General features: G+C 71.1%; 53 protein-coding genes (2 of these 53 only partly in view). 35 read left to right on the top strand and 18 right to left on the bottom strand.

Translation table 11 applies throughout. From position 1 onward, the window contains the following. The 4 genes from pucL to ACH4FH_RS09620 form a co-directional block, all read left to right on the top strand. A protein-coding gene (gene pucL, locus ACH4FH_RS09635) for a factor-independent urate hydroxylase (protein WP_398555198.1) crosses the window boundary here: on the top strand, positions 1-737 show its 3' portion. 187 nt of this gene lie to the left of the window's left edge; the window shows 737 of its 924 coding nt (coding positions 188-924); its start codon lies beyond the left edge, outside the window; its stop codon occupies positions 735-737. 82 nt (positions 738-819) lie between these two features. Beyond that, positions 820-2,220 (top strand): nucleobase:cation symporter-2 family protein, encoded by a 1,401-nt coding sequence (locus tag ACH4FH_RS09630; protein WP_398555197.1) that lies wholly within the window; start codon positions 820-822, stop codon positions 2,218-2,220. Between the two features lie 78 nt (positions 2,221-2,298). Next, on the top strand, positions 2,299-3,699 hold the full coding sequence (locus tag ACH4FH_RS09625) for an 8-oxoguanine deaminase (protein ID WP_398555196.1): 1,401 nt from the start codon (positions 2,299-2,301) through the stop codon (positions 3,697-3,699). 286 nt (positions 3,700-3,985) lie between these two features. Continuing rightward, positions 3,986-5,446, top strand: coding sequence for a nucleobase:cation symporter-2 family protein (locus ACH4FH_RS09620; RefSeq protein ID WP_398555195.1), 1,461 nt, complete (start codon positions 3,986-3,988; stop codon positions 5,444-5,446). Positions 5,447-5,570: 124 nt separating this feature from the next. On the opposite strand, the gene ACH4FH_RS09615 is transcribed toward ACH4FH_RS09620, so the two are convergent. The 3 genes from ACH4FH_RS09615 to ACH4FH_RS09605 form a co-directional block, all read right to left on the bottom strand. Next, a complete protein-coding gene (locus ACH4FH_RS09615) occupies positions 5,571-6,443 on the bottom strand; it encodes a chitosanase (RefSeq protein WP_398555194.1) in 873 nt (290 codons plus the stop codon). Positions 6,444-6,591: 148 nt separating this feature from the next. Next, on the bottom strand, positions 6,592-7,407 hold the full coding sequence (locus tag ACH4FH_RS09610) for a GNAT family N-acetyltransferase (RefSeq protein WP_398555193.1): 816 nt from the start codon (positions 7,405-7,407) through the stop codon (positions 6,592-6,594). Positions 7,408-7,546: 139 nt separating this feature from the next. Then, positions 7,547-8,101 (bottom strand): TetR/AcrR family transcriptional regulator, encoded by a 555-nt coding sequence (locus tag ACH4FH_RS09605; protein ID WP_398555192.1) that lies wholly within the window; start codon positions 8,099-8,101, stop codon positions 7,547-7,549. 389 nt (positions 8,102-8,490) lie between these two features. Here ACH4FH_RS09605 and ACH4FH_RS09600 point away from each other — a divergent pair, with 389 nt between their 5' ends. Next, positions 8,491-9,891 (top strand): M20/M25/M40 family metallo-hydrolase, encoded by a 1,401-nt coding sequence (locus ACH4FH_RS09600; RefSeq protein WP_398555191.1) that lies wholly within the window; start codon positions 8,491-8,493, stop codon positions 9,889-9,891. Further along, positions 9,888-11,453 carry a YfcC family protein gene (locus ACH4FH_RS09595; RefSeq protein WP_398555190.1) on the top strand — a complete coding sequence of 522 codons (1,566 nt, stop codon included), beginning with the start codon at positions 9,888-9,890 and terminating at the stop codon, positions 11,451-11,453. The genes ACH4FH_RS09600 and ACH4FH_RS09595 overlap by 4 nt, the downstream gene beginning before the upstream one ends. A 94-nt stretch (positions 11,454-11,547) precedes the next feature. Here ACH4FH_RS09595 and ACH4FH_RS09590 read toward each other — a convergent pair whose 3' ends face one another. The 4 genes from ACH4FH_RS09590 to ACH4FH_RS09575 form a co-directional block, all read right to left on the bottom strand. Beyond that, on the bottom strand, positions 11,548-11,811 hold the full coding sequence (locus ACH4FH_RS09590) for an SCO5918 family protein (protein WP_398555189.1): 264 nt from the start codon (positions 11,809-11,811) through the stop codon (positions 11,548-11,550). 139 nt (positions 11,812-11,950) lie between these two features. After that, entirely contained in the window at positions 11,951-13,579 is a 1,629-nt protein-coding gene (gene aceB / locus ACH4FH_RS09585) for a malate synthase A (RefSeq protein ID WP_398555188.1), read from the bottom strand. A 224-nt stretch (positions 13,580-13,803) separates the two neighbouring features. Beyond that, positions 13,804-14,418, bottom strand: a complete 615-nt coding sequence (locus ACH4FH_RS09580) for an NTP transferase domain-containing protein (RefSeq protein WP_398555229.1) — start codon at positions 14,416-14,418, stop codon at positions 13,804-13,806. A gap of 137 nt (positions 14,419-14,555) precedes the next feature. After that, complete coding sequence (locus tag ACH4FH_RS09575; protein WP_398555187.1) at positions 14,556-14,783, bottom strand: hypothetical protein; 228 nt, start codon at positions 14,781-14,783, stop codon at positions 14,556-14,558. A gap of 322 nt (positions 14,784-15,105) precedes the next feature. On the opposite strand from ACH4FH_RS09575, the gene ACH4FH_RS09570 reads away from it, so the two are divergent. Together ACH4FH_RS09570 and ACH4FH_RS09565 are read left to right on the top strand one after the other, a co-directional pair. Further along, positions 15,106-16,926 carry a serine/threonine protein kinase gene (locus tag ACH4FH_RS09570; RefSeq protein WP_398555186.1) on the top strand — a complete coding sequence of 607 codons (1,821 nt, stop codon included), beginning with the start codon at positions 15,106-15,108 and terminating at the stop codon, positions 16,924-16,926. Between the two features lie 274 nt (positions 16,927-17,200). Beyond that, a complete protein-coding gene (locus tag ACH4FH_RS09565; protein ID WP_398555185.1) occupies positions 17,201-17,491 on the top strand; it encodes a DUF5955 family protein in 291 nt (96 codons plus the stop codon). Between the two features lie 79 nt (positions 17,492-17,570). Here ACH4FH_RS09565 and ACH4FH_RS09560 read toward each other — a convergent pair whose 3' ends face one another. Next, positions 17,571-18,374: an IclR family transcriptional regulator gene (locus ACH4FH_RS09560; protein WP_398555184.1), complete on the bottom strand. Its 804-nt coding sequence runs from the start codon at positions 18,372-18,374 to the stop codon at positions 17,571-17,573. 269 nt (positions 18,375-18,643) lie between these two features. Here ACH4FH_RS09560 and ACH4FH_RS09555 point away from each other — a divergent pair, with 269 nt between their 5' ends. From ACH4FH_RS09555 to alc, 4 genes are all read left to right on the top strand, one after another. Next, positions 18,644-19,417: an aspartate/glutamate racemase family protein gene (locus ACH4FH_RS09555; RefSeq protein ID WP_398555183.1), complete on the top strand. Its 774-nt coding sequence runs from the start codon at positions 18,644-18,646 to the stop codon at positions 19,415-19,417. A gap of 65 nt (positions 19,418-19,482) precedes the next feature. Then, entirely contained in the window at positions 19,483-21,021 is a 1,539-nt protein-coding gene (locus tag ACH4FH_RS09550; RefSeq protein ID WP_398555182.1) for an NCS1 family nucleobase:cation symporter-1, read from the top strand. Positions 21,022-21,162: 141 nt separating this feature from the next. Further along, the gene (gene allB, locus ACH4FH_RS09545) at positions 21,163-22,506 is read left to right on the top strand and encodes an allantoinase AllB (protein WP_398555181.1); all 1,344 of its coding nucleotides are present in this window, start codon (positions 21,163-21,165) and stop codon (positions 22,504-22,506) included. Next, the gene (gene alc / locus ACH4FH_RS09540; RefSeq protein WP_398555180.1) at positions 22,503-23,630 is read left to right on the top strand and encodes an allantoicase; all 1,128 of its coding nucleotides are present in this window, start codon (positions 22,503-22,505) and stop codon (positions 23,628-23,630) included. The genes allB and alc overlap by 4 nt, the downstream gene beginning before the upstream one ends. 151 nt (positions 23,631-23,781) lie before the next feature. Here alc and ACH4FH_RS09535 read toward each other — a convergent pair whose 3' ends face one another. The 4 genes from ACH4FH_RS09535 to ACH4FH_RS09520 all read right to left on the bottom strand — a co-directional run bounded on the left by ACH4FH_RS09535 (position 23,782) and on the right by ACH4FH_RS09520 (position 28,470). Then, entirely contained in the window at positions 23,782-24,477 is a 696-nt protein-coding gene (locus tag ACH4FH_RS09535; protein ID WP_398555179.1) for a transcriptional regulator, read from the bottom strand. A gap of 213 nt (positions 24,478-24,690) precedes the next feature. Beyond that, positions 24,691-27,369: a beta-N-acetylglucosaminidase domain-containing protein gene (locus ACH4FH_RS09530; protein WP_398555178.1), complete on the bottom strand. Its 2,679-nt coding sequence runs from the start codon at positions 27,367-27,369 to the stop codon at positions 24,691-24,693. 229 nt (positions 27,370-27,598) lie between these two features. Further along, a complete protein-coding gene (locus tag ACH4FH_RS09525; RefSeq protein WP_398555177.1) occupies positions 27,599-27,778 on the bottom strand; it encodes a DUF6126 family protein in 180 nt (59 codons plus the stop codon). A 65-nt stretch (positions 27,779-27,843) separates the two neighbouring features. Further along, positions 27,844-28,470, bottom strand: a complete 627-nt coding sequence (locus ACH4FH_RS09520) for a helix-turn-helix domain-containing protein (RefSeq protein ID WP_398555176.1) — start codon at positions 28,468-28,470, stop codon at positions 27,844-27,846. A 227-nt stretch (positions 28,471-28,697) separates the two neighbouring features. Here ACH4FH_RS09520 and ACH4FH_RS09515 point away from each other — a divergent pair, with 227 nt between their 5' ends. The 11 genes from ACH4FH_RS09515 to pcaC all read left to right on the top strand — a co-directional run bounded on the left by ACH4FH_RS09515 (position 28,698) and on the right by pcaC (position 40,514). Beyond that, entirely contained in the window at positions 28,698-29,165 is a 468-nt protein-coding gene (locus ACH4FH_RS09515) for a ribonuclease (RefSeq protein ID WP_398555175.1), read from the top strand. Between the two features lie 586 nt (positions 29,166-29,751). Beyond that, the gene (locus ACH4FH_RS09510; RefSeq protein ID WP_398555174.1) at positions 29,752-30,420 is read left to right on the top strand and encodes a bifunctional 4-hydroxy-2-oxoglutarate aldolase/2-dehydro-3-deoxy-phosphogluconate aldolase; all 669 of its coding nucleotides are present in this window, start codon (positions 29,752-29,754) and stop codon (positions 30,418-30,420) included. 308 nt (positions 30,421-30,728) lie between these two features. Then, positions 30,729-31,595, top strand: a complete 867-nt coding sequence (locus ACH4FH_RS09505) for a transporter substrate-binding domain-containing protein (RefSeq protein ID WP_398555173.1) — start codon at positions 30,729-30,731, stop codon at positions 31,593-31,595. A 118-nt stretch (positions 31,596-31,713) separates the two neighbouring features. Then, positions 31,714-32,169, top strand: a complete 456-nt coding sequence (locus tag ACH4FH_RS09500) for a PaaI family thioesterase (RefSeq protein ID WP_398555172.1) — start codon at positions 31,714-31,716, stop codon at positions 32,167-32,169. 595 nt (positions 32,170-32,764) lie between these two features. Further along, positions 32,765-33,484 (top strand): GntR family transcriptional regulator, encoded by a 720-nt coding sequence (locus tag ACH4FH_RS09495; protein WP_398555228.1) that lies wholly within the window; start codon positions 32,765-32,767, stop codon positions 33,482-33,484. Between the two features lie 900 nt (positions 33,485-34,384). Then, positions 34,385-35,359 carry a sugar ABC transporter substrate-binding protein gene (locus tag ACH4FH_RS09490; protein ID WP_398555227.1) on the top strand — a complete coding sequence of 325 codons (975 nt, stop codon included), beginning with the start codon at positions 34,385-34,387 and terminating at the stop codon, positions 35,357-35,359. After that, positions 35,356-36,429 carry an ABC transporter permease gene (locus tag ACH4FH_RS09485; protein ID WP_398555171.1) on the top strand — a complete coding sequence of 358 codons (1,074 nt, stop codon included), beginning with the start codon at positions 35,356-35,358 and terminating at the stop codon, positions 36,427-36,429. Before ACH4FH_RS09490 ends, ACH4FH_RS09485 begins: the two co-directional genes overlap by 4 nt. Next, the gene (locus tag ACH4FH_RS09480) at positions 36,426-37,268 is read left to right on the top strand and encodes an ATP-binding cassette domain-containing protein (RefSeq protein ID WP_398555170.1); all 843 of its coding nucleotides are present in this window, start codon (positions 36,426-36,428) and stop codon (positions 37,266-37,268) included. Before ACH4FH_RS09485 ends, ACH4FH_RS09480 begins: the two co-directional genes overlap by 4 nt. A 207-nt stretch (positions 37,269-37,475) precedes the next feature. Beyond that, on the top strand, positions 37,476-38,597 hold the full coding sequence (locus ACH4FH_RS09475) for an ROK family glucokinase (RefSeq protein WP_398555169.1): 1,122 nt from the start codon (positions 37,476-37,478) through the stop codon (positions 38,595-38,597). Then, complete coding sequence (locus ACH4FH_RS09470; RefSeq protein ID WP_398555168.1) at positions 38,594-39,166, top strand: hypothetical protein; 573 nt, start codon at positions 38,594-38,596, stop codon at positions 39,164-39,166. Before ACH4FH_RS09475 ends, ACH4FH_RS09470 begins: the two co-directional genes overlap by 4 nt. A 64-nt stretch (positions 39,167-39,230) precedes the next feature. Further along, on the top strand, positions 39,231-40,514 hold the full coding sequence (gene pcaC, locus ACH4FH_RS09465; RefSeq protein ID WP_398555167.1) for a 4-carboxymuconolactone decarboxylase: 1,284 nt from the start codon (positions 39,231-39,233) through the stop codon (positions 40,512-40,514). A 73-nt stretch (positions 40,515-40,587) separates the two neighbouring features. Here the strand turns inward: pcaC and ACH4FH_RS09460 are convergent, their stop codons facing one another. Further along, the gene (locus ACH4FH_RS09460) at positions 40,588-40,956 is read right to left on the bottom strand and encodes an antibiotic biosynthesis monooxygenase family protein (RefSeq protein ID WP_398555166.1); all 369 of its coding nucleotides are present in this window, start codon (positions 40,954-40,956) and stop codon (positions 40,588-40,590) included. Between the two features lie 178 nt (positions 40,957-41,134). Between ACH4FH_RS09460 and ACH4FH_RS09455 the strand changes: the two genes are divergently transcribed. The 3 genes from ACH4FH_RS09455 to ACH4FH_RS09445 all read left to right on the top strand — a co-directional run bounded on the left by ACH4FH_RS09455 (position 41,135) and on the right by ACH4FH_RS09445 (position 43,350). After that, positions 41,135-41,773, top strand: coding sequence for an MBL fold metallo-hydrolase (locus ACH4FH_RS09455; RefSeq protein WP_398555165.1), 639 nt, complete (start codon positions 41,135-41,137; stop codon positions 41,771-41,773). A 29-nt stretch (positions 41,774-41,802) separates the two neighbouring features. After that, a complete protein-coding gene (locus tag ACH4FH_RS09450) occupies positions 41,803-42,582 on the top strand; it encodes an exodeoxyribonuclease III (RefSeq protein ID WP_398555164.1) in 780 nt (259 codons plus the stop codon). A gap of 351 nt (positions 42,583-42,933) precedes the next feature. Beyond that, positions 42,934-43,350, top strand: coding sequence for a VOC family protein (locus ACH4FH_RS09445; protein WP_398555163.1), 417 nt, complete (start codon positions 42,934-42,936; stop codon positions 43,348-43,350). A gap of 86 nt (positions 43,351-43,436) precedes the next feature. Here ACH4FH_RS09445 and ACH4FH_RS09440 read toward each other — a convergent pair whose 3' ends face one another. Continuing rightward, the gene (locus tag ACH4FH_RS09440) at positions 43,437-45,254 is read right to left on the bottom strand and encodes an SGNH/GDSL hydrolase family protein (protein WP_398555162.1); all 1,818 of its coding nucleotides are present in this window, start codon (positions 45,252-45,254) and stop codon (positions 43,437-43,439) included. A gap of 214 nt (positions 45,255-45,468) precedes the next feature. On the opposite strand from ACH4FH_RS09440, the gene ACH4FH_RS09435 reads away from it, so the two are divergent. From ACH4FH_RS09435 to ACH4FH_RS09415, 5 genes are all read left to right on the top strand, one after another. Next, complete coding sequence (locus tag ACH4FH_RS09435) at positions 45,469-45,909, top strand: DUF6278 family protein (protein ID WP_398555161.1); 441 nt, start codon at positions 45,469-45,471, stop codon at positions 45,907-45,909. 209 nt (positions 45,910-46,118) lie between these two features. Next, positions 46,119-46,862 carry an amino acid ABC transporter ATP-binding protein gene (locus ACH4FH_RS09430; RefSeq protein ID WP_398555160.1) on the top strand — a complete coding sequence of 248 codons (744 nt, stop codon included), beginning with the start codon at positions 46,119-46,121 and terminating at the stop codon, positions 46,860-46,862. A 14-nt stretch (positions 46,863-46,876) separates the two neighbouring features. Further along, entirely contained in the window at positions 46,877-47,803 is a 927-nt protein-coding gene (locus ACH4FH_RS09425) for a glutamate ABC transporter substrate-binding protein (protein ID WP_398555159.1), read from the top strand. 18 nt (positions 47,804-47,821) lie between these two features. After that, positions 47,822-48,466 carry an amino acid ABC transporter permease gene (locus ACH4FH_RS09420; RefSeq protein ID WP_398555158.1) on the top strand — a complete coding sequence of 215 codons (645 nt, stop codon included), beginning with the start codon at positions 47,822-47,824 and terminating at the stop codon, positions 48,464-48,466. Next, a complete protein-coding gene (locus tag ACH4FH_RS09415) occupies positions 48,463-49,329 on the top strand; it encodes an amino acid ABC transporter permease (protein ID WP_398555157.1) in 867 nt (288 codons plus the stop codon). Before ACH4FH_RS09420 ends, ACH4FH_RS09415 begins: the two co-directional genes overlap by 4 nt. 131 nt (positions 49,330-49,460) lie before the next feature. Here ACH4FH_RS09415 and ACH4FH_RS09410 read toward each other — a convergent pair whose 3' ends face one another. Then, the gene (locus ACH4FH_RS09410) at positions 49,461-51,065 is read right to left on the bottom strand and encodes an alpha/beta fold hydrolase (protein WP_398555156.1); all 1,605 of its coding nucleotides are present in this window, start codon (positions 51,063-51,065) and stop codon (positions 49,461-49,463) included. Between the two features lie 302 nt (positions 51,066-51,367). Here ACH4FH_RS09410 and ACH4FH_RS09405 point away from each other — a divergent pair, with 302 nt between their 5' ends. Continuing rightward, a complete protein-coding gene (locus ACH4FH_RS09405) occupies positions 51,368-52,183 on the top strand; it encodes a class I SAM-dependent methyltransferase (protein ID WP_398555155.1) in 816 nt (271 codons plus the stop codon). A 94-nt stretch (positions 52,184-52,277) separates the two neighbouring features. On the opposite strand, the gene ACH4FH_RS09400 is transcribed toward ACH4FH_RS09405, so the two are convergent. Then, entirely contained in the window at positions 52,278-52,673 is a 396-nt protein-coding gene (locus ACH4FH_RS09400) for a DUF2267 domain-containing protein (RefSeq protein ID WP_398555226.1), read from the bottom strand. A 385-nt stretch (positions 52,674-53,058) separates the two neighbouring features. Between ACH4FH_RS09400 and ACH4FH_RS09395 the strand changes: the two genes are divergently transcribed. From ACH4FH_RS09395 to ACH4FH_RS09385, 3 genes are read left to right on the top strand one after another with little or no spacing between them, the layout of a single operon-like run. Next, positions 53,059-53,478, top strand: a complete 420-nt coding sequence (locus ACH4FH_RS09395) for a phage holin family protein (protein WP_398555154.1) — start codon at positions 53,059-53,061, stop codon at positions 53,476-53,478. Further along, entirely contained in the window at positions 53,475-53,852 is a 378-nt protein-coding gene (locus ACH4FH_RS09390; RefSeq protein ID WP_398555153.1) for a DUF3618 domain-containing protein, read from the top strand. Before ACH4FH_RS09395 ends, ACH4FH_RS09390 begins: the two co-directional genes overlap by 4 nt. 3 nt (positions 53,853-53,855) lie before the next feature. After that, positions 53,856-54,116 carry a DUF4235 domain-containing protein gene (locus ACH4FH_RS09385; protein WP_398555152.1) on the top strand — a complete coding sequence of 87 codons (261 nt, stop codon included), beginning with the start codon at positions 53,856-53,858 and terminating at the stop codon, positions 54,114-54,116. Positions 54,117-54,338: 222 nt separating this feature from the next. On the opposite strand, the gene ACH4FH_RS09380 is transcribed toward ACH4FH_RS09385, so the two are convergent. Together ACH4FH_RS09380 and ACH4FH_RS09375 are read right to left on the bottom strand one after the other, a co-directional pair. After that, positions 54,339-54,638: a hypothetical protein gene (locus ACH4FH_RS09380; RefSeq protein ID WP_398555151.1), complete on the bottom strand. Its 300-nt coding sequence runs from the start codon at positions 54,636-54,638 to the stop codon at positions 54,339-54,341. A gap of 181 nt (positions 54,639-54,819) precedes the next feature. Next, positions 54,820-55,745, bottom strand: the 3' portion of a protein-coding gene (locus ACH4FH_RS09375; RefSeq protein ID WP_398555150.1) for a glutathione S-transferase family protein. 112 nt of this gene lie beyond the right edge of the window; only the last 926 of its 1,038 coding nucleotides appear in the window; its start codon lies off the right edge, out of view; its stop codon occupies positions 54,820-54,822.

Below are 55,745 nucleotides of genomic sequence, written 5' to 3'. Positions count from 1 at the left end.
CCGTGTACGCCTTCGCCAAGGAGTACGGGATCGAGTCGGCCGAGCAGTTCGGCATCCACCTGGCCCGGCACTTCGTGACCAGCCAGGAGCCGATCAAGAAGGCGCGCATCCGCATCGAGGAGTACGCCTGGGAGCGGATAGCCACCGCAGACAGCAACTCCCGCTTCATCGGCTCCGACGAGGTCAAGCACTCCTTCGCCCGCAAGGGCCAGGAGACCCGCCTGACCGAGATCACCTACGACGGTGAGAGCTGGCAGGTCATCTCCGGCCTGAAGGACCTCGTCGTGATGAACTCCACCAACTCGGAGTTCTGGGGCTACATCAAGGACAAGTACACGACCCTCAAGGAGGCGTACGACCGCATCCTCGCCACCGAGGTATCCAGCCGCTGGCGGTTCAACTGGACCGACGACGAGCAGCGGATGCCCAACTGGGAGCGTTCGTACGAGCAGGTCAAGAAGCACATGCTGCAGGCCTTCGCGGAGACCTACAGCCTCTCCCTCCAGCAGACCCTGTACCAAATGGGTTCGCGCATCATCAACAACAGGTCCGAGGTCGACGAGATCCGCTTCTCGCTGCCGAACAAGCACCACTTCCTGGTGGACCTGGAGCCGTTCGGGCTCAAGAACGACAACGAGGTCTACTACGCGGCGGACCGCCCGTACGGCCTGATCGAAGCCACTGTTCTGCGCGACGGTGTCGAAGCCCGGATCCCGATGGATCTGACGAACCTCTAAACGGCTCCGACGCAGCGCCGTGCCTCGCGCCCCCTCCCCACCCCGCAGCGGGGAGGGGCGCGAATCCTGAGGGGAACGACCCATGGCACAGCATCCGCACGTTGAGCAACACCCCCCGCCGGTCCATCCGGTGGACGAAAAGCCGGCCGCCAAGCGGCTGATCCCCGCCGCCCTCCAGCACATCGCTGCGATGTACGCCGGCGTCGTCACCCCTCCGCTCATCATCGGCCAGGCCGTCGGCCTGGACGCCGCGGGCAGCACCCGGCTGATCGCCGCGAGCCTGCTCATCGCCGGCCTCGCGACGCTCCTGCAGACGCTCGGTGTCCGCGGGTTCGTCGGCAACCGGCTGCCGTTCGTCAACGCGGCGAGTTCCGCCGGCATCACCCCGATGCTCGCCATCGCCGAGACCACCGCCAAGGGTCACCAACTCCCCGCGATCTACGGTGCGGTGATGGTCGCCGGTGTGTTCTGCCTCGCGATCGGCCCGTTCTTCGGAAAGCTGCTCCGCTTCTTCCCGCCGCTGGTCACCGGCGTCGTGATCACCCTCATCGGGGTGACCTTGATGCCCGTCCCGGTGGGCTGGGCGCAGGGCGGCGACGCCGAGGCCGCCGACTTCGGCGACATGAAGTACCTCGCGCTGGCCGCCTTCACCCTCGTGGTGATCCTGCTCATCCAGCGCTTCACCCGGGGCTTCGTCAAGCAGATCGCGCTGTTGCTCGGCCTGGTCATCGGCACCCTCGCCGCGCTGCCCTTCGGCATGGCGAGCTTCGACGGGCTGCGCTCGGCGCCGATCGCCGCGCTGCCCACCCCGTTCTCCTTCGGTGCCCCCGAGTTCCAGCCCGCCGCGATCCTGTCGCTGTGCATCGTGATGCTCGTCCTGATGACCGAGTCGTCGGCCGGCATGCTGGCCCTCGGCGAGATCTGCGACCGCCGCACCACCGGCGCGACGATCACCCGCGGACTGCGTACCGACGGCCTGGCCACCCTCCTCGGACCGGTCTTCGGCGGCTTCCCGACCAGCGCCTTCGCGCAGAACGTCGGCGTCGTCTCGCTGACCCGGGTACGCAGCCGGTACGTCGTCGCGGTGGCCGGTGGCGCGCTGATCGTCCTCGGTGCCTTCCCGGTGCTCGGCGCGGTGGTTTCGCTCGTGCCGATGCCGGTACTGGGCGGCGCCGGTATCGTCCTGTTCGGGTCGATCGCGGTCAGCGGCATCCGTACGCTCGCCGAGGCCGGCCTCGACGACAGCTCCAACATCATCCTGGTGGCCGTGTCGCTCGGCGCCGGCATCATCCCGCTCGCCGCACCGACGTTCTACGCCGACTTCCCCGCGTGGGCGCAGACCGTCCTCGGCTCCGGGATCAGCGCGGGCGCGCTGGTCGCGGTCCTGCTCAACCTGTTCTTTCACCATCTCGGCACCCGGAGCACGCCACGGGCAGCGGTACTGTCAGCCGCCTCGCCCGGCTCCGGCACTCAAATCCCGTAGGGCCATGCCGTGCCCTCCCCAAAGGCTCCGACAGGCCCCAGGGGAATCTCCATGCCAGTACCGAAAGTAGGAAGCATCATGGCTGCATCGGCATCCCCTGACAGCGCGGTCGAGCGCATCGTCATCGACAATTGCGCCATCGCGACCGTCGACGCCCACGACACGGAGTACGCCACCGGTCACGTCGTCGTCGCCGGGAACGTCATCGAGTCGGTAGGCGCCGGCAAGGCCCCCGAGGGCCTGGCGAACGTCGTCCGCCGCATCGACGGCACGGGACACCTGGTCACCCCGGGCCTGATCAACACCCATCACCACTTCTACCAGTGGATCACCCGGGGCCTGGCCACCGACCACAACCTGTTCAACTGGCTGGTCGCCCTCTACCCGACCTGGGCGCGCATCGACGCCCCGATGCTCGCCGCGGCCACCCAGGGCTCGCTCGGCATGATGGTCAAGGGTGGCGTCACCACCGCCTCCGACCACCACTACGTCTTCCCGCAGGGCTCCGGCGACCTGGTGAGCGCCGAGCTCGCGGCCGTGGCCGAGATCGGCGCCCGCATCACCCTCGCCCGCGGCTCCATGGACCGCAGCGAGAAGGACGGCGGGCTGCCCCCGGACTTCGCCGTCGAGACCACCGAGGGCGCCCTCCTGGGCACCGAAGAGGCCATCGACAAGCACCACGACTCCTCCTTCGGCTCGATGGTGCACATCGCCGCCGCCCCCTGCTCGCCGTTCTCCATCTCCACCGAACTCCTGCGGGAGGGCGCGAAGCTCGCCCGCCGCAAGGGCGTGCGGATGCACACCCACGGCTCGGAGACGGTGGAGGAGGAGAAGTTCTGCCACGAGCTCTTCGGCATGGGCCCCACCGACTACTTCGAGTCGACCGGCTGGCTCGGTGACGACGTGTGGATGGCGCACTGCGTCCACATGAACGACTCCGACATCGCCGCCTTCGCCCGCACCGGCACCGGCGTCGCGCACTGCCCGTCCTCCAACGCCCGCCTGGCGGCCGGCATCGCCCGCGTCCCGGACATGCTCGCCGCCGGCGTCCCGGTCGGCCTCGGCGTGGACGGCACCGCCTCCAACGAGTCCGGCGAGCTGCACACCGAACTGCGCAACGCGCTGCTCATCAACCGCCTCGGCGCGCACAAGGAGGCCGCCCTCAACGCCCGCAAGGCGCTGCGGCTGGGCACCTACGGCGGCGCCCAGGTCCTCGGCCGGACGGCGGAGATCGGCTCCCTGGAGGCCGGCAAGCTCGCCGACCTGGTGCTGTGGAAGCTGGACGGCCTCGGCCACTCCTCCATCGCCGACCCGGTCACCGCGCTGGTCTTCGGCGCGGCCGCCCCGGTCACGCTGTCCCTGGTGAACGGCAAGCCGGTCGTCGAGGACAACCACCTGACCAACGTCGACGAGGACGCCATCGCCCGCACCGCGCGGGCCGAGGCGCAGCGTCTGGCCCGTATCGCCGCAGAGGGCTGATCCTTCCGTGGCCTTACCTCACAGACTCGGCCGGGAGGGACGGCTCCCGGCCGAGCTTGTGGATCCGAGCGGGATCCACAAGCGCCGGACCCCGGAGGTGCGGGGCTTCCCCTTGCACCTCCGGGCCGGTACCCCGCCCCACCGCCGGACCCGCGCCACAAGCGCAGCCGCACCGCAGTACCGCCCACGAGCGCGGCTTCTCGCACCACCGCACCACATCGCACGCCCTCCGTGAAAGCCTCGCGTCGCCGGTCTCGACGACGCAGAAATCGACAGGAGGCCCGCAGTGGCCGCAAACCTCGGGCAGAAGCCGGAGGGTGACCGGAAGCACCCGGTCGACGAGACCCTCCCGCCCTTCAAGATGTTCACCAGCGGCCTCCAGCATGTGGCCGCGATGTACGCGGGTGTGGTGGCCCCGCCGATGATCGTGGGACCGGCCTGCGGCCTGAGTCCCACCGAGACCGCGTTCCTGATGGGCGCCAGCCTCTTCACGGCGGGCATCGCCACGCTGCTGCAGACGCTGGGCTTTTGGAAGGTCGGCGCGAAGCTGCCGTTCGTCAACGGCGTCTCGTTCGCCGGTGTCACGCCGATGGTCGCCATCGGCAAGGCGGAGAGTCCCGAGAACGCGCTGCCGATCATCTTCGGCGCGGTGATCGTCGCCGGTGTGCTGGGCTTCGTGCTCGCCCCCTACTTCTCCAAGCTCGTACGGTTCTTCCCGCCGGTGGTCACCGGCACCGTCATCACCCTGATAGGCGTCTCGCTGCTGCCGGTGGCCTTCAACTGGTCCCAGGGCGGCAACGCGACCGCACCGGACTACGGTTCGCTGACGAATATCGGGATGGCGGCGCTGACCTTCCTGATCGTGCTGGTGCTGCGGCGGGTGTTGCGCGGCTTCCTCCAGCAGATCTCCATTCTGCTCGGACTGATAGCCGGCACCTTGATCGCGATACCCGTCGGCATCACCAACTTCTCCGCCATCACCGATGCCGACATCGTCGGCTTCCCGACGCCCTTCCACTTCGGTGCCCCGCAGTTCGAGATCGCCGCCATCGTCTCGATGTGCATCGTGATGCTGGTCTGTATGACCGAATCGACGGCGGACATGCTCGCCCTTGGCAAGATCGTCGACCGTCCGGCGGACGAGCGGACCATCGAGGGCGGACTGCGCGCCGACACCCTCGGCACCGCGATCAGCCCGCTCTTCAACGGCTTCGCCAACAGCGCCTTCGCCCAGAACATCGGCCTGGTCGCGATGACCAAGGTGCGCAGCCGCTTCGTCGTGGCGACCAGCGGCCTGATCCTGATCGTGCTGGGCCTGTGCCCGGTGGCCGCGTCGGTCATCTCGCTGGTCCCGCTGCCGGTCCTGGGCGGCGCCGGCATCGTGCTCTTCGGCTCGGTCGCGGCGAGCGGCATCCAGACGCTGGCGTCCGCGGCGATGGAGAAGGGCGAGAACGCGCTGATCGTCGCGGCGGCCGTCGGTATCGGCCTGATCCCCATCGCGGCGCCGGAGTTCTACCACGCCTTCCCCAAGGACATGCTGGTCGTCCTCGACTCCGGCATCAGCACCGGCTGCATCGTCGCCATCGTCCTGAACCTCGCCTTCAACCACTTCGGCGGCCGGGCGGACGCGGAGCCGGATCCGCTCGACGCGGAGGCCGGCGGTGGCCACGGCGAGGTGGAGATCCCGCCGCAGCCCCGCCGCGGTGACCAGGACTCGACCGAACCGGCGAGTGCCCCGGCGCACTGACGCGACGCGGCCAACGGCCCGTAAGGGAACGGCAACCACCGTTCCGTTACGGGCCGTTGGCCGTTGGCCTTTGGCCTTTGGGCACAGCGGGCACAGCGGGCGCGGTGCGGTCCCGCGGGCGGCGTCAGCCGATGTGGTAGCTGTCGCCGTAGACCTTCCAGTCGAGCGGCGTGTCCAGCGCGAGGTTGCCCTTGTCGAGGAACACCCGCTGCGCGGTGTCGACGCGGCTGGTGTCGCTGTGCGCCTCCTCCTGCTTCATCGCCCAGACCCGGGCGTCGAGGAAGGCGTTCAGGTAGGTCTTCTCGTCGCCGCCCTGGGCAGGCGGCTTCGCCTCGGCCAGGGCGCGCTCGCGGATGCTGGAGAAGCTGGTGCTGTCGTCGCCGTCCCCGTGCATCACGATCGCGTCGTAGTAGGCGAACTGGCCGAGCACCCCTACCCCGTCGGCCTTGCCCTGTTTGACCGCGGGGTTGAAGTAGACCCGGTCGCGCTCGTCGTTCTGCGCCTTTTGGAACTCGGGGTCGGCGGCGGCCTTCTTCCAGTCCGCGGTGTAGCCGGGGTCCAGGCCCTCGTGCGAGTCGCTGCCGTCGACCTCGCGCAGTGCGGGGAGATACTTGGCCAGGACGTTGCCCGGCTTGCGCTGGGTGTAGAGCTCGACGAGTTCCAGCATGTCGTGGGTGCCGGAGCAGAAGCCGATGATGCCGCCGGTGTAGCCGCGGCCGTCGCCGATGTCCTCGATGTACTTGTACTGCGCCTTCCAGTCCAGCGAGGAGTTCTCGGCGCTGGAGACCAGCTGCATGGCGATCTCCTTCTTCGCCGGGTCGTCGAGGCCGGCCGCGGCCCGTGCGTGGCGCGGCGCGGAGTGCGCCCCGGCAGGTGCCTCCTCGCCCGGGATCGTCGAGGCGGCGAAGGCCGTTGCCGGTACCGCGAGCAGGGCGATGCCGAGGGTGACGCGGACGGCAGTCCTGGGCATGGCTCTGGCTATCGATCGGATGCGCATGGAGTCCTCCGGTTCGGAGTGAGGCGTGGGGGGTCCACCAATCGTTAGGAAGCTTTCCTACCAGACTTGGTGAGGGACGTATACCCGTCAGGTGTTGCCAACTCGGCCCGCTTCAGGAGTCATTGGGAGCGTGCCGCGGGCGCGAAGGTCAGTTCCCGCCGCCGGGCCGCCAGACGTACGGCGTGGTCGTGGCGGCCGCGACCAGGCCGAGCCGGACGAGGATCGGGCGGCTGGTCTCCAGCGCGTCGACCTGGACGTAGCGAAAGCCCCGCCGCGCGGCGAGCGCGCCCCGCGCCCCGACCAGGGCCCGGTAGACGCCGTGGCCACGCCAGTTGGGCAGCGTGGAGCCGCCGCACAGTGAGGCGAAGTCGGTGCCGGTGTGGAAGCGGATCCAGGCGGCGCTCACCACCTCGCCGGCCAACGACTCGGCGACCAGGACGGTGCAGGGGTCGCCGGTGCCCGACACCCACTCCTGAAGTGCCGGCGGAAGCCAGCTCCAGTCGTCGCCCCAGACCTCTTCCGTGAGCACCCGGATGCGGTCGAAGTCGGCGGCAGTGGTCACCTCGCGCAGCCGTACCCCCTCCGGGAGCCGGGGCTCGGCCGCGACCTGCGCCGCCTCGCCGATGAGCACCGTCTCCGGCTCACCGGGGATGAAGCCGGCGGCCACCAGCCGCTCGGGGAGGTCGGTGGGCAGGTCATGGCCGTGGTACTTCCACTCGACCGGCTGCCCGAGCGCCGCGAAGTGATCGCGCTGGGCCGCGATGAAGGCGTCCAGTTCGCTGCCGTCCAGGCCGCCCAGGTCGCGGTAGAGGATCAGGCCGCCCTGCCCCGGATGGGCCTTGCGCAGGACCGGCCCGACGCGTGTGGCTCCCTGCCGCCCCGGCGCGAAACCGCGGGCGCGCAGCTGCTCGTCGTACGCGGCACGGTAGGCGGCCGCCCGTCTGTCGCTGGCATTGGTCGTCATCCGCGCCACTTCACCACACCGGGTGCGGTGCGGCGAGCGGATCGCCGGGTGCGTCGCAGGTGGGGGCGGGTGCCGCCGGGGCGGCCTGGCGCGCAACGGGCTGAACGGGGGGCCGGCACGGGCGCAACATCGCGGCGACTCAGCCCAGCAGCCCGGCGAGCAGCTGCCGGATGTCCGGGGCCGGGTCGAAATCCTCGTCCGGGAAAGCCAGTTGGTGCAGGACGACACCGTCGAGGTGGTCCAGCAGGATCCGGCCGTGCCGCTCCGGGTCGGACGAGCCGAACCGGCGTACCCACGCGGCACTCCAGGCCAGCACCGTCTCCCGCCCGCGGGAGAGGGGCGCTCGCAGTTCGGGACGGGCCGACGACTCCAGGAAGAGGGCGAAGCGCGCGGCGGTGCGGGCACGTCCAGGGCCGGTGATGTGCCGCGCGAACGCGGCCATCGCCTCGGCCAGCTCACCGAGGTCGGCCGGGGTGGCGCCCGCCGCGAAGGACTCCCACTCGCGCCGCTCCAGGGCCTGGAGGTGGTCGACGATGCCGTCGATCAGAGCGGTGCGGTTGCGGAAGTAGTTGGACGTGGTGCCGGTGGGGACGCGCGCGGCGCTGTCCACGGCCTGGTACGTCAGCCGCCGGGAGCCCTCGGCCCCCAGCACGTCAACGGCCGCGTCCAGCACCTGCTCCCGCCGTCGTGCCACGCCATCCGCCCTTCGCCGCGCTCGATCAACCCTGCTACTACAAACATAGTAGCGGGGGTGCGGGCGACCGCTGTGTGCATCCGAGGCGAAGGGCCGCCCGGATCGTGATGCGGTCACCGCGCCGTGGGTGGTGCCAACCCGCAAAGTCCCGGCAGACGTAGGGGGTTGGCGATCCGATGCCTGCTGTTTCCTGCCACCCCGTAGGTGGTTGCCGCGTCTCTGTGCCGGAATCGGTGCCCAGGCCGCCCGAGAAGTGAACCCGGTGGCGCGCTCCGGTCGCGGCGGCCGGTCCAGCGGCGTGGTTTACGGCGCTATGGCCGTTATACTGCATTGGCCCTGAAAGAGTGTCAATGTGCGCGCACCGACGGCGTCACGGAGAGGGGTCCGCGGTGAACCAGGAAGCCCATGGCCGCGGCGGTCGCGCCCGGAAGGGCGCCGCCGGACTGGAGACCACCGTCGACGCGCTGATGGACGGCGTGTGCGCCGACCTCAAGCGGCTCGCGGCCATCCCCTCGATCGCCTTCCCCGGCTTCTCGCCCGAGCCCGTCCTCCAGGCGCGCGACCTGCTCGTCGCCCTGCTGCGGGACGCGGGCGTGGCGGACATCGGCGAGCTGAACCTGCCCGGCACCGCGCCGGTCATCACCGCCACCATCCCGCCGCCGACCCCGGACGCCCCGACCGTTCTGCTCTACGGGCACTACGACGTGCAGCCGCCCGGCGACGAGCGGCACTGGACCTCGCCGCCCTTCGAGCCCACCGACATCGAGGGCGGCATCCGCGCCCGCGGCATCGCGGACGACAAGGCCAACCTCATGGTCCACATCGGCACCCTGCGCGCGTACGGGGGACGGCCCCCGGTCGGTATCAACATCATCTTCGAGGGCCAGGAGGAGTACGGCAGCGCCTTCGACCACTACCCGCCCACCGACCCCGGCCTGTTCGCCTGCGATGCGATGGTCATTGCCGACACGGGCAACATCCGCCCCGGCACCCCCACCCTCACCACCGCGCTGCGCGGCGCCGCCGAACTGCTCGTCGAGGCCCGCACCCTGCCCGCCGCCGTGCACAGCGGCCAGTACGGCGGCCCCGCCCCCGACGCGCTGCTCGTCCTCCTCAAGGCCCTCGGGACCCTCCACGACGTCCATGGCGATGTGGCCGTCGAGGGCCTGCGCCGCGAGCCGTGGACCGGCGCCACCCTGACCGACGACGAGTTCCGCGAGCTGGCCGGTGTCCCGCACGGAACACCGCTGATCGGCACCGGCAGCCTCGGCGAACGCCTGTGGTCCGGGCCGGCCATCACGGTCATCGGCCTGGACGCGCCGCCCGTCGCGGACGCCGCCTCCGCCGTCGTCCCCTACGCCCGCGCCAAGCTCAACCTGCGCGTCCACCCCCGGCAGGACCCCAAGGAAGCGCTCGCCGCGCTCGCCGGCCACCTGCGACGGCTGCGGCCCTTCGGCATCCCGCTCACCGTGACACCGGGCGAGGCGGGTCCCGGCTACGAGGCGGCCACCACCGGCCCCGCCTACCGTGCCGCCCGCACCGCGCTGCGCCGCGCCTGGGGCGCCGACCCCGTGCACTCCGCGAGCGGGGGCTCCATCCCGCTGGTCAACGGCCTGGCCGCGGCGGTGCCCGACGCCGAGATCCTGCTCTTCGGCGCCGAGGACAACCGGTGCAACCTGCACGGCCCCGACGAGCGCGTGCTGCTGTCCGAACTGCGCGGCGCGCTGCTCGCCGAGGCGGCCTTCCTCGCCGAGTACGCCGCGGCGTACCGTCCCGGAGGAGCCGTATGACGGAGCCGCGGACGCACGGCCCCGTGCCGCCCGCCGACGGACCCACCGCACCTCCCGCCCAAGAGCCGTCCGGCAAGCGGCGGTTCACCTTCCCCAGCGCGCTCACCGTGCTGGTCGCCGTCACCCTCGCCGTCTGGATCCTGGCGTTCGTCATCCCCACGGGCACCTACGAACGCGACGGCGACGGCAGCCCCGTCCAGGGCACCTACCACCGCGAGCGGTCCACCCAGAGCTTCCTCGACCGGCTCGACGACCTCTTCCTCGCCCCGGTCAACGGCCTGTACGGCGTCCAGGACGCCCGCACCGGGCAGGTCGGTCCCGATCTGAGCGGCGAACTGTACGGCAGCGCCGGAGTGTTCCTCTTCGTCCTGGCCATCGGCGCCTTCATCACCGTGGTGTTCGCCACCGGCGCCCTCGACCGCGGGATCGGCCGCCTCGCCCACCGCCTGCGCGACCGCGGTTCGCTGCTGATCATCGGCGTGATGGCGCTCTTCTCGCTGCTGGGCACCGTCGAGGGCTTCGCCGAGGAGACGCTGGGCTTCTACGGACTGATCGTGCCGTTGATGCTCGCGCTCGGCTTCGACCGGCTGGTGGCCACCGGCACGATCATTCTCGGCGCCGGCGTCGGGGTGCTGTGCTCCACCGTCAACCCGTTCGCCACCGGCGTCGCCTCCTCCGCCGCGGAGATCTCCCTGGGCGACGGCATCGCGCTGCGCTCCGCGATGTGGGTCGTGCTGACCGCGGTCACCATCGCGTACGTGGTCCGCTATGCGCGCCGGGTGCGTGCGGACCCCGGCCGCTCCCTGTGCGGCTTCCTGCCCGGGGACCGCGAGCAGGCGCAGACGACGGCGGGCGCGAAGGAGCCGCCCGCGCTGACCGGGCTGCACCTCACGGTCCTGGTGACGGTGGCCCTGGTCTTCGCCTTCATGATCTTCTCGGTGATCCCGTGGGCGGGCGCGCTCTCCGGGGACGCCGACGCCGAGCCGTACGGCTTCGAACTCGGCTGGTCCTTCCCGCAGTTGGCGGCCCTGTTCGTGGTGGCCGCGGTGCTGGTCGGGTTGCTCGCGCGGATGGGCGAGCAGAAGCTCAGCGCCACCTTCGTCCAGGGCGCGGCGGACTTCATCGCGCCCGCGCTGGTGATCGTGCTGGCCCGCGGGGTCACCGTCATCATGAACAACTCGAAGATCACCGACACCGTGCTGCACTCGATCGAGGGCGCCGTTTCCGGCACCCCGTCGGGGCTCTTCGGAATCATGGTGTTCGTGGTGAATCTGCCGCTGGCGTTCCTGATCCCGTCCACCTCGGGCCACGCCACGCTCGCGATGCCGATTCTCGCGCCGCTCGCCGACTTCGCGGGGGTGCCTCGGGCGGTGGTGGTGACGGCCTGGGGGGCCGCCAGCGGCTTGATGAACCTGTGGGTCCCCACCACCGCCGTCATCATGGGAGGCATCTCCCTGGCGAAAGTCGGCTACGACAAGTATCTGCGCTTCGTCTGGCCACTGCTGGCCGTCCTCTTCGCTCTCATCTGCGGCTTCGTGGCGCTGGGCGCGGTGATCGGCTGACCGCGGGTACGCGGTGGCCGGCGCGCGGGTGCGAGCGCCGCCGTCAGGCCCGGAGAGCGGGGCGTGGCCGGGGCGGGCGAGCGTGCCCGTCCGGTCAGAGGAAGGGGGTCGGCTCCGGAGCCGTCGGGCGGGGCTTGCAGGTGAAGCCGAGCTGCCGCAGCGCCCGGACGATCTCACCCGTGCTGAAGTCCCGGGGGTCCTGGCCGGTGACGATCCGGCCGACCTGCTTGACGGGGTAGGCGGTGGTGCCGACCACGACGGAGTCCCCGTCGATCGGCTCCGGTTCGACCGTGCTCATCTTCTGCTCCACCTCGCTCGCCTGGAGATAGAAGAAAACGCCGGCAATGGTGACGCGCATCATGCCTCAACAAAGGGTGAGCAGGAATGGAGCCCGAGACCTCAGCTTCTCATGAAACCGCGCGCCGGAAAGGCCCCGGCCGGTGCGGGCCGGGGCCTTTCGGCGTACCGGATCCGGCTTCCGCCGGACCCGGCGCGCATCAGCCGAGCAGCTCGTACGCGGGCAGCGTCAGGAAGTCCGCGTAGTCCGCGTCGAGCGCCACCTGGAGCAGCAGGTCGTGCGCCTGCTGCCACTTGCCGGCGGCGAAGGCGTCCTCGCCGACCTCGGCGCGGATGTCGGCGAGGGCCTTGGCGGCGACGGTGCGCACCAGCTCCGCGGTCGCCTTCTCGCCGTTCTCGAAGACCACGCCCGCGTCCACCCACTGCCAGATCTGCGAGCGGGAGATCTCCGCGGTGGCCGCGTCCTCCATCAGGCCGAAGATGGCGACGGCGCCCAGGCCGCGCAGCCATGCCTCGAAGTAGCGGGTGCCGACCTGCACGGCGTCGACCAGGCCCTGGTAGGTGGGCTTGGCCTTCAGCGAGTCGATCGCGATCAGGTCCGCGGCCTTGACGTCGACGTCCTCGCGCAGCCGGTCCTTCTGGTTCGGCTTGTCGCCGAGGACGGCGTCGAAGGAGGCGCGGGCGACGGGCACCAGGTCGGGGTGCGCCACCCAGGAGCCGTCGAAGCCGTCGCCGGCCTCCCGGTCCTTGTCGTTCTTCACCTTGGCCAGGGCCTGCTCGTTGGCGGCGGGGTCCCGGCGGTTGGGGATGAAGGCCGCCATGCCGCCGATCGCGTGCGCGCCGCGCTTGTGGCAGGTGCGGACGAGGAGTTCGGTGTACGCCCGCATGAACGGGGCGGTCATCGTCACCGCGTTGCGGTCCGGCAGGACGAACTTGGCGCCGCCGTCACGGAAGTTCTTGACGATGGAGAAGAGGTAGTCCCAGCGGCCCGCGTTCAGGCCGGAGGCGTGGTCGCGCAGCTCGTAGAGGATCTCCTCCATCTCGTACGCGGCGGTGATGGTCTCGATCAGGACGGTGGCGCGCACCGTGCCCTGCGGGATGCCGACGTAGTCCTGGGCGAAGACGAAGATCTCGTTCCAGAGGCGGGCCTCCAGGTGCGACTCGGTCTTCGGCAGGTAGAAGTACGGGCCCTTGCCGAGATCCAGCAGACGCTGCGCGTTGTGGAAGAAGTACAGGCCGAAGTCGACCAGCGCACCGGGGACCGTCTGGCCCTCGAACTGCAGGTGGCGCTCGTCGAGGTGCCAGCCGCGCGGCCGCATCACGACGGTGGCGAGCTCCTCGGCGGGCTTGAGCGCGTAGGACTTGCCGGAGCGCGGGTCGGTGAAGTCGATCCGGCGCTCGTAGGCGTCGATCAGGTTGAGCTGCCCGGTGACGACGTTCTCCCAGGTGGGAGCGGAGGCGTCCTCGAAGTCGGCGAGCCAGACCTTGGCGCCCGAGTTGAGCGCGTTGATCGTCATCTTGCGGTCGGTGGGGCCGGTGATCTCCACCCGGCGGTCGTCGAGCGCGGCGGGCGCGCCGGCGACCTGCCAGCTGTCGTCCGCGCGGATCTGCGCGGTCTCCGGGAGGAAGTCCAGCGTGCTGGTCCGGGCGATCTCGGCCCGGCGCTCGGCGCGGCGGGCGAGCAGCTCCTGGCGGCGCGGGGTGAACCGCCGGTGGAGCTCGGCCACGAAGGCGAGTGCGGCGTCGGTGAGGACCTCGCCCTGCCGTGCAGGGGTGTTGTCGGGGTCGACTTCGACGATGGCCAGCGGGGACGGCGCTGGTGCGGACATGAGCTGTCACTCCATTCAGCGGCGGTGCCTGGCGGCCGCCGGGACGCCCGAGCGGCACGGGGTGCCGCGGGCTCCGAGATACGGTCGCGGGCGCCGTTCGGGTTCAGGGCGCTTCTGACCAGTGGAGAGTAGTTTCCTTATCGCGGAACTTCAATGGTTTGTTGACATCGAGATTCTCCGAGTCGACAGAAGTCATGATCAAATGGCTCTGGGTGCCATGGCGGTCACTCTCGATTACTTGAAGCCCCCCGGTCGCCCGGCCCCTCCAGCCGGTGCAGGTCCTCCGGGGTGTCGATGTCGTACGCCTCGGCCACATCCGAGCACTCGACCAGCCGGATCGCCTCCGCATGCCGCTGGAGATAGGCCCGCGCCCCCCGGTCGCCCTCCGCGCTCGCCGCGATGTCCGCCCACCGCGCGGACCCGAAGAGGACGGGATGCCCCCGCCGCCCGCCGTACGCCGCGGCCGCCAGCGAGTCGGGGCCGTCGTACGCGGCCACCACCCGCGCCACCGCCGCGGCGCCGATCCCTGGCTGGTCCACCAGGGACACCACCACCGCATCCGCCTCCGACCCGGCCAGCGCCGTCAGCCCCACCCGCAGCGAGGAGCCCATGCCCTGCGCCCAGTCGGGGTTGTCGGAGGTGTCGTACGTCGTGAGGTCGGCGACCCGGCGCACCGTGTCCGCGGCCGCGCCCAGCACGATGTGCACCGGGCCGCAGCCGCCCTCCCGCAGGACCCGCGCGGCGTGCTCGACCAGCGGTCGCCCCCGGTGGTCCAGCAGCGCCTTGGGTCGCCCGCCCAGCCGCCGGCCGCCGCCCGCGGCGAGCAGCAGCCCGGCCACCTTCCCCCGGGGCGAGCGGTCGCCCCCCGCTGTCCGTGCCGTGATTCCCGGCTGTGCGGCCGGTGTTGTGGGTGCCATGGGACCTGCTTACCGCACGGCGCCCCGCGGCGCGGTGCGCGGTGCGCCGCCGCGGGACCTCATGCCGCGTCGTCCGCGGCCGCCCGCGGGCGGGGAATCCTCGGGCGCAGCCGCTCGCGGACGTGGTGCGCCTTCTCCTCCGCCCGCCGGCGCTCATTGACGTAGCGGTATATGTGCTCGACGGTGATCTCGGACGCGTCCGAGAGGCCGTACGCCCGGCAGATGAGCTGCACGACGCTGACGCGGCGAGGGTTCGGGCCGGTTTCTGGGCCGTTGTTGGACTCCATGACAGTCTCCGATCCAGTGATATGCCGGACATTTCCCCGGAAGGGAGAATGCTCCATCCCCTTCCGCGCTACGCATCGGATCGCATACGCCCACACCAACGGGTGTCAGGGGGAACACACGTCTGACGCATGATCAGCCACGTTGTGGGCAACGCGCGAAGGGGCGCGCCCGATGCGGTCGCGAAACCGGCGCTTCGGACAAGGAGCAAACTTCGCGGGCACGGATGTCACCGCGCCGCGCCGGTCCGGATAAAGTGCTGCCCCGTTGCGGATATCGGGCCGTCGTGTCGACGACGGGCCCATTTCTTAGTCGGGGGACGTCGTGGTGAACAGTGTGGGCCCGTCCGGGATCTTCCAGCCGTTGGAAGGCGACGACCCGCGGGTGATCGCGGGCTACCGCCTCTCGGCGAAGCTCGGCGCCGGCGGCATGGGCAAGGTCTATCTCTCCTACACGCCCGGCGGGCGGCCGGTCGCCATCAAGGTGATCCGCCCGGAGTTCAGCGAGGACGCGGAGTTCCGCCGCCGCTTCAAGCAGGAAGTGCAGTCCGCGCAGCGCGTCCAGGGCCTGTTCACCGCCCCGGTCATCGACAGCGACGCCGAGGGCCCCAGCCCCTGGCTCGCCACCGCCTACGTCCCCGGCCCCTCGCTCTCCGCCGCGGTCGCCGAACACGGCCGCCTGCCGGTCTCCACCGTGCTGTTGCTGGTGGCCGGTATCGCCGAGGCCCTCCAGGTCATCCATGGCGCGGGCATCGTGCACCGCGACCTGAAGCCGTCCAACGTCCTGCTGGCCGCCGACGGTCCGCGGGTCATCGACTTCGGTATCGCGCGTGCCGCCGACGCCACGTCGCTCACCAGCAGCGGCGTCACGGTCGGCACCCCCACCTTCATGGCTCCCGAGCAGGCCGCCGGCAGCACCATCACCCCGGCCACCGACATCTTCGCGCTCGGTCAGGTCGCGGCGTACGCGGCCATCGGCACGCCCGCCTTCGGCGAGGGAACCTCGCACGGTGTGCTCTACCGCATCGTCCACGAGGAGCCGGATCTGACCGGACTCCCCGACGAACTGCGCGACTTGGTGTCCCGGTGCCTGGCCAAGGAGCCGTCGCAGCGGCCGTCCGTCGCCGAGGTGATCGCCCTGTGCGGCGAGGCGTCCGGCCAGACGCAGCTGCGCCGCCCCGAGGAGTGGCTGCCCACCGCGGTCGCCGCGGACATCACCACGCGTACCGCCGCCCCCGCGCCGGTGCAGACCCCGCCGCCACCGCTGCAGGCGCCGGCCTCCCAGGCCGCCGTCCCGCAGCCGCCGACGCAGCCCGCGCAGCCGCCCACCCCTCCGCCGGTCCAGCAGGTGCCGACGGCGCTGAACCACCCGCAGACGCCGCCGCCCGGCTACGGGCCGGCCGCGTACGCGCCGACCGCCACCGGTGCGGCGCCGGTACCGCCGATGGCCGGCGGACCGGGCTCCACCGGCCCGACAGCGGCCATGCCGGCCGCGCAGCCCCCGAAGAAGAAGCGCAAGGGGCTGGTGACCGCCCTGGTGCTGGTCTGCTTGCTGGCGTTCGCGGGCGCGGGCGGCGGCGCCGTCTACTACTTCATGAAGAAGGACGACGGCGCGAAGAAGAACACCCGGGCCGACGGCAAGACGAAGAACACCGACGCGGCCCCGTCGCCCAGCGATGGCGCCACGGGTAGCTCCGGGGCGGAGCCGGGCGACAACGCCCAGGCCCCGAAGCAGGATCCGGAGCCGGTCGACTTCAAGGGCATCAACCTCCCCGACGAGTACCACCTGTCGGTGGCCGAAGAGCCGGTCAAGCCGAGCAACGCGGACAACTCCTCGGACATCGACTTCTCGTACACCGACAACAACTACTCCGACGACCAGGTGGACACCCAGACCGGCAAGTTGGTGCTGCTCGACGCCGGTCAGCAGGGCACGCTGGACACCTGCCGCAACGACACCCGCTTCACCGAGACGATCCTGACCAAGCGCCTCAGCAAGGGCTCGCAGATGTGCCTGACCACCAGCTACGGCCACGTCGCGCTGATCACCTTCAGGGGTTACGCGCCCGAGTCGTCCCCGAGCAAGTACATGACCGTCGATGTGCGGGTGTGGCGCAACGCGGTGGAGCCCGAAGAGAACTCCTGACCACCCGCACCCGCGCGGTCGGCGCGGCTCACGATCCCCGTCATGGCCGGTTCGCCGGCCGGGCGGGGATCGTCCGCGTGGTGCCGGCCGCCACCGGCCGACGGAACGGGCGCGGCGTGGCAACTGTGCGGAACGGCCCGTAACCGTGCGGTGATCGGATTTTTTCGCTCTCCGTATGGCGCGGTCACCACAGAGTGGCGTTTACTGTCCCGCATTGTGAAACGGGTCAACGTCCTTGGAGAGCGCCGTCGTTGTGGAACAGAGGCAGAGGCGAGTGACCGGGGTCGAGGATGACCCACGGGTCGAGGAGCTGCGCGGTGCGGTGTCCCGCCTGCGCCGCCAACTGGCCGTACTTCCAGGGGAGTTACCCGATCGGGCGGCTGCCGATGACGAACTGGCCGCACTGGACGCGATGGTGAGCCACGGCATGCCCGAGGTGCCCAGGTTGCGCCGGTCGCTGCTGCTGATCGCCGGGGCGGTCGGCTCGGTCAGTGCCCTCTCGCCCGCGCTGACCGAGGTCCGGGAGGGCATCGACCGCTTCGGGGAGCTGCCGCGCAGCTGGTGAACCCAGGCGCGGGAAAGGCCGCGGGCCGGGGGCGTACGCCTCCCGGCCCGGCGGTTTTTCGCTACGGCTGAGCGCTGCTCTAGGCCGGCGACTGGTTGGCGAGTGCGACGGACAGCTGCGCCGCGACGTCCTGGAGCACCGGCACGATCTTGTCCGTCGACGCCTCCGTCACCCGGCCGGTCGGGCCAGAGATGGAGATCGCCGCGGAGGTGGGGGAGTTGGGCACCGGTACCGCGAAGCAGCGGACGCCGATCTCCTGCTCGTTGTCGTCGACGGCGTAGCCGAGTCGGCGGACATCGGCGAGCGAGGCGAGGAAGGCGTCCGGGTCGGTGATCGTCTTCTCGGTGGCCGCCGGCATGCCCGTACGGCCGAGGAGCGCGCGGACCTCCTCGGGCGGATGGTTGGCCAGGAGCGCCTTGCCCACGCCGGTGGAGTGCGGCAGCACGCGCCGGCCGACCTCGGTGAACATCCGCACCGCGTGCCGGGACGGCACCTGGGCGACATAGACGATCTCGTCGCCGTCGAGCAGTGCCATGTTGGCGGTCTCGCCGGTCTCCTCGACCAGGCGGGCCAGGAACGGCCGCGCCCAGGTGCCGAGCAGCCGCGACGCGCTCTCGCCCAGACGGATCAGGCGGGGGCCGAGGGCGTACCGGCGGTTGGGCTGCTGGCGGACGTAGCCGCAGGCCACGAGCGTGCGCATCAGGCGGTGGATGGTGGGGAGCGGGAGCCCGCTGCTGCCGGAGAGCTCGCTCAGGCCGACCTCGCCGCCGGCGTCTGCCATCCGCTCCAGCAGGTCGAAGGCGCGCTCGAGGGACTGGACGCCGCCGCTGGCGCCTGCGGGCTTGGCTTCGGCGGCGGATGTGCTGGCGCTGGACGGCGGCACGTCGCGTTCCTTTCGGGGCGGGGCGGATCGGTCTCGGCTGGGTCGTGCCCTGGGCTTTGCGGGCGCCGGGCCCGACCGGAGCAGCCTACCGGTCCCCTTCCGCGGACACACTGACTCTCGCACACTCGTTCCCGCCGGTCAGCGACCCGGAGTCAGCGAGCGGCAACCCGTTAGTCGCGATCCCTTGACGGTGCCAGTGGCCGTAGCTACGTTCTGCTGCGCGAAACCTACTGTCCATTCTGTGGAATCCTCCAAATCGCTGGAGCGTCATGCGCATTCTCGTCATGAACCCGAACACCACGGCTTCCATGACCGCCTCGATCCGCGCCACCGCCACCGAAGCCGCCGCGCCCGGCACCGAGATCGTCGCCACCGAGCCCCTGTGGGGCCCGGAATCGATCGAGGGGCACTTCGAGGGCTACCTCAGCGCCGCGGCCGTGCTGGACCGGCTCGCCACGCTCGACATGCCCTTCGACGCGCTGGTCATGGCCGGGTTCGGCGAGCCGGGCAGGGAGGGCGCCCAAGAGCTCCTGGACGTCCCGGTCCTGGACATCACCGAGAGCGCCGCCCAGATGGCGATGATGCTGGGCCACGCCTACGGCATCGTCACCACGCTCGACCGCGCCGTACCCCAGATCCAGGACCGGCTGCTGACCGCGGGCCTGCTCCAGCGCTGCGCCGCCGTACGCGGCACCGGGCTGGGCGTCCTGGAGCTGGAGCAGGACGAGGCGCGCACCGTCGAGGTGATCATCGAGACCGCGCGCGAGGTCGTCGCGGCCGGCGCCGAGGTGGTCTGCCTGGGCTGCGGCGGCATGGCCGGACTCCAGGAGAAGGTCGCCGCGGCACTCGGGGTGCCCGTGGTGGACGGCGTGGCCGCCGCGGTGAAGTTCGCGGAGGCGATCGTCGGCCTGGACCTCACCACGAGTGCGCACCGGAGCTTCGCCCCGCCGCGCCCGAAGGTGATCGGCTCCTGGCCGCTGAGCGCACATCTTCCGTCGGAGCGCGTTGTGGACGCACCCTGGCACACCAATTTTTCCCGTTAGACGTCAGACATCTGATAACAGACATCTGATAACCGAAGCTCCACCCCACCTGCCTGGGAGGACTTGTGGCGAACCCCCCGGAGCCGGACCCGCGGCTCTACAACGAAGACCTGGCACCGGCTCCCGAGCGCAAATGGGGCACGTACAGCATCTTCGCGCTGTGGATGTCCGACACCCACGCGATCAGCAACTACGCCTTCGCCGCCAGCCTGTTCGTGCTGGGTCTGCCGGCCTGGGAGGTGTTCCTCGCGCTGCTCGTCGGCATCTCGATCGTCTACTGGCTGATGAACCGGATGGGACACGCCGGCCACCGCACCGGCGTGCCCTATCCGGTGCTGGCGCGCGCCGGCTGGGGCGTCTACGGGGCCAATATCCCGGCGCTGCTGCGCGCCATCATGGCCGTGGCCTGGTACGGCATCCAGACCTGGCTCGCCTCGACCGCGGTGGTCCTGCTGACGCTGCAGATCGTGCCGAGCCTGGAGGTCTACCACCACAACTCGGTGCTGGGCCTGTCCACCCTCGGGTGGATCGCGTTCCTGGTGATGTGGGGGCTGCAGGCCGTCCTGCTGACCCGCGGCATGGAATTCATCCGCAAGGTCCAGGACTTCGCGACCGGCCCGGTGGTCTGGCTCGTGGTGCTGGCGCTCGCGGTGTACCTCGTGGTCGAGGCGGACGGCGGGATCTCGCTGACCCGCAGCCTCACCGGCCTGAGCGGCTCCGCACAGGTCGAGCAGAGCCTGATCGCGGTCAGCCTCACGGTCGCCACCTTCCTGACCCTGGTCCTCAACTACGCGGACTTCGCCCGCTTCACCCCCGACCACCGTTCCTACCGGCGCGGCAATCTGATCGGGCTGCCGGTGAACTTCACCGCCTTCGCGGTGGTCGCCGTACTGGTCACGGCGGGCACCATCTCGGTCTTCGGTGAGGCGATCCACGACCCGGTGAAGGTGATCGAGAAGATCGACAACCCGGTCGTGACGGTCATCGGCGCGCTGTCCTTCATCATCGCGACGATCGGTATCAACGTCGTCGCCAACTTCGTCTCGCCCGCCTACGACTTCGCCAACCTGGCGCCGAAGTACCTGAACTTCAAGCGTGGCGGCATGATCACGGCGGTACTGGCCATCGTCGTCATGCCGTGGAAGCTGTACTCCTCGGCGCTGGTGATCCAGTACTTCCTGGGGGCGCTCGGCGCCTTCCTCGGTCCGCTGGTCGCGATCCTGCTCGTCGACTACTACCTGATCCGGCGCGGCCGGATCGACGTGGACGCGCTCTTCTCGGCCGACCGGGAAGGCAAGTACTACTACCGAAAGGGCTACAACCCGAAGGCCGTCGTCGCCTTCCTGCCGGCCGCCGCGGTGTCCGCGGCGCTCGCCCTGGTCCCCGCCTTCGGTGTGCTGGCACCGTTCTCGTGGATCTTCGGAATGGGGCTGGCGGGCGGGCTCTACCATCTGGTCTCGCGCCGCGGACGGGAGACGGCCGATGCCGGCCCGGTCCCGGAGGACATCATCACCTCGCAGGTCAGGGGCATCGTGGAGGAGACGCCCGCGGTCGCGGAGGCGCCCGTGGCGGCCGTCCGGCCGGTGCCGGCCGAAGGGTCTTGACGGGGTGAGGTCCGGAGTGAAGACTGCTTCAACAGTCTGTTGAAGCCGAGATTCCGCGTGCGGGCTCCACGGCTGATCGGCGGCCGTGCGCCCCACGCGCCATCACGCGACGATGAAGATACGAATCGAGAAGGGGACCCGGTGTCCGAGGTAGAGCTGGTGCTGCGCTCCACGCGCGTCGTCACCCCGCAGGGGACGCGTGCCGCGTCCGTCACCGTCCAGGACGGGAAGATCGCGGCGGTGCTGCCGCACGACGCCGAGGTCCCCGCCGGGGCACGGGTCGAGGACTTCGGTGACGATGTCCTGCTGCCCGGTCTGGTGGACACCCACGTCCATGTCAACGACCCCGGCCGTACCGAGTGGGAGGGCTTTTGGACGGCCACCCGCGCGGCGGCGGCCGGCGGGATCACCACCCTCGTGGACATGCCGCTCAACAGCCTCCCGCCCACCACCACCGTCGACCACCTCGACATCAAGCGCGAGGTCGCCCGCAGCAAGGCGCACATCGACGTCGGCTTCTGGGGCGGCGCCATCCCCGGCAACGTCAAGGACCTCCGCCCGCTCTTCGACGCCGGGGTCTTCGGCTTCAAGTGCTTCCTTTCGCCCTCCGGCGTGGACGAGTTCCCGCAGCTCGACCAGGAGCAACTGGCCGCCGCCCTCGGCGAGATCGCGGGCTTCGACGGTCTGCTGATCGTGCACGCCGAGGACCCCGGCCACCTCGACGCGGCGCCGGAGCCGCACGGCCCCAAGTACGCCGACTTCCTGGCCTCCCGTCCGCGGGTCAGCGAGGACGACGCCATCGCCGGCCTGATCGCCCTCGCCAAGCGGCTCGACGCGCGGGTGCACGTACTGCACCTGTCCTCCAGCGACGCGCTGCCGCTGATCGCCGCCGCCAAGGCCGAGGGCGTCAAGATCACGGTCGAGTCGTGCCCGCACTTCCTGACCCTGACCGCCGAGGAGATCCCGGACGGCGCGACGGAGTTCAAGTGCTGCCCGCCGATCCGCGAGTCCGCCAACCAGGACGCGCTGTGGCAGGGTCTGGCCGACGGCACGATCGACTGCATCGTCTCCGACCACTCGCCCTCCACCGCCGACCTCAAGACCGCCGACTTCGGCGCGGCCTGGGGCGGCATCTCCTCCCTCCAGCTCGGTCTGCCGGCCATCTGGACGGCGGCCCGCGAGCGCGGCCACACCGTCGACGACGTCGTGCGCTGGATGGCCACCGCCCCCGCGGCGCTGGTCGGTCTCGGCCACAAGGGCGCCATCGAGCCCGGTAGGGACGCCGACTTCGCGGTCCTGGCGCCCGAGGAGACCTTCACCGTCGACCCGGCTGCCCTCCAGCACCGCAACAAGATCACGGCGTACGCCGGGAAGACGCTGTACGGCGTCGTGCGGTCCACCTGGCTGCGCGGCCGGCAGATCAACGACGGTGCCACGCTCGCCGAGCCCACCGGCGAACTCCTCGAAAGGCCGCACCGCGCATGACCACCGCCGACCTGCCTCGTTTCACCGGCGACGCCGCGCCGTACGCGGGCGGCGACCCGTACGCCGACTACCGCACCGCCGACTTCCCCTTCACCCACCTCGCCGACCTCGCGGACCGGCGGCTGGGGGCGGGCGTGACCGCCGCCAACGACGAGTTCTTCGCCGAGCGCGAGAATCTCCTCAAGCCCGAGCCCGCCCACTTCGACCCCGAGGCCTTCGGCCACAAGGGCAAGATCATGGACGGTTGGGAGACCCGGCGCCGCCGCGGCGCGGACGGCGCGCACCCCTTCCCGACGGACGAGGACCACGACTGGGCGCTGATCCGGCTCGGCGCGCCCGGCGTGATCCGCGGCATCGTCGTCGACACCGCTCACTTCCGCGGCAACTACCCGCAGTCCGTGAGTGTCGAAGGCGCCTGCGTCGCCGGCTCTCCCTCACCCGAGGAACTCCTGGCCGACGACGACATCGAGTGGATCACGCTCGTGCCCCGTACGGCCGTCGGCGGGCACGCCGCCAACGGCTTCGCCGTCGACATCGAGCGGCGCTTCACCCACCTGCGGCTCAACCAGCACCCCGACGGCGGCGTCGCCCGGCTGCGGGTCCACGGCGAGGTCGTCCCGGCGCCGGAGTGGCTGGCCGCGCTGGGCACCTTCGATCTCGCCGCGCTGGAGAACGGCGGCCAGGTCGAGGACGCCTCGGACCGCTTCTACTCCTCGCCCACCAACACCATCCAGCCGGGCCGCTCCCGCAAGATGGACGACGGCTGGGAGACCCGGCGCCGCCGGGGTTCCGGCAACGACTGGGTGCGCTACCGCCTCACCGAGCAGGCCGTGCTCCGCGCGGTCGAGATCGACACCGGCTACCTCAAGGGCAACGCGGCCGGCTGGGCGGGGCTGCTCGGGCGGGACGGAGCGGACGGTGAGTGGACCGAACTGCTGCCCCGTACGCGACTGCAGCCCGACACCGTGCACCGTTTCCTGCTCCCGGCGGACGCGCCGGCCGTCACCCACGTACGGATCGACATCTACCCGGACGGCGGGATCGCCAGGCTGCGGCTGCACGGTTCATTGACCGACGAGGGGGAGCGGCGGCTGCGCGCCCGCCACCAGGAGTGGGGCGGCTGAACCCCGGCGGCAACGACCGTCGCAGTGCGGGCACCCCCGGTACCGGGGGTGCCCGCACTCTTCCCGGAACGCACACTTCCCCGAGCGGGCGCTTCCCGGAACCCCGCGCCTCGCCGTCGTCCGGGTGGCGCGTGATCCGGGAGCCCACCGGTCAGGAACGGCTCGCGGGACCGTCCGTGAGGGAGTGCCAGAACATCAACTCGTACGCCTGGAGGAGCCGCCCGTAGCGGTGCGCGGCCTCGGGACGCGCCTGTCCGGTGTCCAGGCCGTGCTGGAGCGCGGTACGGGCCCGGTCCGCCACGTCCGGGGCCGGCTCGGTGAAGAACGCGAAGAAGCCGAGGGCCGAGTCCGGGAAGCCGTAATGCTCGCGCATCGCGGCGGCGACCGTGCCGCAGTAGGCGCCCCAGGCCGCGAAGTTGGCGCTCAGCGCGATCACCACATCGGCCGGCTCCGCGCCGAGCGCCAGCCGCGCCGCGTAGGAGGGGTACGCCTGGCAGCCGGGGTGCGGCTCGTACGCGGAGATCTCCCGATCCGTCAGTTCACAGGCATCGGCCAGGCCGGCCAGCTGCTTGAGAGCCAGGGCCTCGCCCTCGGCGAGCAGATCGAAGAAGTCGGCCACGGGCGGATCGGCGTCGGCGCGGCGCGCCAGGTGCTGGAAGCTGAGCCGGTCGGCGGCGATGACCTGGTGCTGTTCCAGGGCGAAGGTGGTGAACACCGTGCGGGGCGCCTGCCCCGCCGCGATTTGTGGGACCAGCCGGTTGGCGCCGGTGTCCGGGGCCAGGGCGCGTACGGCGTCGTCGAGGACTGCGGCCGCCGTCGGGCGGGCGGTGTCGGCGGGTCGGGCCATGGTGGCGGTCTCCTGCGGTGGGTGCGAGGGTGGCCAGGGCTCACAGTAGGGCGAAGGACAGCGGCTCAGGGCGTGTGACGCGAGGCCGCGCGATCCGGGTGCGCCGTGCCGCCGGACCGGACGGGCCGGATGGGGGGCCGACTCCGGGGCCCTTCAGGGGCGAGGCCCAGACGGCAGTCAGCCGGGCCCCGCCCCCAGGTCCGTCCTCCCGGGTCAGCGCAGAATCACCTCGTTCACCTGCGGCGTCGCCGACCCGCCGCGCCACACGAGCCGTACCGCCTTGATCGCGCCGTCGCCCGTCGGGAGGGCGGTGTACGCACCGGACAGCGTGCCGAGCGTCCGTACACCGGCGGCCGTGCGGACCTCGACCCGTGCGTCCCCGGCCGCTCCCTCCGGTCGCAGTACCACCACGGACCGGGCGGCCCTGGGCTCGGCGGGCCTGAACTCCAGCGCGTCGCCCGGCCGGGCAGTCCGCGCCGCGCGGTAGACGCTCTCCGCCACGCCGTCCGCCGCCGACCGCAGCGCGCTGCCGTCCGCCGCCGGCGGGTTGCCGGTCACCGTGCCCCGCTCCACCGCCTCGACGGTGAACTCCCGCACCACCAGCCAGTTGTCCTGCCCCTGCGTGGCACGGGCGCGCACGTACCGTGCCGTGGCGCCGGCCGGCGGCTCGGCCGTCACCTCCGCGGTCCCGTCGAAGGCGGCCAGCTTCTGCCAGTTCTTCCGGTCCGAGGAGTATTCGAGGACGCCGTGCCGCAGGAAGTCGTCGGGGCTGCCGCTCTTTCCCATGGCCAGGGTGACGGTGCCGAGTGGACGCTCGGCGTGCAGGTCCAGGCCCACGGAGGAGCCGGAGCGGGGTGCCGCGGCGCTCCAGAAGTAGGTGCTGTCGTCGCCGTCGGTCATGCGGGAGACGGCGTTGTCCTGATGGACGGCCAGATCCGTCGATGCCGTGGGCCTGCCGGTGAGGCCCAGGGCCTTGTCATGCGCGGCGACCGCGTTCTCGACGAAGGTGTCCAGCACTCCGTCCGCGACCAGCACCGGGATCTTCTTGCCGGTCAGATCGACGTACACGAACGATGTGGCGGTCTTCACCAACGCCGGTAGGCGTTGGCGTAGTTGCCAGGCCGTGGCGTCGTCCCCGGCCCGTGTCGCCTCGATCAGCCGGAGCGCCGTACGCGCCGCGGTGCCCCAGGCCCGTGTCGCATCCAGCCATGGCTCGCTGTCCGCCACGAAACCGCGGTCCGGGAGCCGGTCGCGCAGCACGCCCGGGGCGTCGCGCAGGGTGCGCAGCGCCCCGTCCAGCCGTCGCGCGTCCCCGGTCTCACCGAACTCGGCGATGGCGGCGGCGAGTTCGGGAGCCTGCCGGGGGTTGAGGGACGAGGAGTAGTGGGCATCGGCGAAGGCGCGCAGGGCGCGGGCGGTGCGGGCGTCGCCACCGGCCAGCTCCTCGATCGCCGCGCCCCAGGAGGCCCGCGCGTCGTAGGCGCGGTCGTTCCACGCGTAGTCCGCGACCGTGTACAGCGCGATCTTGGACGCGGCGGGCTGGATCATCGGGTTCGCGGTGATGCCGGCCAGCTGTGCCGGCAGTCCCTTCTCCCGGCCGCTGAACGGGCCGAGCAGCAGTCGGTTGGTCACATAGTCGTTGACCGGATAGTTGTCCCAGGTGAGGATCGGGTGCCCGAAGACCTCCCGGGCCTGCCTGGCCTGGTCGACGGTCATCGTGGGCGCGATCACGCCCACGCCCGTCCACTCCACCAGCACGTCCTTGTCGAGCTTCGTGGCCAGTGCCTTCTTGTACGGCGACGGCTTCACGTCGTAGTACTCGGTGGGCACCATCTGCAGCGGCTCGGCGCCCTGATGCCGCGCGATGAACTCCTTGTTGACGCGGTTGAGCAGGTGCGCCTGCGCCGTGCCCGCCGCACCGCCTCCGGTACCGAAGGCGTCCTTGTCCGCTGCGCAGTTCCAGTCCGTGTAGCTGATGTCGTCCAGGGGTACCGCGAAGGTCCGTACGCCGATGTCCCAGAGCGTGCGGAACTTCTCGGTCAGCGCCGCGAGGTCGGCGTCGGAGCTGTAACAGACGGACAGGCCGGGGGAGAGGGCGTAGGTGAACTCGACGTGCCGGGCCCGCGCCCGGTCCACGAGCTCCTTGATCTCGGCCAGCCGGTCCGCGGGGTAGGGATCGCGCCACTTCTCCCGCAGATAGGCGTCGTCCTTCGGTGAGTAGACGTAGATGTTCATCTTGTGCTCGGCGTAGAAGTCCAGCTGGTCCAGGCGGGCCCGGTGCGACCAAGGAGTGCCGTAGAAGCCCTCGATGACGCCGCGCAGGGGGGTGGCGGGCCAGTCGCGTACGGCGGTGCCCAGGACGCGGGCGCCGGGCCGGTCGCGGTGCGGCAGCAGTTGGCGCAGCGACTGGGCGGCGTAGTACGTGCCGGTGGCGTCCTTGCCTGCCAGGGCGATGCGGCCCTCGCCGAGAGCCAGCGCGTAGCCCTGCGCGGGGAGTTCGCCGGTCTCTCCGGCGCCCAGTTCCGTCAGGGCCCGCGCCGCGGCCGGCCCGTCCACGTACACGGTCAGCTGCCCGCCGGCCAGGGCACGCTCGGCGCGCACGACCTGCTCGGCGCCCGCGTCCTTGAGCGACGCCTCGACGAGGTCGAGCGCCGGCGCGTCGGTCTTCGGGCCGGTGACGACGGTGACCGTACGGGTGATGGTGACCCGGTCGTGCCGGGCCCGCACGGACTGCGGGGTGGGGGAGAGGGAGCCTGCGGCACCCGGTCTGTCCCGGGCGGGGTCGGGGGCCGGGGCGGACGTCCTGTCCGGTGGCCCCGACATGCCCGTCAGGGGAATCAGGGCGAGGGCCACGGCGAGCGCGGTGGCGGCCGCGGTACGCGTGCGGTGCATCCTTCGGTCCTCCTCGGTGCAGCGGGTGGGGCCTGCTGTGCGGTGCGGACGGACTGCGGGACGCGGTGCCGCGCGCGGAAGCAGGCTTCACCCGGATGCCGGGGCGGAGCAATGGACTTTCCCGCCGGGTCGATGGAGGTTGGCGAAGCGAGCCGGACCGGGGGGAGATCCGAGACCTTCGCCGGCTGACGGTCGCCGTGCCGGTTGGCGCGGGCCGGCAACCCGCCGCTCAGCGCGTCTTGGCGATGACCACCAGCAGACTCATGAACGCCAGCAGGACGTGTGTGGCGATGACGTAGATGAACACCCGGACGTAGAGCCCGCGAGGTGGCTTGTTCTCAACATAGATGCGGGCGGGTTCGCCCCGGGGCTCCGGCGCGCCGGACGCGGGATGGGTCTGATCGGGCACGGCGGTAGGGTCCTTCCCCTCGGAAACGGTGCTACGGACCCGGCGCGGAGGCCGGCGTCCCGGTGTCACACGCCGCGGCGCGGTACGGCGTCACCCAGGCACAGCTCGGCGGCGCCGCTCTGCAGCAGGGTGTGCACGAACAGCAGCTCCGTTCCGCCCGGTGAGGCGCCGGCGATACGGTGCGGGGTCAGTGAGTCGAAGTGCGCCGCGTCGCCGGGGTCCAGCACATGGACCGCCTCGCCGAGCGCCAGCCGCAGCCGTCCCTTGAGGACGTACAGCCACTCCTCGCCCGGATGCACCCGCACCAGGTCGCCCTGCGCCCGCTGCGGCACGTGCAGGCGCAGGGCCTGCATCGCCCGACCGGCGCCGCCCACCGTCCAGTACGTCCAGCCGCCGGCCTCCGACGGCTCGGTGCGGCCGGCCCGCACGATGGGGTCCCGCTCGGGCGCGGTCTCCCCGAGCAGGTCGGATACCGTGGTGCCGTACGTACGGGCGAGTGCCAGCAGCATCGGGAGCGACGGCTGCCGCCGGTTGGTCTCCAGCCGCGACAGGTGCGCCGGTGACAGCCCGACCTGCCGGGCCGCCGCCTCCAGCGTCAGCCCGCTGCGTCGTCGCAGGTCACGCAAGCGTGGCGCGACGGTGGCCAGATCGTCGGGCGGGTCCGCGACGGGCTCGTCTGAGGTTTCGCTCATACACCGGGTATAGCGAGCGCTCGCCTGTGAGGCAAAAGATTTGCCTCACAGGCAAAGCCGGATCCGGGGCCCCCTCCATCACCGCCGGATGTCAGATCCGGCCAATGTCTCCGCTCCGCCGGGTGCGTGCCGAGGTGCCGTCGGCTGCTCGCTGCACCGGTGAACTCACGGAAAACTTCCGCCCCTTGGGTTGACAGGGTCATGTCTACGCGCGTCATTCTGGAGCCATGAGAATCCCCCCACGGATCACCAGGATCGGCGCCGCAGGCGCCCTCGCATCGGCCCTTCTCATGGGCGGGGGCGCCGCAGTCGCCGCCACGCCCACCGTCGCCACGCCGCAATCGGCCACGGCATACACCGCGTCGGCGTACGCCGCGCCTGTGCATGCCGCGCCCGTGCACGTGAACGCCGTCGGCGACATCTGCTACTCCAAGCTGCCCTCCCAGGCCCACGACACGCTGGACCTGATCGAGAAGGGCGGGCCCTACCCCTATCCGCAGGACGGGACGGTCTTCGACAACCGCGAGGGCATCCTTCCGCAGCAGAGTTCCGGCTACTACCACGAGTTCACCGTCGTCACCCCCGGCTCACCCGACCGTGGCGCCCGGCGCATCGTGGCCGGCGAGAAGACGAACGAGGACTACTACACCGCTGACCACTACGAGTCGTTCGACCTCGTCGATCGCAGCTGCTGACGCGGCGGACGACACGCGGCGGCCGGGGTGCACGGGCACCCCGGCCGCCGCTGCGCTGTCCGGGGGGCCGGGCGCGCGCCGGCCGGGGTGAGTCCGTATCAACTGGCCGCCCGCCCCGCGTGCGAGCTTCCGTAGGCCCCGTGGGCCGAGGGCCGTGGGCCGAGGGCCGTGGGCCGTAGCCCCGCAGGTCGGCTCCCCCGGCCCGGCGCCCGGCCCGGCGCCCGGCCCGGCACCCGGCCCGGCACCGTCTCGCCTCGCCCGGCCCCGCCTGGCTTCAGCGTCCGCCCCGCGCCCCCTGCATACCCCGCGCCCCCCATGCTTCCCGTGCGCCCCTCTGTGCACGCGGGTCCCGGTCTGCCCGTACTTGGCGGAAGGAGTGCGCCGGGCGCACCCCCGAGGGAGCATTGTCGGAGGTTCCCGGTAGCGTTTCGGTAGAAACGAGGAGTGGGCGGGGCATCGGCGGCATAGGGATCATGTGGTGGTCCGTGGTCCGCCGTCCCGTCCCCCTCCGGGAAGCGCTGCGTCTGCCGTGAGTCACGGCAAGGCGGCATGGAGTGTTGGAGACAAGGAAGGACGGCGAACTGCCGTGTATCGCTGGGAGATCACCCGGGCCGCACTGGCGCAGCGTGTTTTCGCAGTCGTCCGCAGCAAGACCTACGACGAGGCCAGCGCCACGGCCGACACCCTGCTGTCGGCGGGCATCACCAGCCTGGAGATATCTCTGACCACGCCCTTCGCGCTGGAGGCGGTCACCACCCTCACCCGCGAGCTGGGTGACGACGCCGTCATCGGCGCGGGCACGGTCCTTGACGCGGTGTCGGCCCGGATGGCGGTGGACGCCGGGGCCCGCTTCCTCGTCTCGCCGAGTCTGGACGCCGAGGTCATCCGCACCGGCCACCGCTACGGCGTCCCGGTCTTCCCCGGGGTCTCGACGCCGACCGAGATGGTCCGCGCCCTGGAACTCGGTGCGGACGCGCTCAAGCTGTTCCCGGCCTCCGCCCACGGCCCCTCCTGGGTCAAGGACGTACGCGCCGCGCTTCCGCAGGCCCCGTTGCTGCCGACGGGTGGGGTGACGGTCGAGAGCGCGCCGGAGTGGATCGCGGCCGGCGCGGTCGCGGTCGGGATGGGCTCGGCCCTGTCCGAGGGGGACCGGGACACCGTCGCCAAGCGCGCCGCCGACCTCCTCAGCCGCCTGGCCGACGCCCTTCCGGACCGCCCGACGACCAGGGGCACCGCCGACCTCTACGAGGACTGAGGCCCCCTGCCCGCCCCGCTCGCCTCGGCGGGCGGGGCTTTCGGGGCAGCGCCTGGCCGCCAGGTCCCGCGCCCGCGCTCCCTCCCGACCGTCAAGTCCCCGGCGATGACCGGCTGTCCGGCCCCCGCGGCCGTCTCGCCGGGCGGTCATGGTCTTCACCTGGGCCATGGGCTCTGCCACGCTGAGCTCTCGATCATGTGATCTTGCCGCGTCGGTGCCGCCGGCTGACGGCGGACGACCGCATGCCCGAGCCGACCGTGGATCGCGCCCCGCCGCGTCCAGCCGTCCCGCCGCGTACAGGAGCCACCATGAAGCGCGCCGCCACGCTGTCCGCCCTCGCCTGCCTGCTGGCCGTCACCGCCGCCGCCCCGGCTTCCTCGGACACCCCCGCGCCGACGCCCGGTACGGCGCCCGCGGCGGGATCCGCAGGTGCCTCCGCCGGCGCCGCGGCGGGCCACCGCCCACCGGCCTCGCTCCTGGACAGCGTCCCGCGGCGCGGTGTGCTGCGCGTCTGCACCACCGGTGACTACCGGCCCTTCACCCACCTCGACCCGAAGTCAGGCGACTACAGCGGCGTCGATATCGAGATGGCCGAGGACCTCGCCAAGAGCCTGGACGCCAAGCCGCGTTACGTCGCCACGACCTGGGCCGAACTCGTCGGCGACCTGACGGCGGGCCGCTGCGACATCGGTATGGGCGGCGTCTCGATCACGCTTCCGCGCGCGCGGGCCGTGTCCTTCAGCGAGCCCACCCGCACGGACGGCAAGACTCCCATCGTGCGCTGTGAGGACAAGGACAAATACCAGACGCTGGAACAGATCGACCGGCCCGGGACGGACGTCATCGTCAACCCCGGAGGCACCAACGAGCAGTTCGCCCGCGCACACATCAAGCAGGCGTCCCTCAAGGTCCATCCGGACAACACCACGATCTTCGACGAGATCGTCGCGGGACGCGCGGACGTGATGATGACGGATGCCAGTGAGACCCGCTACCAGGCCAAGATCCACCCCGAGCTCTGCTCGGTCCACCCGGACAAGCCCTTCACCTTCTCCGAGAAGGCCTACGCGCTGCCCCGCGGCGACGCCGAGTTCCGGGCGTACGTGGACCAGTGGGTGCACCTCGCGACGCACGACGGGACGTACCGGAAGTACGAGGACGCGTGGATGAAGTGAGCCTGGAGGGAGAGGGGACGGCCGGGGCGGTCGGCGGTGCGGCCGGGCCCGTGACGGTGCCGCGGTTTCTCGGCCGTGGCTCTCATGGTGTACCTGCGGAAGAGAGGCGGGCGGCGTGATGGCCGGTGCGGACAGGGAGAAGGAGAGTACGGCGTTCGATCTGGGCGCGGCCCAGGAGGCCCTGGATTCCCAGCCGTTCAGCAGGCTGGTGCGCGCGCGGATCACCGCATTCGGTTCCGGCGGGGCGACTCTGGAGATCGACGTCCGCGAGGAACTCCTGCAACAGCACGGCTTCGTGCACGGCGGCGTGCTCGCCTACGCCGCGGACAACACCCTCACCTTCGCCGCCGCCACGGCCCTGGGCCCCGCGGTCCTCACCGGCGGATTCTCGATCCAGTATCTGCGCCCGGCCCGGGGGCGCACCCTGCGCGCCCGCGCCGAGGTCGTCCAGGCGGGCCGCCGGCAGGCCGTCTGCCGCTGCGACCTGACGGTGATCGACGCGGACGGCGCGGAGCGCGTGTGCGCGGTGGCCCAGGGGACCGTCATGCCGCTCAACAGCCCGGCCGACGGCTGACGTCGACCTTCGGGGCCGCCGCTCCCGACGCCCGCTGCCCGCTCCCGTCGCCGGGACGCGCCCGTCACGTGCCGCGTCCGGCGGCCCGTCACCGGGCGTACGAGCGAGAGTGCGACGGCTCGCGCCCGCCGCTGCGAGCACAGCTACGTACACCGCCGCCTCGTCCACCTCGACGCTCGTGTCGGGACGACGCGGCGTACGGACACCGGTCGACCACCGGGCAACCGGGCCTGCGGTCGTCTGCGGCGCCCCGCCGCACCGAGCTTCCTGGGCTCCACGGCCCCCGCAGCAGGCGATCAGGCGGTCAGGCAGCCGGCGCGGCGAGCGTTCCGTCCGTGACCACACTGCCTGCCGTTCGCCCGTCCGCCCGACATGCGGCTTTTCCGGGACGGGCGCCTCCGCGGATCGGGCCGAGGGTCACGCTGCCCTGGTGCGCCAGGCCACCGCACTACGCGGACGGGCAGCCCGCACACCCGCCCTTGTCCGGACAATGTGACCTCTGGACTTCCCGTCATCAGCGCCTCCGGTTACGCTCGCGAGCGTGGGGAAACGCGAAGCAGCTACCGCGGGCGCCGAGAGCCCAGTCCAGTTCAGCGTGGACCGGAGTAGTCCGGTCCCGTTGTATTTCCAGCTGTCCCAGCAGCTGGAGGCCGCCATCGAGAACGGCAAGCTCGCCCCCGGCAGTCTGCTCGGCAACGAGATCGAGCTGGCCGGCCGCCTCGGGCTGTCCCGGCCCACCGTGCGCCAGGCGATCCAGTCGCTGGTCGACAAGGGGCTACTGGTCCGCCGTCGCGGCATCGGCACCCAGGTCGTGCACAGCCAGGTCAAGCGTCCGCTGGAGCTGAGCAGCCTCTACGACGACCTGGAGGCGGCCGGGCAGAAGCCCGCCACCCGCGTCCTGCTCAACACCACCACCACGGCTGACGCCGAGGTCGCCGCCGCGCTGGGCATCGCCGAGGGCGCGGAGGTCGCGCTCGTCGAGCGACTGCGCCTGACGCACGGCGAGCCCGTCGCGCACCTGCGCAACCATCTGCCCGCCGGGCTGCTCCGGCTGGAGACCGCCGAGCTGGAGGAGACCGGCCTCTACCGCCTGATGCGGTCGGCCGGCATCACCCTGCACAGCGCTCGGCAAGCCGTCGGCGCGCGGGCCGCGACCGCCGAGGAGGGTGAGCGGCTCGACGAACCCGAGGGCGCACCGCTCCTCACCATGCAGCGGACCACCTTCGACGACACCGGCCGTGCCGTCGAGTTCGGTTCGCACGTCTACCGCGCCTCCCGTTACGCCTTCGAATTCCAGCTTCTCGTCCGCCCCTAGGGCGTATCCGCACGCGCTCCCCCCAGGGATGCCCCCAGCTGCGTTGTCGGGATCGTCCACGTAGACCACTACGAGGGCGACCCTCCGCCGCGCGATTGTGCTCGGCTTCCGAGGGCGGCTCCGAGCCGAGACGGAGCGAGTGCAACGAGCGCAGTGCACCAGACGCCGTGGGCCCCGCGCTACGGGCGGACGACGGAGCTTCGCGGACACGCCCCAGGGCGTATCGCGGTGGGATGTCCCGCTCTGCGCAGGCCCGGCGTAAGAATGTTCTGACAAACCATTGACGTGGCTCCGCGCGCGCCGTTAGAACTCCTCCAGCCGCATTCCGGCGGCCGGGAGCAAAGGCGGTGCCACGATGATCGGCGTGCGTACGGCTCGGCCCGCCCCTGCCCGCGGTGCCACCGTCATGGACCACGTGACGCCCCTCCGGGCCCCGGCTCAAGAGGGCGCCGGACGGGCCGAGCCGGGGCGGTGCGGCCGCGTGTCCCCCTCGTCTGCCGACGCGGTGGTCACGTTCGGAGAGCCGCCGTCGGCGATCTCCGTCAAGGCCGAGGGACAGGCGGGCAGCGCGGTGCGGACCGCGGCGTCCGGCCTCCTCGGCAGCGGCGAGCCGGTGTCCACCGGAACCGCCCCGGCCGGCGGCAAGGACCTACCGAAGCCGGCGAAGCACACCTGGCGTGATGACACGGTGCGGCCATGTCGTCGCGCCCGGTGCAGCCCTATGGAAGACGGGACCCGATGAACCGGTACAGATCACCGGTAACGGATACTTGCGCGGTTGGGGCCGGAGCTCCGGCGCCGATGTGCGCGACCGCACACGCAGCCAACACAGCAGTTCATCAGCGGGAAGGGCAAGTCCTCGTGGCAAGGATTCGGAGACGGGTACGCGTCGTGAGCGCCGTGCTGGCAGCGGTGCTCGGGGCGTCCCTGGCGGGATGCAGCAGCACCGGCGGCAAGCGCGCCGAGGACGAGCGGGCAGCGATGGCCGCCGGTGGCAAGGCCGCCGTGAACACTCCGAGGTGGACCTTCGCGATGGTCACCCACTCCGGAGACGGCGACACCTTCTGGGACATCGTGCAGAACGGTGCCGAGCAGGCAGCGGCCAAGGACAACATCAAGTTCCTCTACGGCCACGACAAGGAAGCCCAGCGGCAGAGCCAGCTCGTGCAGTCCTACATCGACCAGAAGGTCGACGGGCTGATCGTCTCCCTGGCCAAGCCCAACGCCATGAAGGACGTCGTCGCCAAGGCCCGGAAGGCCGGCATACCGGTGATCACGGTGAACTCCGGCGCCGAGGAGTCCAAGGCCTTCGGCGCGCTCAGCCACATCGGGCAGGACGAGAAGGTCGCCGGCGAGGCCGTCGGCGAGGAACTGAACAAGCGGGGGCGGAAGAAGGCCCTGTGCGTCCTGCACGAGCAGGGCAACGTCGGTCACGAGCAGCGTTGCGACGGCACCGCCAAGACCTTCAAGGGCGATCTCCAGAAGCTCTACGTCGAGGGCACCAACATGCCCGACGTGCAGTCGGCCATCGAGTCCAAGCTCCAGGCGGACAGCGGCATCGACTCCGTCGTCACGCTCGGCGCGCCGTTCGCCCCCACCGCCGTCAAGGCCGCGGAGCAGGCCGGCAGCAAGGCCGAGATCGACACCTTCGACCTCAACGCGCAGGTCGCGAGCGGCCTCAAGGACGGCTCCCTCGGCTTCGCCGTCGACCAGCAGCCCTACCTCCAGGGCTACGAGGCCGTCGACCTGCTGTGGCTGTACAAGTACAACTCCGACGCCCTCGGCGGCGGCAAGCCGGTGCTGACTGGCCCCCAGGTGATCACCAAGAAGGACGCCTCCGCGCTCCAGGAGTACACGAAGCGGGGTACCCGATGAGCAGCGCCGAAGCTCCTCCCCGGGAGCCCGCGGGCCCGCCGGCGGTGAGCAAGGCAGACGACCGGCTGGTGCACCGCTCGCCGGCGCGCCGCCTGCTGGGTCGCCCCGAACTGGGCTCGGTCGTCGGCGCCGTCGCGGTCTTCGTCTTCTTCTCCGTGGCCGCAGAACCGTTCCTGCGGGCGTCCAGCCTCTCCACCGTGCTCTACGCGTCCTCGACGATCGGCATCATGGCCGTGCCGGTGGCGCTGCTGATGATCGGCGGCGAGTTCGACCTGTCGGCCGGTGTCATGGTCGTCAGCTCGGCGCTGATCTCGTCCATGTTCAGCTACCAGATGACCGCCAACACCTGGGTGGGCGTCGGGGTGTCCTTGCTGGTCACCCTCGCCATCGGGGTCTTCAACGGCTTCCTGCTGACCCGGACGAAACTCCCGAGCTTCCTCATCACCCTCGGCACCTTCTTCATGCTGACGGGCCTGAACCTCGGCTTCACCAAGCTGATCAGCGGCACCGTCTCGACGAAGACCATCGCCGACATGGAGGGCTTCGAGTCGGCCCGGGCGCTCTTCGCCTCGCACCTGACCATCGGCGACGTGGACATCCAGATCACCATCGTGTGGTGGATCGTGCTGGTCGCCGCCGCCACCTGGATTCTGTTGCGGACCCGCGTCGGCAACTGGATCTTCGCGGTGGGCGGCAACGCCGACGCCGCGCGGGCGGTCGGCGTACCGGTCACCAAGACCAAGATCGGCCTCTACATGGGCGTCGCCTTCGCCGCCTGGGTCTCCGGCCAGCACCTGTTGTTCTCGTACGACGCGATCCAGTCCGGTGACGGCGTCGGCAACGAATTCCTCTACATCATCGCGGCGGCGGTCGGCGGCTGCCTGATGACCGGCGGTTTCGGCTCGGCGATCGGCGCCGCGGTCGGCGCCTTCATCTTCGGCATGACCAGCAAGGGCATCGTCTACGCGCAGTGGAACCCGGACTGGTACAAGTTCTTCCTCGGCGCGATGCTGCTGCTCGCCACGCTCCTGAACGCATGGGTCCGCAAGCGGGCGGAGGAGAAAGCATGACTGCCCTGACCAAGACCGCCCCGGACGCGAAGCCCGCCCTGGTGGAGCTGACCGACATCAGCAAGTTCTACGGGAACATCAAGGCGCTGGAGGGCGTGTCGCTGGAGGTCCACGCGGGGGAGATCTCCTGCGTGCTCGGTGACAACGGCGCCGGCAAGTCCACCCTCATCAAGATCATCGCGGGTCTGCACCAGCACGACGCGGGTTCCTTCACCATCGAGGGGGAGGAGGCCCGGCTCTCCTCGCCCCGCGAGGCGCTGGACCGGGGCATCGCCACCGTCTACCAGGACCTGGCGGTCGTCCCGCTGATGCCGGTGTGGCGCAACTTCTTCCTCGGCTCGGAGCCGACGACGGGCGTGGGCCCCTTCAAGCGGCTCGACGTCCGCACCATGCGCGAGACCACCCGTAGCGAACTGCTGCGGATGGGCATCGACCTGCGCGACGTCGACCAGCCCATCGGCACCCTCTCCGGCGGCGAGCGGCAGTGCGTCGCCATCGCCCGTGCCGTCTACTTCGGCGCCAAGGTCCTCGTCCTCGACGAGCCCACGGCGGCGCTCGGCGTCAAGCAGTCCGGCGTCGTCCTGAAGTACGTCGCGGCTGCCCGGGACGCCGGCCTCGGCGTGGTGTTGATCACCCACAACCCGCACCACGCCTACCTCGTCGGCGACCGCTTCGTCCTCCTCAAGCGCGGCACCATGGCCGGCAGCCACGCCAAGTCGGATATCGCCCTGGAGGAGCTGACCCGTCAAATGGCGGGCGGCAGTGAACTGGAACAGCTCAGCCACGAGCTGGCCCGCACGGCGACCCCGAGTTTTCCCGGCGGCCACCGGCCGGACTGAGCGGCCGCGCCCCGCGGCGGGCCACCCGCCGCGGGGCGTCCCAGCTCACCTCGCGGTGCGCCGGATGGTTCGCGTGATGCACAATCGCACCGAAACATGCACGCCGAGGCCCCCGGCCTCCCGAGACCCCGCAGGGACGAGACGACTCTTGCGAGCACGCAGCCGCCGCGACCGTAACGGCAGCCGTAACGGCGATGAGGTGGGTCGATGAGCATCTACCGGGAACGGGTCCACCGGGGATCGGCCAGAGCCACCGTGCTGCGCACGGTGGGCACCCGCGAGCGGCGCTCGCATCTGACCGCACCGCGCGTGCCCACCGTCGGCATCGACATCGGCGGCACGAAGGTCATGGCGGGTGTGGTCGACGCCGACGGCGTCATCCTGGAGAAGGTCCGCACCGAGACGCCGGACAAGTCCAAGAGCCCCAAGGTCGTCGAGGACACCATCACCGAGCTGGTGCTGGACCTCTCCGACCGGCACGACGTGCACGCGGTGGGCATCGGCGCGGCCGGCTGGGTCGACGCCGACCGCAGCAAGGTGCTGTTCGCCCCACATCTGAACTGGCGCAACGAACCGCTGCGCGACCGGCTGGCGGGCCGCCTCGCCGTCCCGGTCATGGTCGACAACGACGCCAACACCGCCGCCTGGGCGGAGTGGCGGTTCGGCGCCGGCCGCGGTGAGGACCACCTCGTCATGATCACGCTCGGTACCGGCATCGGCGGCGCGATCCTGGAGGACGGCGCGGTCAAGCGCGGCAAGTACGGCGTGGCCGGCGAGTTCGGCCATATGCAGGTCGTCCCGGCCGGGCACCGCTGCCCCTGCGGCAACCGCGGCTGCTGGGAGCAGTACAGCTCCGGCAACGCCCTGGTCCGCGAGGCCCGCGAGCTGGCCGCCGCCGACTCCCCGGTCGCGTACAACATCATCGAGCGGGTCGGCGGGCGCATCGGCGACATCACCGGGCCGCTGATCACCGAGCTGGCCCGGGAGGGTGACGCGATGTGCGTCGAACTCCTCCAGGACATCGGCCAGTGGCTCGGCGTCGGCATCGCCAACCTCGCGGCCGCTCTCGACCCCTCCTGCTTCGTCATCGGCGGTGGCGTCAGCGCCGCCGACGACCTGCTGATCGGCCCGGCCAGGGAATCCTTCCGGCGCCATCTCACCGGCCGTGGATACCGCCCGGAGGCCCGCATCGCCAAGGCCCAGCTCGGCCCCGAGGCCGGTATGGTCGGCGCCGCCGACCTGGCCCGGCTGGTCGCCCGCCGCTTCCGGCGCGCCAACCGCCGCCGCGTCGAGCGCTCCGAGCGCTATGAACGGTCCGGCCGCCGATGACCGACCCGGACCTGCCGCCCCTGCACGACGACCACCAGTCCGCCGCGCAGCCCCGTGCCAAGCGCCGCCGCCCCGTGCTGTCCGCGCTGATCGTCTTCCTGCTGATCGCCATCCCGGCCGGCTACATCGTCATCTCCGCCGAGCAGAGCCGCGACAGCGGCGAGAACAAGGAGCAGGAGGCCGCCGCCACCGGCCTGACCAACGCCTTCCCCGCCCGCGTCCAGCAGCGGACCTACGACGTGCCGGTGCCGAAGGGCTCCACCCCGGTCTACTACTACGAGAGCAACTCGTGGAAGAGCAGCTCGCTGTTCGTGCAGTTCAGGACCAACGACGGTGGGCTCGACCGCTATCTGAGGAAGGTCGGCACCGACTCCGCCGCGCTCAAGAAGGGCAAGGTCACCATCCCGGCGGGGCAGGCGGCCCAGGTGGGCTGGGACTTCACCACCGACGAGGAGTGGGCCGGCGCGGTCAACCCGAAGAAGGCGCCGCACCCCTCCCAGCGGATCATGGTCAGCTTCGACGAGCCGGGGCATCCGGTGGTCTACACCGTCTCGACCGTCAAATTCTGACTCTTTCCGGCATCTTCCTGACCCGGGTGTCAGGACCGCGTCACCGTGTCGGTAGCGTGGTCGGGTGAGCGAGAAGACCCTGCAGCACCGGATCGACGGCCCCGACGACGCCCCCGTACTCGTACTGGGCGCCTCTCTCGGGACCACCTGGCACATGTGGGACCGGCAGATCCCCGAACTGACCCGCCACTGGCGCGTCATCCGTTTCGACCTGCCCGGTCACGGCGGCTCGCCCGCCCACCCCGCCTCCTCCATCGCCGAGCTGGCCGACCGCCTGGTCGCCACCCTCGACGCACTGGGAGTGGACCGCTTCGGCTACGCCGGCTGTTCCATCGGCGGCGCGATCGGCACCCAGCTGGCGCTCACCCGCCCGCACCGGGTCACCTCCCTCGCGCTGGTGTCCTCCTCCGCCCGCTACGGCACGGCCGACGCCTGGCGCCAGCGCGGTGTGGTGATCCGGACGAACGGGCTCGACCCGATCGCCCGCACCGCCCCCGAGCACTGGTTCACCACGGGCTTCGCGGGCGCCCAGCCCGCCATCGTCGAGTGGGCCGTCCAGATGGTGCGCACCACCGACCCCGGCTGCTACATCGCCTCCTGCGAGGCCCTGGCCTCCTACGACGTGCGGTCCTCGCTCAGCCGGGTGGGCGTGCCCACGCTCGTCGTCGCCGGCTCCGAGGACCAGGTCACGCCGACCACCGACGCCCGCACCCTGGTCGCCGGCATACCCGACGCCGGCCTCGCGCTGGTGCCGGGCACCTCCCACCTCGCGCCCGTCGAGCAGCCCGCGGCCGTCACCGACCTCCTCATCCGGCACTTCACCACCGCCTGGAACGACAAGCCGGGCGCCGCAGGACAGGCCGCCATAGGCGCCGCCGCCCCCAAGCCGCAGATCGCGCCCCCGCCGCCCCCGATGGCGCCGCCCGCCGCCATCGAGTCCGGCCTCGCCCAGCCGGCCCAGGTCCGCGGCGGTACGTACGAGCAGGGCATCAAGGTCCGCCGTGAGGTGCTCGGCGACGCCCACGTCGACCGGGTCGAGGCAGCGGCCGACGACTTCACCGGCGACTTCCAGGACCTCCTCACGCGCTACGCCTGGGGCGAGACCTGGAGCAGACCCGGTCTCGACCGCCGCACCCGCAGCGTCATCACGCTCACCGCGCTGGTCGCCCGGGGGCACCAGGAGGAGCTGGCGCTGCACACCCGCGCCGCGCTGCGCAACGGCCTCACCCCGTCGGAGATCAAGGAGGTGCTGCTGCACACCGCGGTCTACTGCGGCGTGCCGGCCGCGAACTCCGCCTTCCGGGTCGCCCAGCAGGTGATACGGGAAGAGACCACGCCGGAGGGCTAGGCAGGGCTTTGCGGACACGCCGGGGGCGTCTCCGCCCGGTGGGGCTGGGCCGGCCCGAGGGCGGTTCGCGCGCCTAGCTCGCGTCGGCCGCTTCGGCGGTGAATTCGACGGCGACGTCGTACAGGCTCGGGTTCGCCGTGACCGGCAGCTGCTCATCCTCACGCGCGGCGCGGGTGCGCTCGCGGAACCCGGGGTCCGCGGTGGCGGCCTCCCATGCCTCCTGGCTCTCCCAGTGGGCCACGTTGACGAGCTGGAACCGGCTGTCGGACGTACGGGCGCGGTGCAGCCGGGTGTCGAGAAAGCCCGGCTTGGTGCTCATGAGCGCCGCCCGCTGCTCCCACCGGGCGACGAACGCGTCGACGTGTTCCGCGGCTACTTCGAAGACGTTGATGAAGGTGACGGACGAGTTCGTCGGGGTCGCCTGCCGGCTGTCTATGACCATGGGGCGACCCTATAGGCGGCCGGTAACTGCTCACCGGCAGGGGGGAGTTGGACGCACCGGCTGCTGCGAAGCGACGGGGCCTGGCCCCGTCGGTGGGGGCCCGGTCCGCCCGGGGAGACGGTGACGGGTGGAGCCGTCGGGCGGCGATCCGGCGGCCGTGCGCGGCAAGATGGCAGGTATGGAACTCACGAAGAAGACCCATGCCTGTGTCCGGCTGGAGAAGGACGGGCGGACACTCGTCATCGACCCGGGTGTGTTCAGTGAGGAGGACGCGGCCGTCGGCGCGGACGCGATCATGGTCACCCATGAACACCCGGACCACTTTCACGAGGGCCGGCTGCGGGCGGGCATGGAAGCCAACCCCGCGGCCGAGATCTGGACCCTGGCGAGCGTCGCCGACCAGCTGTCGGCCGCCTTCCCCGGCCGGGTGCACACGGTGGGTGAGGGCGACACCTTCTCCGCCGCCGGCTTCGACGTCGAGGTGCACGGCCAGCTGCACGCCGTCATCCACCCCGACATCCCGCGTGTCACCAACGTCGGCTATCTGCTGGACGGCTCGGTCTTCCACCCGGGCGACGCGCTGACCGTGCCCCAGGGCCGCAGCGTCGACACCCTGCTGCTGCCGGTGCACGCCCCCTGGAACAAGGTCGCCGAGATCATCGACTACGTCCGCGAGGTCGCGCCGCGGCGGGCCATCGACATCCACGACAGCCTGCTCCAGGACCACGCGAGGCCGATCTACGACTCCATGATCGACAAGCTGGGCGGCACCGACCACGGCCGTCTCACCCCGGGCACCCGCACCGGTCTGGGCTGACTGTCAGACCCTCGCTGTAGGTTACGGATATGCGCATCGCGACCTGGAACGTCAATTCGATCACCGCCCGCCTCCCGAGGCTGCTGGCCTGGCTGGAGCGCACCGGCACGGACGTGCTGTGCATCCAGGAGACCAAGTGCTCGGCCGAGCAGTTCCCGAGCGAGGCCCTGCGGGACCTCGGTTACGAGGCCGCGGTCAACGCCGACGGCAGGTGGAACGGCGTGGCCCTGCTGTCGAAGGTCGGCCTGGAGGACGTCGTCCTGGGCCTTACCGACGGCCCGGGGTACGAGGGCGTGCAGGAGCCGCGCGCCATCTCCGCGACCTGCGGCCCGGCCCGTGTCTGGTCGGTGTATGTCCCCAACGGCCGGGAGGTCGACCATGCGCACTACGCCTACAAGCTCAGCTGGTTCGAGGCGCTGAAGGCGGCGGTCGCCGAGGACGCGGCGGGCGACCGCCCCTTCGCGATCCTCGGCGACTACAACGTCGCACCGACCGACGAGGACGTCTGGGACCCCACTGCCTTCGAGGGCGCCACCCATGTCACGCCGGCCGAGCGCGCGGCGCTGGCCGGGCTGCGGGAGGCGGGCCTGTCGGACATCGTGCCGCGCCCTTTGAAGTACGACCGGCCGTACACCTACTGGGACTACCGCCAGCTCGCGTTCCCCAAGAACCGCGGTATGCGGATCGACCTGGTCTACGGCAACGCCCCGTTCGCCAAGGCCGTCTCGGATGCCCATGTCGACCGCGAGGAGCGCAAGGGCAAGGGCGCGTCGGACCATGCGCCGGTCGTCGTGGATCTGGACGTCTAGAGCCTGTCCGAGCCTGCGGTGACGGACGTGTCACCGCAGGCCGACCAACGGGGAGGCCGGCCCCTGGTCGGCGTGGCCTCGATCTTCCACCTGCTCGCTCACCGGGCCGGCGCCCGTGCCCGCAAACGCGCCCTCCGAGGTGCCGGCGCGAGCAGTCCCGCCATACTCCCGCCGGCCGGATGCACCCGCCCTGCTTTCGCCCCCCACGGAGCCTGCGTCCCGAGGGAAGGGGCGTGGTCCGGGGCGGCCGCATCCGCCCAGGCGAGCGACCACCACCCTCGGTTCGTCCGACTTCATCCTTTCCGCGCGTAGGCTGCCCGCGCTGACCATTCGTCACGAAAGGAGAAGATTGTGACCTCTCGCCTGAATCCGTACATCACCTTTTCCGGGGAAGCGAAGCAAGCCCTGGAGTTCTACCAGGAGGTCCTCGGCGGCACCCTGAACGTCAACACCTACGGCGACTTCGGCAGCGAGGCGCCACCCGGATTCGCCGACAAGGTCATGCACGGCCAGCTGGAGAGCCGGAACGGGTTCACCCTGATGTGCGCCGACAATCCGCCCGGGTCCGACCACAAGCCCGGAAACAACTTCGCGGTGAGCCTCAGCGGCGACGACGCGGATGAACTGCGCGGCTACTGGAACAAGCTGTCCGACGCCGGCACCGTGTCCGTCCCCCTGGAAAGGCAGATGTGGGGCGACGTGTTCGGCATGTGCAAGGACCGCTTCGGCATCACCTGGATGGTCAACATCAGCGAGCAGCAGAGCTGATCCGGACGTCGGTGACAGGCCCGGGGCCCGTCCCGCGAAGATCCGCCGGACGGACCCCGGGCGCGTCTGCCGCTGCCGGCCCGGCCTCAGTACCGGGTGGGCACCAGTGCGGCGAGGTCCACCGCGTCGCCCAGCGCCTTCAGGCCCGCGTCGCCGGGGTGGAGGTGGTCGCCGCTGTCGTAGACGGGCAGCATCCGCTGGGGCCGCTGCGGATCGCGGAGTACGGCGTCGAAGTCCAGCACGGCGTCGAAGACCCCGCCGTTGCCGCGCAGGAACGCGTTGACCGCCTGCCGCCGCTCGTCGACCGCAGGCAAGCAGTCGGCGTAGCCCTCACAGGGGGCGATGGTGGCCGCGACGACCCGCAGTCCGCGTTCGTGTGCCCGCCGGGCGATCGCCCGCAGCCCCGCGATCACCTCGTCCGCCGAGGTGCCCCAGCGCACATCGTTGATGCCCTCGAAGACCACGACCGTCCGCGCCGACGGCTGCGCCAGCACATCGCGCTCCAGCCGGTGCTGGGCACTCACGCCGCCGGTGTCCGTGCTCACCCCGTCGCCCTGATAGCGGTCGGTGACGATGCGGTTCGCGGAGATGCCGTGGTTGATCACGCCGTAGCGGGGAAACCGGTCCTGCGTCTGGAAGCGCCGGGCGAGCACATCGGGCCACCGCCGGTTGGCGCCGCTCGTCGACTTGACCCCGTCGGTGATCGAGTCGCCCAGCGCCACGATCGATCCCGGTCCCGAGCCGACATCGACGCCGGTCAGGAACGGCCAGATGGTCATGGTCCCCGGGAAGGCCCCGCCGTCCCGGTCGCCGGTCCTGTTCCCGCTGCCCGGCGCGCTCAGATAGGACTGCTGGGTGGCTTCCTGGTGCACCGGGGCCGCCGCCACCGTCCCCGGAAGATGGATGCTCACCAGCAGATTGGTGTCCGCCGGCACGGTGAAGTCCACCGGGTCGCTGAAGGCCTCCGACCCGGCCGGTATCCGCGCGCCGGTGTGCCCGTGGCGGAAGGTCAGCGGCACCGGCGCGGCATCCGCCGCGGCGCCCGCGCCCTGCACCGCCACGCTCGCCGCGCCTATGTCCACTGGTGCCGCCGCGAAGGTGTTCGCCAGCCGTATCCGGGCCCGGGGCCCGCCCGCACCGGCGTGCACCACGAGCCGCAGCGTGCGGTCCTGCCACGGTCCGACGGCCCGGTAGCCGGCGGTGCTCGCCGCCCAACTCCCGGTCCTGCCCTGCCCGGTGTCCCGTACGGACAGCGCGAACACATGGAGGGCGCCCGCCCCGTCGGCCTGTCGTGGCAGCACCACAGAGGCGACCTCCTGGCCGGCCCGCAGCGGCACGCTCACCGCGTACAGCCGCGCCGGCCCGCCCTGCTGCCCGTCCGTGCCGTTGATGTGCGGCAGTGCCACCGCCTTGGTGCTCAGCAGGCCCGACCGCCAGTCGGGCGCGGTGAGTTCGAAGCCGCTGCGCGATCCGTCCCGGTAGCGCACGGTGCCGTTTCCGGTGACGCCGGCGCCGCTCCCACCGGTGCCGGCGACAAGGAAGGTGAGTGCGTCACCCCGCCCACGCAGCGACACCGCCTGACCGTCCGCGACCACGTTGTCCGCGGCGCCGGACGCCCGGCGCGGCCATTCCAGCCGTGCGCCGTCGATCGTCAGTGCGTTCCCCGGCGACCAGCCGGCCGCGGCCAGGTCCTGGGCGGACAGCGAGTGCCCCGCCCCGTCGAAGTCCGCCTCGCCGGGTCTGGAGTTGTCGCTGACGGCCGCATTGTCGAAGAGCTTGGCCAAAGGCAACGGAGCGGGCGGCCGTTGTGCCCGCCCGGCCGTCGCGGCGACGGCGGTGCCGGCCGGCAGCGCGGTCGCGGTGAGCAGGAGTGTCAGGGCGGTGCCCCATAGTCGTACGCGCATCTCTGCGCTCCCTCCGGGTGGCGCCAACAGGCAGGTGCAGTACTGCGATCCGGCCATTCCGCGAGGGGCAGGGGGACTCCTGCGGATCCAGCTGATCCGATACGAGTGCCATGAAAGTAGGGAGGCCGGGAGGGGGCGTCAAGGTGACGATCGGGTCACCGTCATGCCGCGCGCCTGTGGCCGGGGTCCGGGGGTGGGTGGGACCCTGCAGACCATGAACATGTCTTTTCTGGACAGGTGGCGCAAGCGCCTGCACGCGGAGCACCCGGTGCCCCTCGCGGACTCCGTGCGCGCCGACCCGGGCAGCGTCGTCGAGCTGCTGTCCGAGTGCGAGCTGCTGCGTGCCCAGGCCGACGACGCGGGAGTGGAACTGGATGATTCCGCGGCGTCGTTGGAGGCACTGGACCAACTGCAACCGGTCTGGCGGGACGATCCGGAAGTGGTGCCCTGGCTCGGCAACGACGCCGGCCTCTACCTCGGCACCGTCCTTGTGCGCACGGTGCACGGCGCGGTCTGGGAGGTGCGGTCGGACGGGCAGCCGGTGGTCCGGCTCGCGTCGGGGCGGGAGATCGATGTGGTCGCGGTCGGGCATGCGTGGGCCGACGTCGGGGCGCCCGAGCTGTCCCAGGTCTACGCCGAGGTCGCGGAGAGCTGAGCCGCGCCGGGGACCGGGCGCGGCGCGGCGGTCCCGGCGCGTGCGCTCCGGTGCCGGACCGGTCGTCCATCCGCCCCAACAGGTTCATTCGTCGCCCTGGTTTCTCCCCCTGTCTCCGCGCCTCCGTGCGTGTCAGTAGGAAAACGCCCCTTTCATCCCGGTAGGTTGCGGGCTCTCCGCTGTACGGATGAGAGTGGGCAGGTCTGCATATGGCCGGTGATGCGCTGATTGAGCTGCGCGGGGTCAATAAACACTTCGGAAAACTGCATGTCCTGCGGGACATCGACCTCACCGTCGGCCGCGGTGAGGTGGTGGTGGTCATCGGCCCCTCCGGGTCCGGGAAATCCACCCTGTGCCGGGTCATCAACCGCCTGGAACCGATCGAGTCGGGCACCATCACGCTGGACGGCAGGGCGCTGGCGGAGGAAGGCCGCGCGCTGGCCCAGTTGCGCGCCGAAGTCGGCATGGTCTTCCAGTCCTTCAACCTCTTCGCGCACAAGACGGTGCTGGCCAATGTGATGCTGGCGCCGATCAAGGTCCGCAAGAAGAACAAGGACGAGGCCGCCAAACGGGCCCGCGAACTCCTCGACCGGGTCGGTCTCGCCTCCCAGGCCGACAAATATCCGGCGCAGCTCTCCGGCGGCCAGCAGCAGCGCGTCGCCATCGCCCGCGCGCTCGCCATGGACCCCCAGGCACTGCTCTTCGACGAGCCGACCTCCGCGCTGGACCCGGAGATGATCAACGAGGTGCTGGAGGTCATGCGGCAGCTCGCCCGGGACGGCATGACGATGGTCGTCGTCACCCATGAGATGGGCTTCGCCCGTTCCGCGGCCAACCGCGTGGTCTTCATGGACGAGGGCCGCATCGTCGAGGACCGCACCCCGGAAGCCTTCTTCACGGCGCCCGAGAGCGACCGGGCGAAGGACTTCCTCTCCAAGATCCTCAAGCACTGAACGGGGGCGCTGCGATGTACATCCACTCCCTGCGCCTGCGCCGCGCCCTGGCCGCGGTGGCTCTCGCCGCGCTCGCGCTGGCCACCGGCGGCTGCGGCAAGGAAGGCAGCCCGCCGGTCAAGGGCCCCGAGGGCAGCGAGCTGCCCCAGTACAAGGTCGCGACGAACTTCCAGTTGCCCGATTCCCCGACCTGGGAGAAGGCCAAGCGCCGGGGCCACCTCGTCATCGGCGCCAAGGAGGACCAGCCGTACATGGGGGAGAAGGACCCGGCCTCCGGCGTCTACACCGGCTTCGACATCGAGATCGCCAAGATGATGTCCGCGGCCCTCGGCTTCCCCCCGAAGACGATCGAGTTCAAGACGATCGCCTCGGCCAACCGCGAAACGGCCCTGCAGAACGGCCAGATCGACCTCTACGTCGGCACCTACACCATCAACGACATGCGCAAGAAGCTGGTGGGCTTCGCCGGCCCCTACTACATGGCCGGCCAGTCGCTGCTGGTCCGCACGGACGAGAACGACATCAAGGGGCCGCAGGACCTGGCCGGCAAACGGGTCTGCTCGGCGGCCGGCTCGACCCCGTACCAGCGCATCCAGGCCGACTACCCCAAGGCCGATCTGATCGCCTACGACACCTACTCGGTGTGCGTGGACAACCTGCTGACCTTCCAGGTCGACGCGGTCACCACCGACGACGCCATCCTGCTGGGCTACGCCGCCAAGGTGCCCGACGAGCTGAAGGTGGTCGGCAAACCGTTCTCGGAGGAGCCCTACGGCGTCGGGGTCCCGCGCGGCGACAACGCGCTGCGGTTCGCCCTGGACGACGCGATCGTCGCGTCCGAGAAGAACGGTGACTGGAACAAGGCGTACGACGCGACTCTGGGGCTGTCCGGAGTTCCCGCACCGAAGCCGCCCCCGGTCGACCGCTACCCGGCGAGCTGAGGAGCAAGGACCTAACCGATGAACGTTCTCTTCGACAATTGGTCCCTCTACGGGGAGGGCCTGCTGGGCACCGTCGAACTCACCGTCTTCGCCTCCCTGCTCGCGCTCGTCGTCGGCTTCCTCATGGCGGCCTTCCGCGTCGCGCCCGTCGGCTCGCTGCGGGTCTTCGGCACGGCGTGGGTGACGGTGCTGCGCAACACGCCGCTGACGCTGCTGTTCTTCGCGGTCGTGCTGGGTCTGCCGCGTTTCGGGCTGGTGCTGCCCTTCAAGCTGTTCGCCATCCTCGCGCTGGGCTGCTACACCTCGGCCTTCATCTGCGAGGCGGTGCGCTCCGGCATCAATACCGTGCCGGTCGGGCAGGGCGAGGCGGCCCGCAGCCTGGGCATGACCTTTCCGCAGACCCTCGGGGACGTGGTGCTCCCGCAGGCGTTCCGGTCGGTCATCCCGCCCATCGGCTCCACCCTCATCGCGCTCGCGAAGAACTCGGCGATCGCCGGCTCGTTCAGCGTCGTCGAGCTGCTCGGCGTCTACAAGCCGCTCAACGAGCTGGGTTACAGCATCATCTGGACCTTCATCTGGATCGCCGTCGGCTATCTGATCGTGACCCTGACCATCAGCGCGCTGTTCAACGTGCTGGAGAAGCGCTTCGGAGTCGCCCGATGACCACCGCCCTCTACGACGTCCCGGGGCCGAGGACCAAGCGGCGGCATCTGTTCTACGGTCTCGCGTCGACCGTGGTGATCCTCGCCCTGATCGGCTGGATCATCTACCTGCTCTTCGACACCGGCCAGTTCGTCGCCGAGAAGTGGACCCCCTTCACCTACAAGGGAATTCAGGAACTGTTGCTCAAGGGCCTGGGCAATACGCTCAAGGCGTTCGGCCTCGCGGCGGTGCTCTCGGTGGCCCTCGGCGCGGTGCTCGCGGCCGGCCGGCTCTCCGAATACCGGGTCCTGCGCTGGGTGTGCACCCTGCTGGTGGAGTTCTTCCGCGCGATGCCGGTGCTGGTCATGATCTTCTTCATCTACGTGGCGCTGAAGGTCGAGCCGCTGCCCGCCCTGGTCGCCGGGCTGACCCTCTACAACGGCTCGGTGCTCGCCGAGGTCTTCCGTACCGGCGTCAACTCCGTCGACCGTGGCCAGCGGGAGGCGTCCTACGCGCTGGGCATGCGCAAGACCCAGGTCATGACGCACGTCCTGGTGCCGCAGGCGGTGCGGGCGATGCTGCCGACGATCATCAGCCAGCTGGTGGTGGCGCTGAAGGACACCTCGCTCGGATTCCTGATCACCTACGAGGAGTTCCTGCACGCCGGCAAGCTCATCGCCTCCAACCTCGACTACGACCTGCCGTTCATCCCCGTCGTCATGGTCATCTCGCCGATCTACATCGGGATGTGCATGCTGCTCTCCTGGCTCGCCAACTGGGTCTCCAGGCGACAGAAGCGCAACCCGAAGGTGGAGGCCACGGACGTCGGCGCCCCGGAGCCGGGCTCGCTGCTCCCGGGCGGCCACAAGAGGCCCGCCGGCTGAGGACGACGCAAGCGCGGCGATCCGGCCCTTCACGAGAGCCGGACCGCCGCGTCCGCGGAGCGCTCAGCGTCCGGGCCCGCGCCTCATGCGCCGGGGCCGCAGACCCCGTCGCAGGGCAGCCGCAGCGCCTGTCAGTCGCGAACCGGCACCGTCACATACGACGGGTCGCTCGCGGGGGAGGAGAACGACAGCCGGGCGCCGCTCGGGTTGTGCTCGATGTACAGCGGGTCGACGGTGTCCACGACGACCGCGAGCCGGTGCCCGGCCGGCACGTCGTACGCCGTGGAGAACAGCTCCAGGTCGACGCCGAAGGGCTGGTTCGGGGTCTTGCCGTGGAAGGTGAACGGTGCGTGCGTGACCAGCTTGCCGATGCCGAGCGGGCCGACGTCGTAGAGGTAGGCGATGCCGGTGCCGCTCTCCGCGTTGCTGGTCACGGTGGTGTGCAGCCGCGTGGTCCCGCGCACCCGCTGCTCGCTCTCGTAGCGCTCGGACTGCCAGACGGCGGCCAGCGAGCGGGGCAGCAGCGGGATCGAGGCCATCGGCGGCAGCTTGAGGAACTGGTCCAGCATGCTGGACAGGAAGATCAGCCCGCCGTTGGCACCGGAGTCGAGGTTGGCGCTGATCCGCTTGGTGTCGTTCAGCTCGATCCTGCGCTGCGCGGACGGCACCTCCTTCCAGCTCGGGTAGCCCTCGTACGCCCCGGTCGAGCGGGACTTGAGCAGCACCGGCGACTCCCGGTCGATGCCGTTGTCCACGCCCTTGAGGTAGTGGTCGAACCACCGCTTGGTGTTGGTCCAGGTGTCGTTGGGCAGCCCCAGCAGGCCGAGTCCCTCGGCGGTGGCGTGGTCTCCGGGGCGGAACTCCAGCCGCTTGGGACCCTTCAGCTTCTCGTAGAAGTCGGCGTACTGGTTGGGCGGGAACAGCGAGTCGCCCCAGGCGTTGCCGAGCATGATGGCGGCGCCGTTGTCGTTGATGCGGTCGAGGTAGGTGGCGGGGGAGCGCTTCTTTCCCCACGCGATCATGTCCTCTTCCTTGTCCAGGTTCGAGGCGAGGAAGTCCTTGAGGATGGTCTGGAGTTCCTCGCTGGGGCGCCCGGTGAGCGCGCCCGCGCCGCCGAGCATCGCGGTGGCCTGGAGGTGCTGGGTGCGGCCGCTGTAGATGGAGCCGATCAGGTCGGCCCAGCCGCTGAGCGCCGCGACCACCTTGATGCGCTTGTCGAACGCGGCGGCCAGCAGGCTGATCCCGGCGCCGTAGGAGACGCCGCCCATGCCGACCTTCTGCGGGTCGGCCGGGGTGTTCGCCAGCGCCCAGTCGATGACCTTCGACGCGTCGGCGATGTCCTGCGGACCGGCCGTCTCTATCTTTCCGCCGGACTGCCAGAATCCGCGTGAGTTGTATCCGACGACGACATAGCCGGCGTCGGCCAGCTTCTTTGCCTGCGCCATGTATTCGACCTGCGGCATCGCCCAGCTGGTGGGCAGCACGATGACCGGGTAGCGCCGGGTGCCGTCCGCACCGGCCGGCGTGAAGACATTGGCCTTGAGGGTGGTGCCGCCGTCCCCCGTGATGTCGACGAACTTCACGGACGAGGTGGCGGCCGACGCGGCCGAGGCGGGGGCCGACGTCACCGTCGCCGCGTCGGCGGTGGTGGGCGCCGTGGTGAGCGCCGTGGTGGCGAGCACTGCGGCGGAGACGGTGCCGACGGCGGCGCGCAGAGTCGTGCGGGAGGGCGTCATCTTCTGCTCCAGATCTCGATGCGAACCGCCGGACGCTGTCCGGAGACAGGAGGGGCATCCGTCGACTCGATGTGAATGGAGAGTAAAGTCCGCCTCTTACCCGAGGTAACCCGTCGGTAGGTTACGGGTGGGTAACGTCGCTGCGGCGAGGGGGAGTCGGCGCGAAAGGCCGGTGAGTGGGGTCATGGCGCGCCGAGTTGATGTCACGCTCCGTCAAGGGGCGAGGGCTCCGGCGGAACCGTGTCCTTGCGTCCACTCATCCTTCCTGGGCAAGGGTCGAGGAGAGGTCGGACGGGGGAGCGGTGCCGCACACGCCGTTCGACGAGAGTGAGCGCCGCATCTGGGCGGGCAGCGCCGAGGCATACGCGGCCGGGTTCGGCAGGCTCTGCGCCCACCCGGTGCCGCAGCTGCTGGATGCCGCGAACGTCGGCGCAGGCACCCGCCTGCTGGACGTCGGGACGGGTACCGGGATCGCCGCCGAGGCGGCCTGTGCCCGTGGCGCGCGCGTGACCGCTGTGGATGCCGAGCCCGACATGGCCGCCGGCGCCGCACATGCGCTCCCGGGCGCGGCGGTCCAGGTCGCCGCACTGCCCCATCTCCCTTTCCGTAACAGGGTGTTCGGTGCCGTCGTCGGCAACTTCGTCCTCAATCACGTCGGGCGCCCCCTGGAGGCCCTCGGCGAACTGCGGCGGGTGACGCGACCGGGCGGCCGTATCGCGCTGACCATCTGGGCGGCCCCCGGCGCACCGGGGCAGGCGCTGCTCGGCCGCGCCGTACAGGCGGCCGGCGTGACCCGCCCGCCGTACCTGCCCGCCCTCGCCGCCGAGGACGACTTCCCGCGCACCGCCGACGGCTTCGCCGAGCTGCTGCGCGCCGGCGGCATGGCAGATGTGAACTGCCTGCCGCTGCGCTGGGACCAGTACGCCACGCCGGAGGAGTGGTGGCGCGGACCGGCGGCGGGGGTGGCGACGATCGGCCGGATCGTGACCGCTCAGCGCCCGGAGGTGATCGAGCGCATCAGGCGCGGCTTCGTCGAGCTGAGCCGCGAGTTCGCCGGCCCCGACGGCCGTCTGGCGCTCCCCCACGCGGCGCTGCTGGACTCGGGCCGGGTGCGCTGACGGAGGATGCGGGGGCTGCGCGACCGGGTGGGCGGGACGGGCGCGGCGGGGTGCGCTCCTGGAACCACCGTCACGCGGCCGGCGCGGGCGTCGGTCAGGCCGGTTCCGGCCGGCCGAAGAGCAGGTCGTAGCCCGGCGGGAGTTGGAGCAGAATGCGCCGCATCAGCTCCTCGTCCGCCGCGTCGGCGACCACGCTCAGCACCGCGCCGACATCCCACTTCGCCGTCTCCTCCGTGGCTCCGTCGACCCACGCCGCCGTCGCCCGCACGAACCGCTGCGCGTCGAGCGGCTCGGCGGCCGGCAGCGGGTTGAGCAGTACCGGTGCGCAGGTCTGCGGAAGCCGGGCGGCCAGCTCGGACCTCTCGGAACCCACCACATGCGCACCCAGGAGCCCGAGCACCACGCGGGCCGCCCGTTCGGCTTCCTGTCGTGAGGGGTATTCACCGCGCTCCTGGACGGCCGACAGGAACGCTTCCCACTTCATCACCATCTCGGCTCCCCTTGGTCTGCGGCCGCCGTCGTAGGCGACGCGCATGGCGACACCACGTATCACTCTCCCCGACAAAGTGGACAAGCGTCGACTCGAGGTCCCGCGGCGGTGCGCCACTCACCGCGGCAGAGGGCGGTGTCTCCCGCGTCCACCCGTTCGGCCGTAGCCATCCGGGCGGCCCCAGGGCCGCTCGGACCGCTGGTGGACCGCCCCGCGCCGCCGGGACCCGCCAGGTGCGCTGGCCGGTGCGGGCAGGGCGAGAGACCCTCGTGCCGAGGGCCTGCCACAGCCGCGGACAGGTGGCGATCCCCGTCGGGCGCGTGGGGTTACCGGCCTGATCACGGGTACTCGGGTGTTCCCCAGCAACGGTAGAGAGGTGAGACCAGTGAGCCACTCCACTCACCACCACCCGAACGGCACAGGTGCGCACTCAGTGGGTGAGTTGGTCCAGCAAGCCTCCGAGCAGCTCTCCACCCTCGTCCGCCAGGAAATGCGGCTGGCGCAGGCGGAGCTGACGCAAAAGGGCAAGCGCGCCGGGATCGGCGGCGGGATGCTCGGCGGCGCCGGGGTGGTCGGCTTCGTGGCGCTGCAAGCGCTGGCAGCCGCCGCCATCGCCGGGCTCGCGCTGGTGGTGCCGCTCTGGGGCGCCGCTCTGATCGTTGCCGGGGCTCTGCTCGTCGTGGCGGGTGTGCTTGCGCTGGCAGGCAAGAAGGAGGTCCGCCGAGCGGTTCCGCCGACCCCGGAGCAGGCGATGAGCAGTGTGAAAGCCGATGTCGAGGAGATCAAGGGAAGGGCACGACGATGACGAGCACTCCTGACTCAGGCGGTCCCGACGCGCAGAGCCCGGAGGAGTTGCGCGAGCAGGTGGCACGCACCCGGGAGCACCTCGGCGACACGGTCGAGCAGCTCGCCGCCAAGGCCGATGTGACGGGCCAGGCCAAGCACAAGGCGGCCGAATTGCGGGACCGGGTGCAGCAGAAGGCGGACCGGGCCGCGCACGTGGTCCAGGAGAAGACCGCGCACGTCTCCCACACCGTCCAGGAGAAGACTCCGGAGCGGGTACGGGTGGCCGCCGAGCGGACGGGCCCCCGCACGTCCGGGGCGGCCCTCGCGGCGGGTGCGGCGGTGCTGCTGGCGTTCCTGTGGCTGCGAGGGCACCGCGGCGGGAAGAGGTGCTGACCCATGGTGAAGCTGCTCTACAAGCCGCTCTCCCTGCTGTTCGGGGTGCTCGGCGGTGTGGTGGCAGGCGCCCTCTTCAAGCAGCTGTGGAAGCTCGTGGCCGGTGAGGAGGACACGCCGGACGCGACCGACGAGGACCGCCGCTGGCGCGAGGTGCTGCCGGCGGCCGCGCTGCAAGGCGCGATCTTCGCCCTCGTGAAGGCTGTCGTGCACCGCGGCGGCGCCGTGGGCGTGCGCCGGGTGACGGGCACCTGGCCGGGCTGACGCGCCCGGCGAGGGAGAACGGGGAAGCTGCCGATGCCCCGGTGACGAGCTGCGTCACCGGGGCATCGGCAGCTCGAGTGCGGGCCGAGTCCTGGCCTGCCGATTCGCCGCGCCGGCGCGGCGAAGTGGTCAGCGGGAGTGGGCTGTTGACATCCGGCGGTTCGGTGGTGGCGTCCTGCGGTGCGTACGGGCGTCCTGTGGTGGGGCGGAGGCGGGTGGGCGTCAGCTGCCGCTCATCAGGTCTGCGAGGCCCGCACGCAGGTCCTCGGCGTTCATCACCGGCTGGAGCGAGATCTTCGCGTTCAGCTCCATGAAGAACGATTCGAGCAGGACCGGCATCTGCGACGCGTCCCGCATGTCGAAGTAGAAGAACGCGGAGCGGTCACCGTCGTCGACGGTGAAGTAGGCCGCCTCGGGCTTGAGCTCGGCCATGGCCGACTGAATGACCTTCTGGAGCTTGCCGTCCTTGATCGCTTCGTTGCCTGCATCGGTCGGGATTCGCGCTTTGAGAACCATCCTCATCGAGCTCACTCCTCGCGCAGTCGCGGTGAACCGGAGCTCGGGGCGCTCGGCGCGCTCGCGGGTAGGACCGGTCGCACCGTTCTCAGGATCTCACGGCCCGGACGCGGGGGATAATGCGCCGCCGCGCCGGGCCGCACCTCGCGCGGCGTGCCGTGTGCGGGTGCCGGGGCGGCGAGCGGGGTCAGGGGCGTCCGGACGGTGGGACCTCTTCGCCCGCCGGCACCGGGCCCGGGGGAGTGCCGTCGCCGAACGGCCTGCCGCCCAACTCCTCGCGGTAGTGCGGGGTCAGCCAGCCGAACATGTCCGGCCCGAGAGGGACGATGCCGTTCGGATTGATGCCGGTGTGCACCCGGTGGTAGTGCTGCTTGATGTGGTGGAAGTCGACGGTGTCGCCGAAGCCGGGCGTTTGGTAGAGATCCTTGGTGTACGCCCACAGCACCGGGTCCTCGGCCAGCTTGAAGCGGTTGCACTTGAAGTGACCGTGATAGACCGCGTCGAAGCGCACCAGCGTGGTGAACAGCCGGATATCGGCCTCGGTGATGGTCTCGCCCACCAGGTAACGCCGCTGCGCCAGCCGGTCGGACAGCAGCTCCAGCCGTGTGAACACATCCCGGCAGGCTTCCTCGTACTCGCTCTGACCGGTGGCGAACCCCGCGCGGTACACCCCGTTGTTGACGTCCCGGTAGACGGCGGCCATGACCTCGTCGATCTCCGCGCGCAGCGGCTCCGGATACAGGTCCGGCGCTCCCGGCCGGTGCAGGGCCGTCCATTCGGTCGCGAAGTCCAGGGTCACTCGGTGGTAGTCGTTGGTGACGAGTTTCCCGCTGGGGACGTCCACGACGGCGGGCACGCTGACCCCGTTCGGATAGTCCTTCTCTCGCGCGTCGTACGCCTCGCTCAGGAAGCGGATACCGAGGACCGGGTCACGGCCGTCCGGGTCCAGGGTGAAGCGCCAGCTGCGGTCGTCCTGGACCGGGTCGGCGATGGCGAGGGAGAGGGCGTCCTCCAGGCCGAGCAGTCGCCGGGAGATGACGGCGCGGCTCGCCCAGGGGCAGGCTCGGCTGACCGCCAGTCGGTAGCGCCCGGCCTCGACCGGCCAGCCGTCGC

It is taken from the genome of Streptomyces sp. NPDC017993, assembly GCF_044328065.1.
Classification (GTDB): domain Bacteria; phylum Actinomycetota; class Actinomycetes; order Streptomycetales; family Streptomycetaceae; genus Streptomyces.
This window is presented reverse-complemented; position numbering and strand designations above follow the sequence as displayed.

Excerpts from the sequence above, each read along its gene's own strand:
- ACH4FH_RS09630 (WP_398555197.1), top strand. The coding sequence starts at position 820 with ATGGCACAGCATCCGCACGTTGAGCAACACCCCCCGCCGGTCCATCCG.
- ACH4FH_RS09625 (WP_398555196.1), top strand. The coding sequence starts at position 2,299 with ATGGCTGCATCGGCATCCCCTGACAGCGCGGTCGAGCGCATCGTCATC.
- ACH4FH_RS09615 (WP_398555194.1), bottom strand. The coding sequence starts at position 6,443 with ATGCGCATCCGATCGATAGCCAGAGCCATGCCCAGGACTGCCGTCCGC.
- ACH4FH_RS09610 (WP_398555193.1), bottom strand. The coding sequence starts at position 7,407 with ATGACGACCAATGCCAGCGACAGACGGGCGGCCGCCTACCGTGCCGCG.
- ACH4FH_RS09595 (WP_398555190.1), top strand. The coding sequence starts at position 9,888 with ATGACGGAGCCGCGGACGCACGGCCCCGTGCCGCCCGCCGACGGACCC.
- ACH4FH_RS09590 (WP_398555189.1), bottom strand. The coding sequence starts at position 11,811 with ATGCGCGTCACCATTGCCGGCGTTTTCTTCTATCTCCAGGCGAGCGAG.
- aceB (WP_398555188.1), bottom strand. The coding sequence starts at position 13,579 with ATGTCCGCACCAGCGCCGTCCCCGCTGGCCATCGTCGAAGTCGACCCC.
- ACH4FH_RS09575 (WP_398555187.1), bottom strand. The coding sequence starts at position 14,783 with ATGGAGTCCAACAACGGCCCAGAAACCGGCCCGAACCCTCGCCGCGTC.
- ACH4FH_RS09555 (WP_398555183.1), top strand. The coding sequence starts at position 18,644 with ATGCGCATTCTCGTCATGAACCCGAACACCACGGCTTCCATGACCGCC.
- alc (WP_398555180.1), top strand. The coding sequence starts at position 22,503 with ATGACCACCGCCGACCTGCCTCGTTTCACCGGCGACGCCGCGCCGTAC.
- ACH4FH_RS09535 (WP_398555179.1), bottom strand. The coding sequence starts at position 24,477 with ATGGCCCGACCCGCCGACACCGCCCGCCCGACGGCGGCCGCAGTCCTC.
- ACH4FH_RS09530 (WP_398555178.1), bottom strand. The coding sequence starts at position 27,369 with ATGCACCGCACGCGTACCGCGGCCGCCACCGCGCTCGCCGTGGCCCTC.
- ACH4FH_RS09520 (WP_398555176.1), bottom strand. The coding sequence starts at position 28,470 with ATGAGCGAAACCTCAGACGAGCCCGTCGCGGACCCGCCCGACGATCTG.
- ACH4FH_RS09515 (WP_398555175.1), top strand. The coding sequence starts at position 28,698 with ATGAGAATCCCCCCACGGATCACCAGGATCGGCGCCGCAGGCGCCCTC.
- ACH4FH_RS09505 (WP_398555173.1), top strand. The coding sequence starts at position 30,729 with ATGAAGCGCGCCGCCACGCTGTCCGCCCTCGCCTGCCTGCTGGCCGTC.
- ACH4FH_RS09500 (WP_398555172.1), top strand. The coding sequence starts at position 31,714 with ATGGCCGGTGCGGACAGGGAGAAGGAGAGTACGGCGTTCGATCTGGGC.
- ACH4FH_RS09485 (WP_398555171.1), top strand. The coding sequence starts at position 35,356 with ATGAGCAGCGCCGAAGCTCCTCCCCGGGAGCCCGCGGGCCCGCCGGCG.
- ACH4FH_RS09480 (WP_398555170.1), top strand. The coding sequence starts at position 36,426 with ATGACTGCCCTGACCAAGACCGCCCCGGACGCGAAGCCCGCCCTGGTG.
- ACH4FH_RS09475 (WP_398555169.1), top strand. The coding sequence starts at position 37,476 with ATGAGCATCTACCGGGAACGGGTCCACCGGGGATCGGCCAGAGCCACC.
- ACH4FH_RS09470 (WP_398555168.1), top strand. The coding sequence starts at position 38,594 with ATGACCGACCCGGACCTGCCGCCCCTGCACGACGACCACCAGTCCGCC.
- ACH4FH_RS09460 (WP_398555166.1), bottom strand. The coding sequence starts at position 40,956 with ATGGTCATAGACAGCCGGCAGGCGACCCCGACGAACTCGTCCGTCACC.
- ACH4FH_RS09455 (WP_398555165.1), top strand. The coding sequence starts at position 41,135 with ATGGAACTCACGAAGAAGACCCATGCCTGTGTCCGGCTGGAGAAGGAC.
- ACH4FH_RS09450 (WP_398555164.1), top strand. The coding sequence starts at position 41,803 with ATGCGCATCGCGACCTGGAACGTCAATTCGATCACCGCCCGCCTCCCG.
- ACH4FH_RS09440 (WP_398555162.1), bottom strand. The coding sequence starts at position 45,254 with ATGCGCGTACGACTATGGGGCACCGCCCTGACACTCCTGCTCACCGCG.
- ACH4FH_RS09435 (WP_398555161.1), top strand. The coding sequence starts at position 45,469 with ATGAACATGTCTTTTCTGGACAGGTGGCGCAAGCGCCTGCACGCGGAG.
- ACH4FH_RS09430 (WP_398555160.1), top strand. The coding sequence starts at position 46,119 with ATGGCCGGTGATGCGCTGATTGAGCTGCGCGGGGTCAATAAACACTTC.
- ACH4FH_RS09425 (WP_398555159.1), top strand. The coding sequence starts at position 46,877 with ATGTACATCCACTCCCTGCGCCTGCGCCGCGCCCTGGCCGCGGTGGCT.
- ACH4FH_RS09420 (WP_398555158.1), top strand. The coding sequence starts at position 47,822 with ATGAACGTTCTCTTCGACAATTGGTCCCTCTACGGGGAGGGCCTGCTG.
- ACH4FH_RS09415 (WP_398555157.1), top strand. The coding sequence starts at position 48,463 with ATGACCACCGCCCTCTACGACGTCCCGGGGCCGAGGACCAAGCGGCGG.
- ACH4FH_RS09410 (WP_398555156.1), bottom strand. The coding sequence starts at position 51,065 with ATGACGCCCTCCCGCACGACTCTGCGCGCCGCCGTCGGCACCGTCTCC.
- ACH4FH_RS09400 (WP_398555226.1), bottom strand. The coding sequence starts at position 52,673 with ATGGTGATGAAGTGGGAAGCGTTCCTGTCGGCCGTCCAGGAGCGCGGT.
- ACH4FH_RS09390 (WP_398555153.1), top strand. The coding sequence starts at position 53,475 with ATGACGAGCACTCCTGACTCAGGCGGTCCCGACGCGCAGAGCCCGGAG.
- ACH4FH_RS09385 (WP_398555152.1), top strand. The coding sequence starts at position 53,856 with ATGGTGAAGCTGCTCTACAAGCCGCTCTCCCTGCTGTTCGGGGTGCTC.
- ACH4FH_RS09380 (WP_398555151.1), bottom strand. The coding sequence starts at position 54,638 with ATGAGGATGGTTCTCAAAGCGCGAATCCCGACCGATGCAGGCAACGAA.